This window comes from Thiofaba sp. EF100 (assembly GCF_039822285.1).
In the GTDB taxonomy this organism is placed as follows: Bacteria; Pseudomonadota; Gammaproteobacteria; order Halothiobacillales; family Halothiobacillaceae; genus Thiofaba.
In genome coordinates this window covers 223,983-279,843 of record NZ_JBAJEY010000001.1, presented here as the reverse complement: position 1 = coordinate 279,843, position 55,861 = coordinate 223,983, and the positions used below count along the sequence as shown (strand labels likewise).

The following is a 55,861-nucleotide window of genomic DNA, read 5'->3' as shown; positions in this document are numbered from 1 at the left end:
TCATCGCCGATGCGGAGCAGATCGTGGTGCGCCTCTCCGATCGGCGCGAGCTGGTGGCGACGGTGGTTGGACAGGATGTCACGAGCGATATCGCCCTGCTCAAGGTGGACGCCAGCGGCCTGCCGACCCTGCGGATGGGCAATGCGGACAAGCTGCGCGTGGGCGAGTGGGTGCTTGCCATCGGCACCCCATTCGGCTTCGACCATTCCGTCACCGCCGGCATCGTCAGCGCCAAGGGCCGCGGCATTCCGAACGACAGCAACCAGACCTACGTGCCCTTCATCCAGACCGACGTGGCGATCAACCCCGGCAACTCGGGTGGGCCCCTGCTCAACATGCGCGGCGAGGTGGTGGGCATCAATGCGCAGATTTACACCGAATCCGGCGGCTACATGGGGCTGTCCTTCGCCATTCCGGTGAATCTCGCCATGGAGGTGGTGGATCAGCTCAAGCGTCAGGGGCATGTCTCGCGCGGCTTCCTTGGCGTGCAGGTGCAGGACATGGATCGCGAGCTGGCCGCGGCCTTCGGCCTGGACCGGCCGGTCGGCGCCCTGGTGGTGCGGGTGCTGCCCGACAGCCCGGCCGAACGTGCGGGCCTGCTGCCGGGGGACGTGGTGCTGGAGGTGAATGGAGTATCACTCGCGGACGCCAGCAGCCTGCCGATGCTGGTGGGGCGCATCCCGCCGGGTGGAGAGGCCAAGCTGACTGTCGCGCGGGAGGGCAAGTTCGTCACCCTGCGCCTGCGCGTGGTTGAAACGCCCGAGGCCGCCTCGGCCCCCCAGGCTCCCGAGGCGGATGCACCGACCACGCCCACCCGTGCCCCCCGAGGCCATCCGCAGCTGCACCACGCCTGATATCGCCCCGCCTCATGGCGGGGTTGCTGGTATACTCCGCGCCTCTTTGCTTACCGATCGCATTCCATGGATCAAGCCCACATTCGCAATTTCTCCATCATCGCCCACATCGACCACGGCAAGTCGACCCTGGCCGACCGCTTCATCCAGCTCTGCGGGGGCCTGGAGGCGCGTGAGATGGAGGCCCAGGTGCTCGATTCGATGGACATCGAGCGCGAGCGCGGTATCACCATCAAGGCGCAGAGCGTGTCGCTGCGCTACGTGGCGCGCGATGGCCAGGAGTATGAGCTGAACATGATCGACACCCCGGGCCACGTGGACTTCTCCTACGAGGTGTCGCGCTCGCTCGCCGCCTGTGAGGGGGCGCTCCTGGTGGTGGATGCCTCGCAGGGGGTGGAGGCGCAGTCGGTGGCCAACTGTTACACCGCCATCGACCTTGGCCTTGAGGTGGTGCCGGTGCTCAACAAGATGGACCTGCCGAATGCCGACCCCGAGCGGGTGGCCAAGGAGATCGAGGACATCATCGGCATCGACGCGAGCGATGCCGAGCGCGTCTCGGCCAAGAGCGGCCTGAACGTGCCAGAGCTGCTCGAGGCCCTGGTCAAGCGCATCCCGCCGCCCTCCGGCAAGGAGGACGGTCCGCTCAAGGCACTGATCATCGACTCCTGGTTCGACAACTACGTCGGCGTGGTCGCCCTGGTGCGCATCGTCGATGGCGAGCTGCGCCTGAAGCAGAAGATCCGCATGATGGGCACCCGCGGGGTGTTCAGCGTCGACAAGGTGGGGGTGTTCACCCCCAAGCGTCAGGATCGCGAGGTGCTGAAGACCGGCGAGGTCGGCTTCATGATCGCGGGGATCAAGGAGATCGACGCGGCCAAGGTGGGCGACACCATCACCGATTTCGAGAATCCCGCCGCCGAGCCCCTGCCGGGCTTCAAGGAGGTCCAGCCGCGGGTGTTCGCCGGTCTCTACCCGGTGGAGTCCGAGGACTACGAGAACCTGCGTGAGGCGCTGCGCAAGCTGCGCCTGAACGATGCCGCCCTGCATTTCGAGCCGGAGGTGTCGCAGGCGCTGGGGTTCGGCTTCCGCATCGGTTTCCTCGGCCTCTTGCACATGGAGATCATCCAGGAGCGTCTGGAGCGCGAGTACAACCTGGATTTGATCACCACCGCCCCGACGGTGGTGTATGAGGTGGTGACCACCTCGGGCGAAACCCTGCACATCCACAACCCCGCCGACCTGCCGCCGGTCTCCAACATCAGCGAGATGCGCGAGCCGATCATCGAGGCCAACATCCTCGTGCCGCAAGACTATGTCGGCAACGTCATCACCCTGTGCATCGAGAAGCGCGGGGTGCAGAAGCAGATGCTCTACCTTGGCAACCAGGTCTCGCTCAAGTTCGAGCTGCCGCTCGCCGAGGTGGTGATGGACTTCTTCGACAAGCTCAAGTCGGTCAGCCGCGGCTACGCCTCGTTCGACTACCACTTCCTGCGCTTCCAGCAGGCCCCGCTGGTCAAGCTCGATGTACTCATCAACGGCGAGCCGGTCGATGCCCTGTCGATGATCGTCCACCGGCAGATCTCCGAAGCGCGCGGGCGCGAGCTGTGCGAGAAGCTCAAGGAGCTGATCCCGCAGCAGCAGTTCGAGGTACCGATCCAGGCCGCGATCGGCGGCAAGATCATCGCGCGCACGAATATCAAGGCCTTGCGCAAGAATGTTCTGGCGAAATGTTACGGTGGTGACGTCTCCCGCAAGCGCAAGCTCCTGGAGAAGCAGAAGGAAGGCAAGAAGCGGATGAAGTCCATCGGCCGGGTCGAGGTGCCGCAGGAGGCCTTCCTCGCTGTGCTGCAGATGGACAAGAAGTAAGGCGACGCATGAATTTCGAACTCATCCTGGTGCTGGCCACCCTGTTCACCGGCGTGGTCGTTGGCATCGATCGGCTGTATTTCCGCCGCGCGCGTGAGGAGGCGCAGGGCAAGGAGCCGCTGCTGGTCGAATACTCGCGCAGCTTCTTCCCCGTGCTGCTGGTCGTACTGCTGCTGCGCTCGTTTGTCGCCGAGCCCTTCCGCATCCCCTCCGGCTCGATGATGCCGACCCTGGAGGTCGGGGATTTCATCCTGGTCAACAAATTCGCCTACGGCATCCGCCTGCCGGTGCTGCGCACCAAGGTGGTGGCGCTTGGGGAGCCGAAACGCGGCGATGTGGTGGTGTTCAAGTACCCGCAGCAGCCCGAGGTGGACTACATCAAGCGCATCATCGGCCTGCCGGGGGATCGCGTGCGCTACGAGAACAAGCAGTTGTTCATCAACGGGAAGCCGATGCCCCTCAAGCCGCTCGGCGTCTATTCCGGCGATGGGCCGCAGGGGCGCATGCTGGGCGCGCAGATGTTCGAGGAAGACCTCGCGGGCGTGCTGCACGCCATCCTCCAGCGCCCGGAGGCCCAGGGGCCGGAGGGCGAGATCGTCGTGCCGGCCGGGCAGTATTTCGTCATGGGCGACAACCGCGACAATAGCAACGACAGCCGTTATTGGGGCTTCGTACCGGAGGAAAATCTGGTCGGCCGCGCTATGCTGATCTGGATGCATTTCGACGGCGAAGCCGTGCGTCTCGATTTTTCTCGCATTGGCATGGGCATCCATTGAGTCACAGGGAGAATCATGATGGGTTACAGACAGCAGCGGGGCATGAGCTTCATCGGCCTGTTGATCACCGCCTCCTTCCTTGGGGTGCTCATCGTGGCGGGGCTCCATATCCTGCCGCTCTATCTTGATGACATGAAAATGACCACCATCTTCCGCGCTTTGGAGAAGGAGGGGAACGGTCAGATGTCGCGCAGCGAGATCGTCAAGTTCATTCAGGCGCGCATGGACATCAACGAGATCGACGACAAGATCGTGCTCGAGGGGGTGCTGGTCGAACCCACCCCGGGCAACGGCAAGCGGGTGGTGTTCGAGTACGAGGCCCGCGCCCCCCTGCTTGGCAACCTGGATGCGGTGGCGACCTTCCGCCATGAAGTGATCATTCGCTGACCATGGCCGACCCCCTCAAGCGCCTGGAGGAGCGCATCGGGCACACCTTCACGGATCCGGCCCTGCTCGAGCTCGCGCTGCGCCATCGCAGTGCCGGCGGTCGGCACAACGAGCGGCTGGAGTTCCTGGGCGATGGCCTGCTCAACTTCGTGATCGCCGACGAGCTCTACGCCCGCCGGCCGAAGGCGAGCGAGGGTGAGCTTTCCCGCTACCGGGCGAGCCTGGTGCGCGAGGATACCCTGGCGGAGCTCGCCGCCGAGCTCGATCTTGGCGACTACCTCATCCTCGGCAGCGGCGAGCTGAAATCCGGTGGTTACCGGCGCGGTTCCACCCTGGCGGATGCCTTCGAGGCGATGATCGGCGCCGTCTACCTGGACGCGGGGTTTGAGCCTGCGCGTGCGCTGATCCTGCGCCTGTACCGCGACCGCCTCGAACACCTCCCGGCCCAGGCGGGGCAGAAGGACCCGAAGACGCGCCTGCAGGAGTGGCTGCAGGGGCGTCAGCGGCCCCTGCCCGAGTATGAGGTCATCGATACCCTCGGTCAGGCCCACGCCCAGACCTTCGTGGTCGAGTGCCGGGTGGACGGGCTCGACCAACCCACCACGGGCCGCGGCACCAGCCGTCGCCGCGCCGAGCAGGCCGCCGCGGAGGCGGCTCTGTCCCTCCTTCAACCGGGTGCGAACGTTTCATGAGTCACCGTTGCGGTTACGTCGGCATCGTGGGCCGCCCCAACGTGGGCAAGTCCACCCTGCTCAACACCCTGATCGGGCAGAAGATCAGCATCACCGCGCCCAAGCCGCAGACCACGCGGCACACCATCATCGGCGTCAAGACCCTGCCGGAGGCGCAGATCCTCTATGTCGATACCCCGGGGCTGCACAAGAGCACCGGGCGTGCTTTGAGCCGCGTACTCAATCGCACGGCGCAGGGCATCCTCGAGGGCGTGGACGTGGTGGTGTTCCTGATCGAGGCCATGCGCTGGACCGATGAGGATGCCGAGGTGCTGGAGCGCCTGCGCCAGGTCAAGGTGCCGGTGATCCTCGCCATCAACAAGGTGGACCTTACGGCCGACAAGACCGCGTTATTGCCCTTCCTGCAGCAGATGGCGGAGCGTTTCGACTTTGCCGAAATCATCCCCATCTCCGCACGCAAGGGCAGCAACCTCGCCCGGCTGGAACAGGCCGTCGCCGAGCGTCTGCCCGAAGGGCCCGCGGCGTATGACGAGGACACCCTGACCACCGCGAGCTCCCGCTTCATCGCCGCCGAGTTCGTGCGCGAGCAGATCACCCGCCTGGCGCATGCCGAGGTCCCCTACGGGGTCACGGTCGAGATCGAGAACTACACCGTCGAGCCGGGGCTGACGCGCATCGACGCCCTGATCTGGGTCGAGCGGGAAGGGCAGAAGGCCATCCTGATCGGCAAGAACGGCGAGATGCTCAAAGAGATCGGCCGCCGCGCCCGCATCAACCTCGAGAACCTGCTCGGCACCAAGGTCTTCCTGCGCCTGTGGGTCAAGGTCAAGGGTGGCTGGTCGGATGACGAGCGCGCCCTGCGCGCGCTGGGGTACGGCGAGTCTTGAGCCCTGCGCGTCCAGCGCACGGGGAGGAGGGCTACATCCTTCACGCCCGGCCCTGGCGCGACACCAGCCTGCTGCTCGAGGTGTTCCTGCGCGAGGGCGGGCGGCGCGGCGTGATCGCACGGGGTGCGCGGGGCAACAGCCGCCTGCGTGCCCGTCTGCAACCCTTCCGCCGCGTGTGGCTGGACCTGGGCGGGCGGGGCGAACTGGCCCAGCTGCGTGCCGTCGAGGAACTGGCGGGCCCGCCCCGGCTTGCGGGCGGACGGGTGCTGGCCTGCGGTTATTACCTCAATGAGCTCGTGCTGCGGCTGTTGCCGCGCGAGGACGCCCATCCCGAATTGTTCGACCGCTACGCCGAGGCGCTCGAGTCCTTGGGCGGTGGTGCGCCTGAGGCCCCCATCCTGCGCCTGTTCGAGAAGCAGCTGCTCGAAGCGCTAGGCTGGGCCCCGGCCTGGGACGATTGTGCCGATGGCACGCCGGTGGAGGCGGAGGGGATGTATCATGTCCACCCTGAATCCGGCGTGTGCCGGGCGGAGGGTAGTCCTGCCGCCGTGCGTGGTCTCAGCCTGTTGCATCTGGCCGCAGGGCGCTGTGACGACCCGGCCACCGCGCGCGAGATCCGCCTGATCCTGCACGGCCTACTGGCCCCGCACCTCGGTCCCAGGCCCTTGCGCTCGCGCGAGCTGCTGGCGGTGACCCTGGGCGCAGGGCGAGCATCCACCCCATCCATCGGCTGAAGGAAGCCACCACCGTGAACCATCCGCATGACATCATCCTGCTTGGGCTGAACATCGACCATGTCGCCACCCTGCGCCAGGCCCGCGGGGAGATCTACCCCGAGCCGGTCCATGCCGCCCTGCTGGCCGAGCAGTCTGGCGCCGACTCCATCACCCTGCACCTGCGCGAGGACCGCCGCCACATCCAGGATCGCGACGTCGAGATCCTGCGCGGCCTGTTGCAGACCCGCATGAACCTTGAGATGGCAGTGACCGAGGAGATGCTCGCCATTGCCGAGCGTCTGAAGCCGCAGGACTGCTGCCTGGTGCCGGAGCGGCGCGAGGAGCTGACCACCGAGGGCGGGCTCGACGTGCTGGGCCAGGAGGCACGCATGAAGGAGGCCTGCGCCCGCCTCGCCGAGGCCGGGGTGCGGGTGTCGCTGTTCATCGACGCCGACCCGGCCCAGGTCGAGGCCGCCGTGCGGGTGGGCGCGCCGGTGATCGAGATCCACACCGGCCATTACGCCAATGCCCACGGCCTGGCCCGCCAGCGCGAGTTCGAGCGCATCGAGCGCGCCGCCATCCACGCGGCGGAGTTGGGTCTGCAGGTCAATGCCGGCCATGGCCTGCACTACCACAACGTGCAGCCGATCGCCGCCATTCCGGTGATGCGCGAGCTCAACATCGGTCACGCCATCATCGCGCGCGCCATCTTCGTCGGTCTGGCGGAGGCCGTGCGCGAGATGAAGCGGCTGATGGTCGAGGCGCGGCTGATGAGCCGTTGAGGGCGGCATGATCCACGGCATCGGCACCGACATCGTCGCCATCGCCCGCATGAGCCGCCTGTGGGCGCGCTATGGCGAGGCACTCGCGGCACGTCTGCTGGCGGAGGACGAGCGCGCCCGTCTGGCCGGTCAGGCCGACCCGGCCCGTTTCCTGGCCAAGCGCTTCGCCGCCAAGGAGGCCGCCGCCAAGGCCCTGGGCACCGGCTTTCGGGACGGCCTGGCGCTCAGGCACATTGCCGTGGACCACGACCCCCTGGGTAAACCCCTGCTGCGCCTGCACGGCCCGGCGGCGTCGCTTGCTGAGCGCCTGGGGGTGCGCGAGGCCCATCTCTCCTTAAGCGACGAGGCCGAGTATGCGGTGGCCTTCGTCGTCCTGACGCGCTGAGGAAGCCTGCATGAACCCCATCCCCCTGCCCACCCTCGCCAAGGCCATCGGCCACACCCCGCTGGTGCGCCTGCAGCACCTCTCCGCGGGCCGCAACAACCTCATCCTCGCCAAGCTCGAGGGCAACAACCCGGCAGGTTCGGTGAAGGATAGGCCGGCGCTGTCGATGATCGAGCACGCCGAGCGCCGCGGCGAGATTCGCCCTGGCGATACCCTGATCGAGGCCACCAGCGGCAACACCGGCATCGCCCTGGCGATGGCCGCCGCCATCAAGGGCTACCGCATGGTGCTGATCATGCCGGAGAACTTGAGCATCGAGCGCCGCCAGGTCATGCGCGCCTACGGCGCCGAGCTGATCCTGGTCAGCAAGGAGGAGGGCATGGAAGGGGCGCGCGACCTGGCCCTGGCCATGCAGGCGCGGGGAGAGGGTAGGGTGCTCGACCAGTTCGCCAACTCGGACAACCCGCTCGCCCACTACGAGACCACCGGCCCCGAGATCTGGCAGGCCACCGCGGGCCGCGTGACCCATTTTGTCAGCGCCATGGGCACCACCGGCACCATCATGGGCACCTCGCGCTACCTCAAGGAGCAGAATCCTTCTGTGCAGATCATCGGCGTACAGCCCGCGGAGGGGGCCTCCATCCCCGGCATCCGGCGCTGGCCTGAGGCTTACCTGCCCAAGATCTTCGACCCCCGTCGAGTGGATCGGATCATGGATGTGAGCCAGGAGGAGGCCGAGGCCATGACGCGCGAGTTGGCGCTGCGCGAAGGCCTGCTGGCCGGCATCTCCTCTGGCGGGGCCATGGCCGCCGCCCTGCGCCTGGCTGCGGAGCTGGAGGATGCCGTGATTGTCACCATCGTCTGCGACCGGGGCGATCGTTACCTCTCCACCGGGGTCTTTCCCGCCTGATTCAAAGCCTGAGAATTCATGTCGAGCAAGCGCAAGGGCCTGATCTTCGAGGCCAGCATCACCGGTTTTTCCCACGAGGGGCGCGGTGTCGCCCAGCATGAGGGCAAGGTCGTGTTTATTGACGGCGCCCTCATGGGCGAGCGCGTCAAGGCCCGGCTGACCCGGCCCCACCGCCGTTTCGACGAGGCAGAGGTGATCGAGGTCATCGAGCCCTCGCCCGAGCGGGTTACGCCGCGCTGTGCGCACTTTGGCGTGTGCGGCGGCTGCACGCTCCAGCACATGCGCGATACGGCGCAGATCCATGCCAAGCAGGGGGTGCTGCTCGACAACCTGCGCCAGCTCGGCAAGGTCGAACCCGAGCAGATCCTCGCCCCCCTGACCGGTCCGCTGTGGGGCTACCGCCGCCGCGCCCGCCTGGGGGTGAAATGGGTGGCCAAGAAGGGCAAGGTTCTGGTGGGCTTCCGCGAGCGCGGCACGCCCTACCTTGCCGAGCTGACTCGCTGCGAGGTGCTGGACCCGAGCGTGGGCGAGCGCCTGGAGGAGCTCGCGGGCCTGATCGCGGGTATGGAGGCCAAAGAGCGCATCCCGCAGATCGAGGTGGCGGTCGGCGATGACGTCACCGCCCTGGTCTTCCGCCATATGGACCCGCTCTCCGTGCAGGACCGCGCGCGCCTGGTCGACTACGCCAAGACCACCGGCCTGCACCTGTTCCTCCAGCCGGCCGGCCCCGAGAGCGTCCACCGTCTGTGGCCCGAGGCGGGGGAGCTGTACTACAGCTTGCCTGGGCACGAGGTGCGCATCGACTTCCTGCCGGTCGACTTCACCCAGGTCAACGGCCTGCTCAACCGTAAGATGGTGGATCTCGCGCTCGAGCTGCTCGACCCCAAGGCGGATGAGCGCGTGCTGGACCTGTTCGCGGGGCTGGGCAACTTCACCCTGCCGATCGCCCGCCGCGCCGCGGAGGTGGTGGGCGTGGAGGGGGATGAGGCCATGGTGCGCCGCGGCGAGGAGAGCGCCCGCCGCAACGGTATCGCCAACACCCGTCACTTCGTCGGCAACCTGTTCGAGCCGGACCCGGCCTTACCGTGGATGAAGGAACACTACGACAAGATCCTGCTCGACCCGCCGCGTGCCGGGGCGATGGAGATCATGCCGCACCTGGCCCGGATAAAGCCCAAGCGCATCGTCTATGTCTCCTGCAACCCGGCGACACTCGCTCGCGATGCCGGCATCCTGGTCAACGAGCATGGTTACCGGCTGAAGGCCGCCGGGGTGATGGACATGTTCCCGCACACCGCCCATGTCGAATCCATTGCGGTCTTCGAGCCGAAATAGAACCTACTACAGGCTGTGTAGGAGGCTGCCCTCGGGCCGATGAACCCTTGCCCTTTCGCGTTGGGGGTCGCGCTCCCACAACCAGAATGCCTCCTTGCCCCCCTCCCCCTTGAGGGGGAGGGGATGGGGGAGAGGGTGAAACCCACCTGGTTTGGAAGGAGCGCAGCAAAAGCCATAAAGCCCCACGATCGCGGCCTTCGACCCTCAGGGCACCTCGACAAACCTCCTGAACGCGACGCTAGCGGAGCCTGCGGGGCCGATGGCTGCGTCGCTGCTTCGCTCACCCCCTCCCCAACCCTCCCCCCTCCAGGGGGAGGGGCTGCCCACGCTCGGGTCTTGGCCCACCTCCAAACGTCCAAGGGACTCGGGGGGCTACGCAAACAAGACAGTTGCTCCCACACGGGCGTTCAGAATGAAGGGGTTGATGCTTCAGTCTTGGCCCAGCCATTGAATTCTCGCCCCGTCTCCGGTAAAGTTCGGCCCCACATCGCGCCAGGATGGCAGGTGACCGGAGAGGTGTCCGAGTGGTTGAAGGAGCACGCCTGGAAAGTGTGTATACGGTAATCCCGTATCGAGGGTTCGAATCCCTCTCTCTCCGCCAGATCTGAGAAGCCCTGCGCTGCAGGGCTTTGTTGTCACGGGGCCTTGCCCCAGCCCGCGTCGATGGCGGGCGCATTCGTCCTCTCGCGACGGGCAGCCGTCAACCCCGCCAGGTCCGGAAGGAAGCAACGGTAGCGGTGCGCACGGGCGCCGGGATGTGGCGGGTGCGCTTCGCCGCCCCCTCTGGCAAAAAGGGCCGCCCTTCGGGTGGCCCTTTTTGCTTTACCGTCATGCCGCTCCGCCCCCTGGCTTCTGTTAGAATCCAGCGCTTCCAAGACTTGCCGAGATCGACATGACCTATCAGGTCCTCGCGCGCAAATGGCGTCCGCGCCGCTTCGAAGACATGGTCGGCCAGGAGCATGTCCTGCGCGCCCTGACCTCCGCGCTGGACGATGGGCGCCTGCACCACGCCTACCTGTTCACCGGCACTCGCGGGGTGGGCAAGACGACCGTGGCGCGCATCTTCGCCAAGGCGCTCAACTGCGAGCGCGGCGTCTCCAGCCACCCCTGCGGCGAGTGTGCGGCCTGCCGCGCGATCGACGAGGGGCGGTTCGTGGACCTGATCGAGGTGGATGCCGCTTCCCGCACCGGGGTGGACGATACCCGCGAGCTTCTGGAGAACGTGCAATACGCCCCCAGCCAGGGCCGCTTCAAGGTGTACCTCATCGACGAGGTGCACATGTTCTCCAAATCGAGCTTCAACGCCCTGTTGAAGACCCTCGAGGAGCCGCCGCCGCACGTCAAGTTCCTGCTCGCCACCACCGACCCGCAGAAGTTGCCGGTCACGGTGCTCTCGCGCTGCCTGCAGTTCCACCTCAAGGCCCTCTCCCGGCGCATGATCCACGGCCGGCTGGCAAGCGTACTGACCGCCGAGGGGATTGCCTTTGACGACGGAGCGCTACAGCTGCTCGCCCGCGCCGCCGACGGCAGCCTGCGCGATGCCTTGAGCCTCTTGGACCAGGCCATTGCCTACGGCCAGGGCAGGGTGGGCGAGGAGGAGGTGGGCGCCATGCTCGGCCTGACCTCTGAGGCGCGCATCCGAGCCCTGCTGGAGGCCCTGATCGCGCAGGACGCCCCGGCGCTGTTCGCCGCCATCCAGCAGCTGGCCCAGGGCTCGCCGGACTATGCCGAGGTGTTGGCCGAGCTTCTGGCCCTGCTGCACGCCATCGCTGTGGTCCAGCTCATGCCTGAGGCCGATGCCGAGCTGTTCGAGGCCTCGCCGCAATTGGTGCGTGAGTTTGCCCCACGCCTCTCCCCCGAGGCCGTGCAGCTCTACTACCAGGTCGCCCTGCACGGGCGCCGGGACCTGCCGCTGGCCCCCAGTGCCCGGATGGGCTTGGAGATGACCCTGCTGCGTATGCTCGCCTTCGTGCCGGCCGATGCGGAGGCTGATCACAGCCGAGGCGGTGGCATGGGAGGGCGCAGGCCGGCATCCCCGGAGGGATGGCGCAGCGTCCCTTCCGGTGAGGCCGTGGCGCGTCAGGCCATCCCCCAGCCTCCTGCCGCTCCGGCGGACGCCCCTCGCAGCGAGGCGGTGTCGGCCAAAGGTCAGGTGCGGGACGGTCTGACACCGAAGGGGCTTTCGCCGGAGAAGGCGGAAGAAGCCTCGATGCGGGAGCCGCTCGATGCCGGGGCCTGGCACCGCTTGCTGCCGCGCCTTGGCCTGAAGGGCATGGCGCTGATGCTGGCCGAAAACTCCGAACTGGTCGCTCAGGACGGCGAGCTCATTCGCTTGCGCTGCCCCCCGAGCCATGCCAGCCTGCGTACCCCGCTCGCGGAAGAATCCATCCGCAAGGCCCTTGCCAAGACGCTCGGCATGGAGGTGCGCCTGCGCTACGAGGAAGGACGGCCAGCCCAGGATACGCCGGCAGAGGTGCGCAAGCAGAAGGAGGCGGCACGCCAGCAGGAGGCGGTCGAGTCCCTGCAGAACGATCCCATCGTGCGTAAGCTCGAAGAGCGCCTCGATGCCCGTCTACTGGAAGAGAGCGTGCGTCCTCTTGATTCGGCCTGAAGCGGCACGATCTCGAACCGATAATTCACTCCCATAGCACGAAGAGACAGCACATCATGATGAAAGGTGGCCTTGGCCAGCTCATGAAGCAGGCCCAGAAGATGCAGGAGAACCTGCAGAAAACCCAGGAAGAGATCGCGCGCATGGAGGTGACCGGGGAGTCCGGTGGGGGCATGGTGAGTGTGGTGATGACCGGTCGCCACGAGGTGCGTCGTGTGACCATCGACCCGAGCCTGATGGGCGATGACAAGGAGATGCTGGAGGATCTGATCGCCGCGGCCATGAACGATGCGGTGCGCAAGGTCGAGGCCGAGACCCAGAGCCGCATGGCCGGCGTCACCGCGGGCATGCCGATGCCGCCGGGCTTCAAGATGCCGTTCTAAGCCTCTGACCTGACCCCATGAACTTCTCTCCTCTCGTCGCCGAGCTGATGGAGTCCCTGCGGCGCCTGCCGGGTGTCGGGCCCAAGTCTGCCCAGCGACTGGCCCTGCACATGCTCCAGCGCGATCGCGACGGTGCCCGCCGCCTGGCCTCGGCGCTCGACGCGGCGGCCGAGCGGGTGGGGTATTGCGCAGAATGCCGGACCCTCACCGAGGAGCCGGTATGCGGACTGTGCCGCAACCCCCAGCGTGACCGCAGCTTGCTGTGTGTGGTCGAGTGGCCGCAGGACATGCTCTCGCTGGAAAATTCCGGTGCCTACGGCGGTCTTTACTTCATCCTCATGGGGCGTCTCAGCCCCTTGGATGGCATTGGCCCGCGCGAGCTCGGCCTCGATATGCTCGAGGCCCGGCTGGATGCAGGCGAGGTGCGGGAGGTGATCGTTGCCACCAGCAGCACCGTGGAGGGCGAAACCACCGCCCATGTCATCGGTGAAATGTGCCGCGCGCGCGGCATCCAGGCCACGCGCCTGGCGCAGGGCGTGCCGATGGGCGGGGAGTTGGAGTTCGTGGACGGTGGCACCCTTGCGCACGCCTTGCAGGGTCGCCGCCCCCTCTGACCGACGAGGAACGACGATGGCCGAAACCATTTTCAGCAAGATCATCCGCAAGGAAATCCCTGCCCAGATCGTCTACGAGGACGACGAGGTGCTGGCCTTCCGGGACATCAACCCGCAGGCGCCCGTGCACATCCTCATCATCCCGAAGAAGCCGATCGCGACCCTCAACGATCTCCAGCCTGAGGACGCGCCGCTGATTGGCAAGCTCTACCTTGTGGCCAAGCGGTTGGCGAGCGAGATGGGCTTTGCGGAGGACGGTTACCGCACCGTGTTCAACTGCAACCGGCACGGCGGACAGGAGGTCTATCACCTGCACCTGCACCTCTTGGCCGGCCGCCAGATGACCTGGCCGCCGGGCTGAAAAGCTCGCAATGCCTGAATGAGGAAGGGGAACCATTCCAGGCTGTGTCAAAAGCCTTTGACACAGCCTGGAAATGCGAGCCATGGATGGCTCGCGCGAGAATCAATCACAATAAGTGATTGATTCTCGGAGCCCGTCGCGGGCGTGTACCGCGACGAGGCGAGTTTGAAAAGGGCAGGACAGCCCTTTTGAAACAGTCTGCATTCGGCTCCCCCTTCTCTTTCCATGACCTGGACGGCACAGGTTCTCCTGTGCCGGAGGTCGTCATGTCTCGCCGGGGCGGCTTGAATGCTGTCGGGCCTGGTGGCGGCGCTTGATCTCATCCCAGTCGATATTATTGCAGGCCTCGCAGGCCTCCTTAATCACGCCCATCCTCACCAGGAGCGCGTGGACCTTGCAGCCCACGCAGAAGCCCAGGATGGCTTCGAGCCACATGAACCCGAGGCAGACCCAGACCAGCACCAGCGGAATCCAGTAGGGCATGAAGGTCTCGGTTTCCGGCAGCACCGCGCTTCCCGCGATGCGGTTGACGAATTCGGCCACCGGCACCGGGTTGAAAAAGACCAGGCAGACGACGATGAAGCTTGCGCCAATGCTCCAGGCAAAGCGTTTCGGAACCAGGGGTTTCCAGACGGGGGCCTGTCTTTGGGCGAGTAGGCTGGCGATCAGGATGGTGGGGGAGAGGCGGGAGGTGAAGACGAACATGCCCGCCAGCATCTCGAACAGGGCGTAGAACAGCACCCAGGTCTGGGTCGTGTATTCCCAGGTGCGCTTGATGACCTGGGCGGAGTAGATGGTGTGACCATCCCAGTCCGTCTCGTAGGTGTCGACGATGCTGTTGCCGTCGACGATCCAGTTGGTGCCATAGATGGCATCCCACAAGGTCAGCGCCATGTAGAGTGGGATGAACAGGAGCATACCGGCGCGAATGCGTACCGCAATGTCGTTGATGTAGACAGGGGTTTCGGAAGGGTCACGAAACCATAGGTTCTTCAGTGCCTGTAACATGACTCCACCTCCTGAAACGGTACGAATGGCAAAGTAATTTCGTAGGCTAACAGAAGCTGGGGCCGTCTATAAGAAATCCCTAATTGAACTTTCTTATGCAAGATAGTCATCCAGAAGACATTTCCATGTAAAAAATGCGTGAACACGAGGTGTGGTCCGCAACGGCCAAGCATTCTGATCGCTAGGTTCTGCGTAGCTGCAGTTGGCTGGTCTCTGTGAGTATGAAGGCGTGGCCGGGTACCTTGCTTTCACGCTCGAGCACCCTGCACAACCACCCCGCTTCCTCTTCCGAGGCGTGTTGAAGGCGAAAGCGTTTGATGCGCATGGGAAGCATGCTCATGGCGATGAGGTGGCCAGAGAATCGTTCGAGGACGGGAAGGTAGAGCAGGCTGAGTTCGCCCCGGTAGGACGCATAGCCACCGATGCCCTCGTAGTCGTTGAGCAGGTCGCCGCAGCCGTACAGGATCAGCCGCTCGCGGTAGAGCTCGAGCCCGATGGGATGGTGGCTGGAGTGGCCGTGGACGAGGTCCACGCCGGCCTGATCGATCAGCCCCCGGGCGAAGCGGCGGTGTTCCTCCGGGATGCGGTAGCCCCAGTTGGGACCCCAGTGGAGTGAGGCGATCACGAGATCGCCGGGGCGCCGGAAGGATGCGATCTGCTCCGTGATCCCTTCCAGGGTAGCTTTGGAGAGGTCGGGCAGGAGATTGACACCCGGACGGTCCGGGGCGGCCGCCCAGCGGCGTGGAATCCCGCTGCTCTCCGCCCCCCAGGCGAAGACCAGCACGCGGCCGCCCTTGGGCAGGGGCAGGATGGCTGGGGTGGCGGCCTGCGCGGTGTCGCGCCCGGCCCCGGCCGTCGCCAGCCCGGCATCGCGCAGGCTGGCGAGGGTCTCGATCAGTCCCGCCTCGCCCCAGTCGAGGACGTGGTTGTTCGCCAGCACGCAGCAGTCGATTTTGGCCGCCTGCAGGCAAGGCAGGTTGGCGGGATGCATGCGGTAGTTGATGCCCTTGGGCTCCCAGTCCTGCGAGGTGGTGACCGCGGTCTCGAGGTTGATGATGCGCAGGTCCGGACGCAGGCGCTCCAGTGCGGCGAGGGCATCGCCCCAGAGGTAGGTGGGATCGACCTTGCGTGGGATAGGACCGCTGGCCTCCTCGGCCAGGCGCACGTAGCCAAGCGAGGAGTCCATGGCGGGCTCGTGGATACTGGGCGGGCAGGGGTGGGGGAGGATCTGGTCGATCCCGCGCCCGGTCATCACGTCCCCTGTCAGGCAGAGGGTGATGAGGTGCCCTTGATGCTCGCCCATGTGCTCCCCCGGAGGCGTCGCTGTCCATGGAGCTTAGCAGGGGCGGCTTCAGCCTTCCCAGGGCTTGCTCGATGCCAGCTCCATCAGTTCCAGATAACTCTGGTAGCGCCGCGCGCTGATGCGGCCGTCCTCTACCGCCTGCTTGACCGCGCATCCCGGCTCCATGCGGTGGGTACAGTTGGCGAACCGGCACGCCTGCGCCGCCTCTTGGATCTCCGCGAAGCCGCGCAGGACGGCCTCGGGAGTCATGGCCCACACGCCGAAGTCACGGATGCCCGGGGCATCCACCACGTCTCCGCCATCGGGCAGGTGGTAGAGGGTGCTGGTGCGGGTGGTGTGGCGGCCTTCCAGGCTGTGTTCGGAGATCTCGCCCACGGCGACCTCGCTGCCCTCGGGCAGCAGGGCGCGCACGATGGACGACTTGCCCACCCCGGATAGGCCGACGAACAGGCTTTCGTGCCCGTCCAGCATGGCCTTCAGGGCCTCCAGACCCGCGCCCGTGCTGGCGGACAGTTCGAGGGCGGTGATGCCAAGGCCTGTCCATTCGCGCAGGAAGTCGCGCATCTGCTCGCGCTCCTCGTCATCCAGCAGGTCGATCTTGTTGAGCAGCAGGATGGGGCGGGCAGGCAGGTCGAGGGCGGCGACGATGGCGCGGTCGATCACGCTGGGGTTGGGCTCCGGCACCGGGGAGAGGGTGATCAGCACTTGGTCAATGTTGGCGGCCATCATGCGCGGCTTGCCCAGGGTGTCCGGCCGGATCAGGACCGATCTTCGGGGCTCGACGAACTCGACCGTGCCCTTGCCGTCGGGATGCATCTGCCAGCGCACCCGGTCGCCCGTGACCACCCCTCCCAGCGTCTGGCGGAAGGAGCAGGGATGGCGCGCGCCGGTCTCGGGATCCTCGACCAGCACCTGCTTGCCATGGTGAGCGACGACGAGGCCCGGACGTAGGGCAAGGTTCTCGGCCTCCTGGGCGCGCCGCTGCTGGATGTGACGCTTTTGTCGGTCGCTCAGGCGGCGCTTGCTCATGGGGCCTTACTTCAGCAGGAACAGGGTGGCCAGGCCAAGGAAGATGAAGAAGCCGCCGGTATCGGTGATGGCGGTGATCAGCACGCTCGAACCGAGGGCGGGGTCGCGCCCGAAGCGGGCACGCAGGACAGGTATGGTCACGCCCATGAGGGCGGCCACCAGGAAGTTCAGGGTCATCGCCAGCATCATCACCCCCGCCAGCGGGGCATCCTGGTAGAGCAGGAAGGTGATGAGGGCCATCATGCCGCCCCACACCGCACCGTTGATCAGCGCGAGTTTCACCTCCTTGAAGTAGAGGCCGCGGATATCGTGCTGGTTGAGTTGGCCGGTGGCCAGCGCGCGCACGATCATGGTGATGGTCTGATTGCCGATGTTGCCGCCCATGCCGGCGACGATGGGCATCAAGGTGGCAAGGGCGACCAATTGCTCGATGGTGCCTTCGAACAGGCCGATCACGCGCGAGGCGATGAGGGCGGTGATCAGGTTGAGGCCAAGCCAGGGGCCGCGGTTCTTTACGCTGCTCCAGATGGGGGCAAAGATGTCCTCCTCCTCGCGCAGACCGCCTTGGCTCAAGCGCTCGATGTCCTGACGCTCCTTGATGTAGTCCACGATGGCATCGACGGTGAGCCGCCCGACCAGCACGCCGTCGCGGTCGACGACCGGAGCGGTGATCAGGTCGTAACGCTCAAAGGCCTCGGCGGCCGCGCGCGCTGCGTCGTCAGGGCTAAAGCGCTTGGGGGTGGCATTCATGATGCTGCCGACCTCGGTGTCCGGGTCGGAGACCAGGAGCGCGTTGAGGGGCAGCACGCCACGCAGGTGTTCATCGCGATCGACCACGAACAGCTGGTCCGTGTGGTCGGGCAGCTCGCGCAGGCGGCGCAGGTAACGCAGCACCACCTCGACGGTGACGTCTTCGCGCACGCTCACCATCTCGAAGTCCATGCGTGCGCCGACCGAGTCCTCGGGATAGGAGAGGGCAATGCGCAGCTGTTCGCGCTCCTCGGGGTTGAGGGTCTTGTAGATGCCCTGCACCACCTCGTCGGGCAGGTCGGGCGCGAGGTCGGCGATCTCGTCGGTGCCGAGCTGCTCGGTCGCGGCGACCAGCTCGTGGGTGTCCATCGCCTCGATGAGCGACTCACGCACCGCATCGGAGACCTCCAGCAGCACCTCGCCGTCCATGTCGGCCTTCACCAGGTCCCAGACCACCAGGCGGTCCTGCAGCGGCAGCATCTCGAGGATGCGCGCGATGTCGGCGGCGTGCAGGGTCTCGAGCTTGGTGGACAGGGCGGCCAGGTGCTGCTTGTGCACCAGGGTCTCGACCAGATCGTTACGCTCCGGCAGGGTCTCCTGGCGATGGATCAACTGCTCGACCAGTCGCTGGCGCTCGAGGAGATCGCGGATCTCGCGCACCAGTTCCGGGATGCGATCCGAGGTGCGATTCTCCTCGCTCATGCCGATGCTCCTCAAGGCCAAAAACTACGGGGGGCTGCCCGGCGCTGGGGCAGCCCCCCGTGTCGAACCGGATATCACCGGTCAAAGGGTAACCAAGGCGTCGATTTTGGCGGCACAGATGAAGTCGTTTTCCGATAGTCCGCCGACATCGTGGGTTCGGTAGTGAACCGCGCAGGCATTATACCGAAGACGCAGTTCGGGATGATGGTTTTCCTGCTCGGCCATCCAGGCGATCACGTTGGCGAACAGCATGGTCTCACGGAAATTGCGGAAGCGGAACTCACGCACAATGGCGTCGCCGTGCGGACCGAGCCGCCAGTCGGGGTGCAGCTGGCCGAGCAGTTCCCCGATCCGCTCCGCGCCAAGGTGATCGAGCGCCCCGCGAGGCGTCAGGCAGTGGCGCTGCGCAAGCGGGGTGATGTTCATTTGAACTTGTAGAATTCCTTGTTCATGTAGGCCGCTACCGCATCCACCTCATCCTCGAACCAGGAGAGGCTGAGGTTGGTGGCGCAGCCCTGGACATAGGTCTTGAGGGTGCTCATGCTGTGCACCTTGCGATCGGGCCGGGAATATTTCTCCGCCCCATGGCACTTGACGCAGTTTTCGCTGTAGAGCTTCTTGCCGAGGGCAAGGTCGGCTGCCTGAGTCGCGGGGGCCATCAGGAGGGTGGCGGTGAGGGCTGCGGCGGACAGGACGAGGGTGTGGCGCATCATGCATCTCCTTTGGGGAACAATATCCGAGTCAGAGAGTAGACCATGGCCGTGGGGGACGAGAGACAAAGCTTTTTAGTCATGCCCGCATTTTATTTATCAATCAACAGGACACGTCATGCAAAACCGCCTTGTTTGGATCGATCTTGAGATGACCGGCCTGGATCCGGATCGGGACTCGATCATCGAGATCGCCACCCTGGTGACCGACGAGCAGTTGAATATCCTCGCCGAGGGGCCGGTGATCGCCGTGCATCAGCCAGAGGCGGTGCTGGCCGGCATGGATGAGTGGAATCAGCGCCAGCATGGCAGCTCGGGCCTCACCGCCCGGGTGCGGGCGAGCACCCAGGACACGCGCGCCGCGGAACTCGCCACGCTGGATTTCCTCAAGCGGTGGGTCGCGCCCCGAAGCTCACCGATGTGCGGCAACAGCATCTGTCAGGATCGCCGTTTCCTCGCCCGCCACATGCCTGAATTGGAGGCCTTCTTCCACTACCGCAATCTGGACGTCAGCACCCTCAAGGAACTGGCCCAGCGTTGGTACCTCGGGGTGCCGAAGTTCGAGAAGGTCGATGTGCACCTGGCCCTGGCCGATATTCGCGCCTCGATCGACGAACTGCGCTATTACCGGGAGCGTATCCTCAAGTGAGCCGGGTCAGCGTTCCAGGGGCAGCTCGGGCCGGTTGCCCCAGTCCGACCATGCGCCGGGGTAGCCATAGGCTCGCGGAAAGCCAAGCAGGCGAAGGGTGAACCAGGAGACGCAGGAACGCCGATGGGTCTGGCAGTAGGCGATCACCTCCTTGTCCGAGGTGATGCCCGCCGCGGCCAGCTCGTCGCGCAGGAGGGGCGGCGAGCGGAAGCGGTGGTGGCTGAGCGGATCGAGCGCGCGTGACCACTCGAAATGCACTGCGCCGGGAATGCGTCCGCCGCGCGCGGAGCGGACGTCGTGGCCAAGAAACTCGCCCGCGCTGCGTGCGTCCAGAAGCACCACGTCGGACTGACCGAGACGTTGCAGAATCTCTTCCGCCGTGCACACCCCGGCGCCGGTATATTGAAGTTCGATCATGGAGGGTGCAGGGACAATCTCGCCTGCCTCCAGCGGCAGCCCCTCGGCCTGCCAGGCCTCCAAGCCACCATTGAGCAGGGACACGGCTGTGAAACCGAAGGTGTGCAAGGTCCACAGCAGGCGGCAGGCCTTCAGCCCGCCGCACTCATCGTAGGCAACGAGGTGCATCCCCTCGCGCAGCCCCAGGGCACGCATGCGGGCATTGAAGTGCTCGGGGGTGGGCAACAGGCCGGAGGCGGGTGGGCGCTCGGCAGTGATGTCGGTGAAGTCCAGATGGATGGCGCCCGGCAGGTGGCCGCAGCGGTACTGCTCGAGTGCGGTCATGTCCACCAGCAGGATGTCGTCCCGGCCGAGGAGGGCGTTCAGTTCATGGGTCTCGATCAGCAAGGGGGGCAGCTCGGCGCGCGGAGCGGTCATGGGCAAGATCCTTCGGTGGCTTTTGGAAATTGAGGGAAAGGTTAGCAGGGCCGTCCCGTGGTCCCAATCCTTCGCTTGGCCTTCGCTTGGCGGCCGGGCGCCGCGGGGTGCATCCTGTTAAGATTCGGACGAAATCGAACAGGACCATCGTATGATCAATGTTGCCATCACCGGTGCCAGCGGCCGCATGGGCCGCGCGCTGATCGAAACCCTCGCCGCCTCCGACAAGGCTCGCCTGCACGGCTCCATCGACCGCAGCGGCAGTCCGCTCCTCGGCCTCGACGCGGGCGAGTTCGCCGGCGTGGGCGCGCTGAACGTGCGCATCCAGGATGACCTCGCCCTCGTGCTCCCCACCACCGATGTCGTCATCGACTTCACCCGCCCGGAGGCGACCATGCACTACCTGCCGCTGTGCGTGGCGGCCGGAACGCCGATGGTGATCGGCACCACGGGCTTTAGCCCCGAGCAGCGCGCGGCCATCGAGCAGGCCGCCCGGCACATCCCGATCGTGCTGGCCGCGAACTTCAGCGTGGGGGTCAATCTATGCCTCAAACTGCTGGACATGGCCGCACGCGTGCTCAGTGAGGGGTACGACATCGAGATCATCGAGGCCCATCACCGGCACAAGGTGGATGCGCCGTCCGGCACGGCACTGGCGCTGGGGCACGCGGTCGCCCATGCCCTCGGCCGCGACCTTGCGCAGTGCGCGGTCTACGGCCGTGAGGGCATCACCGGCGAGCGCGACCCGAAGACCATTGGCTTCGCCACCGTGCGCGGCGGGGATATCGTCGGTGACCACACCGTACTGTTCGCTGGCATCGGCGAGCGGGTGGAGATCACCCACAAGGCCTCCAGCCGGCAGACCTTCGCCCGTGGCGCGGTGCATGCCGCGCACTGGCTCAAGGGGCAGGCGGCGGGGCTGTATGACATGCAGGATGTGCTGAACCTGCGCTGATGCTGAAGCGAACGGGCCATTAATCACGTTCATCATCCATTCACATGGACGATGAAAGGCCCATCTGCTATAGTTTCAAAAATTTTCAGTGACTGACGGGATGGTCCGCGAACTTGCGAATCGTCCCGTTTTTGTGTGTGCAGAGCCATGTTTGAAAAGACCCCCGCCTTGCTTGCGCTCGAAGATGGCACCGTATTCCACGGCTATTCCGTGGGCGCCGACGGCCAGTCCGTAGGTGAGGTGGTGTTCAACACCGCCATGACGGGCTACCAGGAGATCCTGACCGATCCTTCCTACAGTCGCCAGATGGTGACCCTGACCTATCCCCACATCGGCAATGTCGGCGTCAATCCGGAGGATGAAGAGGATCCTCGGGTCCATGCGGCGGGGCTGATCGTCCGCGACGTGCCGCGCCTGCACAGCAACTGGCGTGCGACCGAGAGCCTGCCAGCCTACCTCAAGCGTCACGGCGTGGTCGGCATTGCCGGCATCGATACCCGCAAGCTGACCCGCATCCTGCGTGAGAAGGGGGCCCAGAACGGCTGCCTGATGGCGGGGGAGGGCATCGATGCGGCCCGGGCCGTCGAGGCCGCGCGCGGCTTCCCGGGGCTGAACGGCATGGATCTCGCCAAGGTGGTCTCCACCCGAGAACCTTACGTCTGGGCCGAGCCGAGCTGGGATGCCAAGACCTTGAACCAGCCGGGCCCGAAGGACGACCTGAAGTACAACGTGGTCGCCTACGATTACGGCGTGAAGCGTAACATCCTGCGCATGCTGGTCGATCGTGGCTGCCGCGTCACCGTGGTGCCCGCCCAGACCCCGGCGGCCGAGGTGCTGGCGATGAAGCCGGACGGCGTGTTCCTGTCCAACGGCCCCGGCGACCCCGCCGCCTGCGATTACGCCATCCAGGCGACCCGCGAGCTCCTGAAGACCGACATCCCGCTGTTTGGCATCTGCCTCGGCCACCAGATCCTCGGCCTGGCCTGCAACGCCAAGACCGTGAAGATGAAGTTCGGTCACCATGGCGCCAACCATCCGGTGCAGGATCTGGAAACCGGACGGGTCATGATCTCCAGCCAGAACCACGGTTTTGCCGTGGACGAGGCCACCCTGCCGCCGAATGTGAAGGCGACGCACAAATCACTGTTCGATGGCTCGCTGCAGGGCATTCGCCTGACCGACAAGCCGGCCTACAGCTTCCAGGGTCACCCGGAAGCCAGTCCGGGGCCGCACGATGTGGCCCCCGTGTTCGAGCCCTTCATCGAGGATATGCGCAAGCGCAAGCACCGTTGATCCAACGGTGCCGATTCCTCGCCTCGACGCCCCAGCAGACAGATCGCCATGCCGAAACGCACAGACATCCAGAGCATCCTCATCATTGGCGCGGGCCCGATCATCATCGGTCAGGCCTGCGAATTCGACTACTCCGGTGCCCAGGCCTGCAAGGCCCTGCGCGAGGAGGGCTACCGCGTCATCCTGGTCAACTCCAATCCGGCCACCATCATGACCGACCCGGAGATGGCCGATGCGACCTACATCGAGCCCATCCACTGGGAGACCGTCGCTAAGATCATCGAGAAGGAGCGCCCGGACGCCCTGCTGCCGACCATGGGTGGTCAGACGGCGCTCAACTGCGCGCTGGATCTCGAGCGCGAGGGCGTGCTGGCCAAATTCGGCGTGGAGTTGATCGGCGCCACCGCTGATGCCATCGACATGGCCGAGGACCGCGAGCGCTTCCGCGAGGCGATGACCGAGATCGGCCTCGACACGCCGAAGTCCTTCATCGTTCACAGCCTGGAGGAGGCCCTCCAGGTCCAGCCGCAGATCGGCTACCCGGTCATCATCCGTCCGTCCTTCACCATGGGCGGCACCGGCGGCGGCATTGCCTACAACCGCGAGGAGTACGAAGAGATCGTCCGCCGCGGCCTGGACCTGTCCCCGACCCGCGAACTTCTGGTCGAGGAGTCCGTGCTCGGTTGGAAGGAATACGAGATGGAGGTGGTGCGGGATCGGGCCGACAACGCCATCATCGTCTGCTCGATCGAAAACCTCGACCCGATGGGCGTGCACACCGGCGACTCCATCACCGTGGCCCCGGCCCAGACCCTGACCGACAAGGAATACCAGATCATGCGCAACGCGAGCCTCGCGGTGCTGCGCAAGATCGGCGTGGAGACCGGCGGCTCCAACGTCCAGTTCGCGATCAACCCGGCCAATGGGCGCATGATCGTGATCGAGATGAACCCGCGCGTGTCGCGCTCTTCCGCCCTGGCCTCCAAGGCCACCGGTTTCCCGATCGCCAAGGTCGCGGCCAAGCTCGCCGTGGGCTTCACCCTGGACGAACTGAAGAACGACATCACCGGCGGCGCCACCCCGGCCTCGTTCGAGCCGTCCATCGATTACGTGGTCACCAAGGTGCCGCGGTTCACCTTTGAGAAGTTCCCGCAGGCCAACAATCGCCTCACCACCCAGATGAAGTCGGTGGGCGAGGTGATGGCGATCGGGCGCACCTTCCAGGAATCCCTGCAGAAGGCGCTGCGCGGCCTTGAGACCGGTATGGATGGCCTCAATGAGATCGTCGATGCCACCCTGCCGTCGGAGGAGCTTCGCGCCAAGCTGATCCAGGAGATGCGCATGCCCGGCGCGGACCGCCTGTGGTACGTGGCGGATGCCTTCCGTCATGGCTTCACCCGGGAAGAGATCCACGAACATTCGCGCATCGACCCGTGGTTCCTGATCCAGATCGAGGAGATCGTGCGCGCGGAGAACGCCCTCAAGGGCCGCGATCTCGACAGCCTCTCCGCGGAGGAGATGCGCGAACTCAAGCGTATGGGCTTCTCCGACCGGCGTCTGGCGCGCCTGCTGAACGATACCGAGAAGTGTGTCCGTACCCGCCGCCATGCCCTGGGCGTGCGCCCGGTCTACAAGCGCGTCGATACCTGCGCGGGCGAGTTCGCCACCCAGACCGCCTACATGTACTCCACCTATGAGGAGGAGTGCGAGGCCCGTCCGACCAGCCGCGACAAGATCATCGTGCTCGGCGGCGGCCCGAACCGCATCGGCCAGGGCATCGAGTTCGACTACTGCTGCGTCCATGCCGCCTTCGCCATGCGCGAGGACGGCTATGAGACCATCATGGTCAACTGCAACCCGGAGACCGTGTCCACCGACTACGACTCCTCCGACCGCCTGTACTTCGAACCGCTGACCCTGGAGGACGTGCTCGAGATCATCGACCTCGAGCAGCCGAAGGGCGTGATCGTGCAGTACGGCGGCCAGACCCCGCTCAAGCTCGCCCGCGACCTGGAGAAGGCCGGTGCGCCGATCATCGGCACCACCCCGGACTCCATCGACCTCGCCGAAGACCGCGAACGCTTCCAGAAACTGATCCACGACCTCGGCCTGCGCCAGCCGCCCAACCGCACCGCGCGCTCGGCCGAGGAGGCCGTGCACCTGGCTGCCGAGATCGGCTACCCGCTGGTCGTGCGTCCGTCCTACGTGCTCGGTGGCCGGGCGATGGAGATCGTGCACGGCGAGGACGACCTGCGCCGCTACATGCGCGAGGCGGTCAAGGTCTCCAACGACTCCCCGGTGCTGCTCGACCGCTTCCTGGACGATGCCATCGAACTGGACGTGGACGCCATCTGCGACGGCCAGGATGTGCTGATCGGCGGCATCATGGAGCATATCGAACAGGCTGGCGTGCACTCCGGCGACTCGGCCTGTTCGCTGCCGCCGTACAGCATCTCTGCCGCCATCCAGGACGAACTGCGTGAGCAGATCCGCAAGATGGCCAAGGGCTTGGGCGTGGTCGGGCTGATGAACACCCAGTTCGCGGTCAAGGGCGAGGACATCTACGTGCTGGAGGTCAACCCGCGTGCCTCCCGTACCGTGCCGTTCGTCTCCAAGGCCATCGGCCGCCCGCTGGCCAAGATCGCCGCGCGCTGCATGGTGGGCAAGACCCTCCGGCAGCAGGGGACGCTTGATGAGGTGGTGCCGGACTTCTATTCGGTCAAGGAGGCGGTGTTCCCGTTCATCAAGTTCGCCGGAGTGGACCCCATCCTTGGCCCCGAGATGAAGTCCACCGGCGAGGTGATGGGTGTCGGCAAGACCTTCGGCGAGGCCTTTGCCAAGGCCCAGGCGGGCGCCGGCACCCATCTGCCCACCGGCGGGCGCGCCTTCATCAGCGTGCGCAAGGAGGATCGTGCGGCGGCGGTGGGCGTGGCGCGTGATCTGATCGCCCATGGCTTTACCATCGTCGCCACCCGCGGCACCGCCGCGAGCCTCGAAGAGGCCGGCGTGCCGTGCAGCGTGGTCAACAAGGTCATCGAGGGGCGTCCGCACATCGTCGACATGATCAAGAACGACGAGATCGACCTGATCGTCAACACCACCTCCGGCAGCCGTCAGGCCCTGGCCGACTCGTTCTCGATCCGGCGCGAGGCGCTGCACCACAAGGTGGCCTACTTCACCACCATCGCCGGCGCCCGCGCCACCTGCCAGGCGCTCAAGCACCTGGCCGAGGAGATTCACGTCAACCGTCTGCAGGACCTGCATGAAGGATTGAAGGCATGAACCGCATTCCCATGACCGCCCAGGGGGCGGCCAAGCTCGAGGAAGAACTCAAGCATCTGCGCAGTGTCGAGCGTCCGCGCATCATCCAGGCCATCGCCGAGGCGCGCGAGCTGGGTGATCTGAAGGAGAACGCCGAATACCACGCCGCGCGCGAGGAGCAGGGCTTCATCGAGGGGCGCATCAAGGAGATCGAACACAAGCTCTCCATGGCCCAGGTGATCGACGTGACCAAGCTGCCGAACACCGGCAAGGTCATCTTTGGCTGCACCGTGGTCGTGCTCGAGGAGGAGAGCGGGGAGGAGATCACCTATAAGCTGGTCGGCGACGACGAGGCCGACATCAAGCAGAACCTGATCTCCGTGCACTCGCCCATCGCCCGCGCCCTGATCGGCAAGCACATCGGCGACACCATCGTGTTCCAGGCCCCGGCGGGCGAGCGCACCTACGAAATCCTCGAAGTCCATCACATCTGATTGCTGCTGATGTAGGAGCGGCGCCCTCGCCGCGATCTCCCCTTTTCGCGGCGAGGACGCCGCTCCTACAAGGATGCCCCCATGCTCGATCCAAGACTCCTTCGCTCCGACCTTCCTGCCGTGGCCGCGGGCCTTGCCCGGCGCGGCTTTGTCCTCGATACGGCCGCGATCGAACGCCTGGAGGCCGAGCGCAAGGCCGCGCAGACCGAGGCCGAGCGCCTGCAGGCCGAGCGCAATGCGCGCTCCAAGGCCATCGGTCAGGCCAAGGCCCGTGGCGAGGACGTGCAGCCGCTACTGGACGAGGTGGCCAGCCTCGGCGAGCGTCTGGAGGCCGCCAAGGCCCGCTTTACGGCGATTGCCGAGCAGCTGGACGTCCTCATGCTCCAGCTGCCCAACATCCCGCACCCCAGCGTGCCGGATGGGGCGGATGAGACCGGCAATGTCGAGATCAAGCGCTGGGGCACGCCGAAAAGCTTCCCCTTCGCGCCGAAGGATCATGTCGCCCTGGGCGAGGGGCTCGGTTCCATGGACTTCGCCGCGGCTGCCAAGCTCACCGGCAGCCGCTTTGTCGTACTCAAGAGCGAACTCGCCCGCCTGCACCGCGCCCTGATCCAGTTCATGCTCGACCTCCACACCCGCGAGCATGGCTACCAGGAGGTCTACGTGCCCTACATGGTCAACGCGGACAGCCTGCGCGGCACCGGCCAATTGCCCAAGTTCGAGGACGACCTGTTCAAACTCGCGGGCGAGTCGCCCTATTACCTCATCCCGACCGCCGAGGTGCCAGTCACCAACCTGGTGCGCGATGAGATCCTCGACCTCGACGCCCTGCCGCTGAAGATGGTCGCCCACACCCCCTGCTTCCGCTCGGAGGCCGGATCCGCCGGGCGGGACACCCGCGGCATGATCCGCCAGCACCAGTTTGAGAAGGTGGAGCTGGTGCAGATCGTCCACCCCGAGCGTTCCTACGAGGCGCTGGAGGAGCTCACCGCCCATGCCGAGACCGTGCTCGAACGGCTCGGTCTGCCGTACCGGCGCATGCTGCTGTGCAGCGGCGACATGGGCTTTGGCTCGGCCAAGACCTATGACCTCGAGGTCTGGCTTCCGGCGCAGGATACCTACCGCGAAATCTCCTCCTGCTCAAACTTCGAGGCCTTCCAGGCCCGCCGCCTGCAGGCGCGCTTCCGCAACCCCGAGGGCAAGCCGGAGTTGGTGCACACCCTGAACGGCTCGGGCCTCGCGGTCGGCCGTACCCTGGTCGCTTTACTTGAGAACTACCAGGACGAGGCCGGACGCATCGCCATCCCCGAAGCCCTGCGGCCCTACATGGGCGGCCAGCAGCACCTGGGATACTGAACGCGTGCTTTTGCCATCCATGCACCCGGCCAGCCTGCCGCAGGATTCGGACTTTTCGCCGTCTTCGGATCTCGCGGCCGATCTGCGCGCCCTCCTGCACGACGCCCTGCAACTCGGCGAGGAGGCCTTCGAGTTCACCGTCGACACCCCGCTGCTCGGTGTCCTGCCTCAGCTCGACTCGATGGGCGTGCTCGCCGTGCTGACCGCGCTCGAACAGCGTTTAGGTCTTGCGCTCCACGACGATGAGGTCGATGCCAGCCTGTTCGAGACCTTCGGCGCGCTGCTTGAATTCGTCCGCCAGCGTCTGCATACCCAGGGGAAACGCTGAAAAACCCTGAATGGGCACCTCGAAAAACCTACTGCGCGGGCAGATTGCGGCGTCGCTTCCTCGCTCACCCCTCGCCTATCGACTTGATATGTCTCGGGGATTCGCTGCGGGGCTCCTTGCACTCTGCCCGCTCGTGACGGTTTTTCGAGGTGCCTGAATGTGGCTCGTTCCCTCCCCCCTGGCGGGGGAGGGCTAGGGAGAGGGGGGTTGATTTTCAGTGGCTTATCACCCTCTCCCCCAGCCCCTCCCCCATCAAGGGGGAGGGGAGATGGATAGGTTTTGCCTTTCCCTACGCACTGAGCGTTCCTACAGTACCTGACATACCATGCCCCTCCGTCGGGCAAGGATGGATTCAAGCCCCATGCCCCTGCTGACCGTCGATCACCTCGGCTTTGCCGTCGGTACCCGTACCCTGCTCAAGGATATCGCCTTCACCGTCGAGAAGGGCGAGCGCATCGCCCTGATCGGGCGCAACGGGGAGGGCAAGTCCACCTTGCTGCGCATCCTCACTGGCGAACAGCGCCCGGATGAGGGCGAGATCCGCCTGGCGCCCGGCGCGCGCGCGGCCTATCTGCAACAGGACCCGCGCCTGGAGTCCGACGCCACGGTGTACGACACCGTGCTGCAGGGCTTGGGCGACCTGCATGACATCCTGCTCGAATACCAGACCATCCTTGCCCGTCTGGATAGCGGTGACGAGGCGGCCATGGAACGGCTGTCCGCCCTGCAACATGAGCTGGATGCCCGCCACGGCTGGGACGTGGCGCGCCGGGTGGATGAGGTCATCAGCCGGCTGGAGCTGGATCCCAAGCGCAAGGTGCGCGAGCTCTCGGGCGGGGCGCAGCGCCGTGTCCTGCTCGCCCAGGCCCTGGTGCAGGAGCCGGACCTGTTGCTGCTTGATGAGCCGACCAACCACCTCGACATTGCCAGCATCGAATGGCTGGAAGGCTTCATCCGCGACTTCCGCGGCGCTGTCCTGTTCATCACCCACGACCGCGCCTTCCTGCAGCGCCTGGCCAACCGCATCCTCGAGCTCGATCGTGGCCAGCTCACCTCCTGGCCGGGGGACTGGGACAACTACCTGCGCCGCCGTGAGGAGCGCGAGCACGCCGAAGCGCAGCAGAATGCCGAATTCGACAAATTCCTCGCCCAGGAAGAGGTGTGGATCCGGCAGGGCATCAAGGCCCGCCGCACCCGCAACGAAGGCCGTGTGCGCCGCCTCATGGCCCTGCGGCGTGAGCGTGCCGAGCGGGTCAACAAGCAGGGCAGGGTAGAGGTCAGCCTGGGGAGCAGCCCCACCTCGGGCAAGCTCGTGGTCGAAACCGAACACGCGAGCAAGAGCTTTGCCGGCAAGCCGGTGATCAAGGATCTCTCTATTCGCATCCAGCGCGGCGACCGCATCGGCCTGGTCGGCCCCAACGGGGTGGGCAAGAGCACCCTGCTCAAGCTGCTCTTGGGGGAAATCCAGCCGGACAGTGGCACGGTCAGGATCGGCACCCAGCTTGAGATCGCCTATTTCGACCAGCACCGCGCCCAGCTCAACCCGGACTGGACGGCGATCGAGAACCTCTGCGACGGCGGCGATCGGATCGAGGTGCACGGTGAGAACATGCACGGCATCGGCTACCTCCAGCGCTTCCTGTTCACCCCGGACCGCGCCCGCACCAAGGTCTCCGCCCTCTCGGGGGGCGAACGCAATCGCCTCTTACTCGCCCGCCTGCTGGCCAAACCCGCCAACCTGTTGGTGCTGGACGAGCCTACCAACGACCTCGACCTGGAAACCCTTGAGGTCCTGGAGCAGGCCCTGCTGGACTACGACGGCACCCTGCTGGTGGTGAGCCACGACCGCGCCTTTCTCGACAACGTGGTCACCAGCCTCTTGGCCTTCGAGGGTGAGGGGAACATCCGTGAAGTCGTGGGCGGCTACGCCGACTGGATCAAGATCAGGGAGCAGGAAGCCACCCGATCGGCCCAGGCGCAGAAAGAGAGAGCCGGGGTGAAGGCGGATTCGCCCACCGTCGCGAAAGCCGGGGGCGAGGCATCCGCCTCATCCGCGGTCAAACCTCGATCCAAGCTGAGCTTCAAGGATCAGCGCGAGCTGGACCAGATGCCCGCGCACATTGATGCGCTGGAGGCTGAACAGGCCGAGCTTACCGCCCGAAGCAGTGATCCGGCCTTCTACCAGGGGGATCAGGCAACCATCAAGGCCGTGCTGGATCGCCTCGCCGCCATCGGGCAAGAACTGGAAACCGCCTATGCCCGCTGGGCCGAACTGGATGCCATGTCAGGATGAGTGAGGGCCCCCTTCGGTAGGCTGCCCCGTGGGGATCATGCCATCATTCCGTGCGCATCAGCTGACAAAAAACGGCATGTCCGATACGCATCTTGTTGATCTTGCCAAGCGTGTTTTCCAGCTCGGTGGATTTCTGAGGGATTGCTCCGGGCTGTGGCGGCCGGCCCCCTTCCACCACGACCTGCCGCCCTGGGTGGAGGGGCATCCCGAGCTTCATGCGGCCCTCCTCGCATTGACTCCAGAGCAGGTCGATGCCCTGCATGCCGACGAGCGGCGCCTGAGGCATTGGCTCGAACGATTCATTCCAGGCATGGACGCCCTCGAACCGCTCATCGGCTTCGAGCGTCTGCAAGGCCCGCCGCGCAAGGCCAACCCCGTCCATGCCCCCGCGCGGGACGTGCCCGGCAGAAAGTGGGCGCAAATCGACGCCTTTGCTGGCCTGGCGCTCGATGCCCTGGAGGGGGTGGACGAGGTGTGGGACTGGTGCGCGGGCAAGGCGCACCTCGGCCGCCTGATCGGCATGCACAGCGGCGTGCAGGTGCGCGCGCTGGAGCGTGACCCTGCCCTGTGCGCCGATGCACAGAGATTGGCGCAACGGGATGGCGTCCGGTTGACGGCGCAGGTATGCGACGTGCTCAGCGAGTCCGCGGAGCCCACCCCCACCACCTTGGCCTGTGCGCTGCACGCCTGCGGCGACCTGCACCTGACCCTTCTCGACCAGGTTGGGAGCCGATCGCCCGCAGGGCTGCTGCTCGCCCCATGCTGTTATCACCGCACGGTGCATGAACACCATCGGCCGCGCTCGTCCGCCGGACGGGCGTGCGGGCTGAGGCTGTCGCGCGAGGATCTGCGACTGGCCGTGCTGGAAACCTGTACGGCCGGTCACGCGCAGCGCGAGGCGGAAAAACGCCGCAAGGCCCGTCTGCTGGCATTGAAAGGATGGGGCGCGCAACATGGCCTGGAAGTGACGGATTACTCCCCGCTGAAGGACATCGGCCGGGATGATGACCGCATGGCCCTGCAGCGAGCCTGTGAGCGCCTCGGCTGGCCCGTTCCCGATGCCGGGCAGGCGGAAGACGCCATGCGGACAGGTTGGAAACGCTCCATGGAGGTACGCGCCTTCGAGCTGATCCGCGCCGCTGTTCGTCGGCCCCTGGAGGTGTGGCTGGTGCTGGACATGGCCCTGGGCCTGGCGGACGAGGGCCATGAGGTGGAGGTGGGGGAGTTCTGCGGACGCGAGCTGACCCCGCGCAATCTCCTCATTCGTGCTCGCCGTCGAGTAGCACCTCGGCCGGCAGGGGATGGCCAAGAAAGTGCACCGGGCTGGCCGTGAGGCCATAGGCGCCGGACTGGGTGACGGCGATCAGGTCGCCGACCTCGGCGCGGGGCAGTGCAACCTTGTGGCCGAGCACGTCCAGCGGGGTGCACAGGGGGCCGTGGATGTTGACGATCTCCTCGGGAGGGCTCCCCACCCGGTGGGCGAGGTAGACCGGATAGTTCTTGCGGAGGATCTGACCGAGGTTGCCGGACAGGGCCAGGTGGTGGTGCATGCCGCCGTCGGTGATGAGGAAGGTTTCTCCGCGGGAAACCTTGCGGTCGACGATACGGGTGACATACACGCCGGCCTCTCCGACCAGAAAGCGGCCAAGCTCAAGAATAAGGTGAGCATCCCCCAGCCAGCCTCCGTGATCCTCGAGAAGGTGATGAAGTCGATCCCCCATGGGGTTGATATTCAGGCGGTTTTCGCCAGGAAAATAGGGAATCCCCAGGCCGCCGCCGATATTGATCTGCCGGACCGGCAGGCCGGCCCCCTCCAGCAGCGTGCGGGCCAGGTCCAAGGCGCCGGACTGGGCCTGGATGATGGCCTCCATGTTCAGGCTCTGTGAGCCGGTGAAGATGTGCAGCCCTTGAAAATCAATGTCTAATGCATTGATTTTACGAATGATGGCTGGCGCCTGCTCGGCATCGATGCCGAAGGGTTTGGCGCCGCCGCCCATGCGCATGCCAGAGCCCTTCAGTTCGAAGTCCGGGTTGATGCGCAGGGCCACGCGCGGCCGGATGCCGAGCTTCTCACTCAGGCGGGTCAGGCGTTCCAGCTCGCCGGCCGATTCGACATTGACGGTGATGCCAGCTTGCAGGGCCGCCATGAGCTCCGCATCGCGCTTGCCGGGGCCGGCAAAGCTGATCGTCTCGGGCCTGAAGCCCGCTTCAAGCGATTTCTCAAGTTCCCCGGCGGAAGCGACGTCGCAGCCGTCCAGCAGCCCGGCCATGCGGTGCAGGAGGGGCGGGAATGGGTTGGCCTTGACGGCATAGTGGATCTGCACCCGTGAGGGCAGAACATCCCGCAGTTCCTTGATGCGCCGCTGGATCAGGCGGCTGTCGTAGGCGTAGAAGGGCGTGCCCACGCGCTCAGCCAGCGCGGTCGCCGGTTCCCCCCCGATGCACAGGATGCCGGCGCGGGTCTCGAACAGTAGCGGGGCGTGGGACGGATGGATCATACAGGCTCCACATGAGGGCCGGGCGGCGTGCCATACTGCTCCCGCAGGCGGCGGCGGTCGACCTTGCCATTGGGGGTGAGGGGAAGGACGGCGACCATCTCGATGGTTGTCGGGACCATGTAGACCGGAAGGTGGGCACGGCAGTGCCGGAGCAGCGGGGCGGGATCAAGATGCCCTGATTCGGGCACCACCACCGCGAGGATACGCTGCCCGAGGATGTCGTCTTCCACGCCGATGGCGGCGGCCTCGCGCACGAGTCCCGAGGCGTAGATGACGTCCTCGATCTCGGTTGGGCTGATGCGGTAGCCGGAGGTCTTGATCATGTCGTCGTCGCGACCGATGAAATAGAGGAAACCGTCCTCGTCCATGCGCACCCGGTCGCCCGACCAGACGGCCCGCTCCGGATGCGGCAGGCCGCAGGCCCGGCCAGGGATGGGGCGATAGCGCTCGGCGGTGCGTTCGGCGTCGTTCCAGTAGCCCAGGGCGACGGTCGGGCCGCGGTGCACCAGCTCCCCCGGCTCGTGCGGGGCGCAGGGGGTGCCGTCCGGGCGCAGCACCATGATCTCCGCATTGGGGATGGCCTTGCCGATGGAGCCCGGGCGGCGGTCGAGCTCTGCGGGCGGCAGGAAGGTCGAACGGAAGGCCTCGGTCAGGCCATACATCAGAAACAGTTCGGCAGCCGGCAAGCCCGCGCGCAGGCGGTCGATGATAGGAAGGGGCAGGCGCCCGCCGGAGTTGGTCAATATCCTCAACGAGTCGAGCTCTGGCAGCCAGTCCTGCGCGGCGAGCTGGTGCCAGAGGGGCGGCACGCCCGCTAGCACGGTCGCCCGATGGCGGGTGATCGCCTTGTGCAGGTCACGCGGTAGCAGGTAGTCGAGCAGGATGACCGATGCGCCGGCATGAAAGGCGATCGTGAGCTGAGACAGCCCATAATCGAAGCTGAGTGGCAGCACGGCGAGCAGGCGATCCTCAGGGCGGATGCCGAGATAGGCCGCGACGCTCGCCGCCCCGGCCAGCAGGTTGCGGTGCGAGAGGGCCACGCCCTTTGGCTTGCCGGTGCTGCCGGAGGTGTAGAGCAGGGCGGCGAGATCGAGCTCGGTCAGCGACGGCAGCGCCGCCTCCGCTCGTCCCGCGCCCGCCACCTCCGTCGTGGACAGGAGGCTCACACCAGGCACGGGCTCCACGCCGTCGATACCGTCAACCAGCAGGATCCAGCGTAGGTCGTGCACCTTCGCAAGTTCGCCGCGCAGGGCTTGCAAACGGGCCTTCTGGGTGACGAGCATGCGCGCTCCGCTGTCGCAGAGGATATGCGCGACCTGCGCGGACTTGAGCGCGGGGTTGATGGGGACCATCGCCCCACCCGCGGCACTGGCGGCGAACAGGGCGACAACCGCATCCGCGCTTTTGGGCAGCCAGATCGCCAGTCTCTCGCTGCGCATGAGGCCGAGTTCCTTGATCCCTGCCGCCAGCGCCCTGACCCGTGCGCCGAGCTGTCCGTAGTCCAGGCGCTCCTCGCCCGGGCCGTACAGGGCTAGGGCGTCGGCCTGACTTTCGGCCTGCTGCAGCAGAAGGTCGTGCGCGGCGATTGGATTCATGCCTTGCGTGGCTCCAGTTAATTTAGAATAAAAAAATTTAACAACCGGACGTGCGTCCGGTGCACGCGTCCCATCGACACCGTCAATCCGTCATGCCCTATCCATCCCGAGCCATTTTCGAGCACATCTTCAGCCCCGCGAACCATGATCTTCTGGTTCTCCTTGGTCAGCATGTGGAGGCGAGCGCGGACGAGCTTGCGGGTAGTTTCTACCAGGAGATGCTCCGGAATGAAGAGGCCCGCCAGTACCTGAGCCATGAGTTGGTCGATGCGCGCCTGCGCCGGAGCATGGCGGATTGGCTGGTCGACCTGTTCCGTCGGCGCGGGCCGGAGGATTATGCGGCCTTCGTCAGTCGGCAGAGGCGCATCGGCGAAGTTCATGCGCGGATCAACGTGCCGATGCTGCTGGTCCAGCAGGGGTTGCGGGTGATCAAGGAGGGGCTCTTCACCCGCCTCGCCGGGGAGGTGAAGGATCGTGTTGCCCTGATCCGGGCGATCCTGTTCGCAGACGACCTGCTCGATTACACCACGAACCTGTTCAATGAGCGCTACGTCGAGCAGATCGTCGAGTCGGAAAGCCAGGTCCAGGTCATGCGCATCCAGATGACGAGCCAGAACCTGGCCATGGATGTCGAGTCGCTGCGAGGCAGTCTGCTGGACTGGCTACGGCATACGCTCACCTCCCTGTACCAGTCCTGGATCAGCGGTGCCGAGCCCCCGGCCTATGCCCTGTCCACCAATGAGTTCGCCCTGTGGATCGAACACAAGGGGCAGCTGCTGTTCGCGGACCATCCTGACATTGAGGCGCTGCAGGCAGACAGGGCGCATCTTGAGCAGGCCTATGAGCATGCGCGCGAGGCCTGCCGCCGGAAGGACAGCAGCAGCTTCGAGAAAGCGCTCGCCGAACTCAACGACACGGTGACCAAGGCCAATTGGCACCTTACCGAGCTTGTGCGCCACATGTTGGAGATGCACAACCTGCGCGATCCTCTGACCGGCATCCTGAGCCGTCGCTACCTGCCTTATGTCATGCGCCAGGAGATCGCCCTCTATCGCAGAACGGGCAAGTCATTCGCGGTCCTCATGCTCGACGTCGATCATTTCAAGGCCATCAACGACGAGCACGGCCACGCAGCGGGCGATGCCGTTCTGACCCAGTTCAGCGCCACGCTGCAGGCTGCAGTGCGCTCCAGCGATTTCGTGTTCCGCTACGGCGGCGAGGAGTTCCTCATCCTGTTGAGCCACGCAACCGAGGCGCAGGCCCTCAAGGTGGCCGAAAAGATCCGCGCCGAGGTGGAGCGCCACCCCTTCATGACCCATACGGGCACGGTTCTCCATGTCACCACCAGCATCGGAGTGGCTCTGTATGACGGTCATCCTGATTACGAACGGGTGATCGACCAGGCGGACCGCGCGCTTTACCGCGCCAAGGATGCGGGGCGCAATCGCTGCGCACCGTATTCGGCCTGATGACGGGGCCGGGGCCTCCCATTTTCGCAGGTTTGGCGCGCAAAGCTGCTAAGATTCCCCCTCCCATCCGTCCGCAGCACGATCATGTCCGGCAATACTTTCGGCACCCTGTTCACCGTCACCACCTTCGGCGAGAGCCACGGCCTTGCGCTCGGCTGCATTGTCGACGGCTGCCCGCCGGGCATGGCGCTGACGGAGGACGACATCCAGCCCGACCTGGATCGCCGCAAACCAGGCCAGTCGCGTCACACCACCCAGCGTCGCGAGGAAGACCGGGTGCGTATCCTCTCCGGCGTCTTCGACGGCAAGACCACCGGCACGCCGATCGCCTTGGTGATCGAGAATACCGACCAGCGCTCGAAGGACTACTCTGACATCGCTCAGACCTTCCGTCCCGGCCATGCCGACTACACCTACCAGCAGAAGTACGGCATCCGCGACTACCGCGGTGGCGGCCGCTCCAGTGCGCGTGAGACCGCCGCCCGCGTGGCGGCTGGGGCCATCGCCAAGAAGTGGCTGAAGGAGCGCTACGGCGTGACCGTGCGCGGGTTCCTTAGCCAATTGGGCCCGATCCGCGCTGAGAAGCACGATTGGGATGAGGTCGAGCGCAACCCGTTCTTCAGCCCGGACGCCGGCAAGGTGGCGGAGATGGAGGCCTTCATGGACGCCCTGCGCAAGTCAGGGGATTCCATCGGCGCCAAGGTGACGGTCGTGGCCGAGGGCGTGCCGCCGGGCTGGGGCGAACCGGTGTTCGACCGCCTGGATGCCGACATTGCCCACGCCATGATGAGTATCAACGCGGTCAAGGGGGTGGAGATCGGCGATGGCTTCGCCTGCATCGAGGCGCGGGGGACCGAATTCCGCGACGAGATCACCCCGCAGGGGTTCCTCTCCAATCATGCGGGCGGCATCCTTGGCGGTATCTCCAGCGGCCAGGCCATCGTCGCCCACATCGCGCTCAAGCCAACCTCCAGCATCCGCCTGCCTGGGCAGAGCGTGGATGTCCACGGCGAGCCGGTCGAAGTGGTGACCAAGGGCCGGCACGACCCCTGCGTCGGCATTCGTGCCACGCCCATCGCCGAGGCTATGCTGGCCTTGGTGCTCATGGATCATGCCCTGCGCCACCGCGCGCAGAACGCGGATGTCGTGAGCGGCACGCCGGTCATCCCCGCGTTTCGCTAATCCATCATGCCTGCGGGACGTGATCCGCTGCTCTGGCGGATCCCGGGCTACTACTTCGCCTATTTCGCCGCGCTCGGCATCTTCCTGCCGTTCTGGCCGCTCTACCTCAAAGGGGAGGGCTTCGATCCCGCGGCGATCGGCTTCCTGATGGGGCTGTTCGGTCTGACCAAGCTGGCCGGACCACCGATCGTGGGCTGGCTGGCCGATCATCTCGGCCAGCCGATGCGCTGGGTGCGGCTGGCGAGCATGCTCACCCTGGCCGGATTCCTGGCCGTATTTGCTGCGCACGATCTGTGGTCGATGGCCCTGGCGATGATCGTATTCACCTTGGCCTGGAATGCGGCCATGCCGCAGTTCGACGCGGTGACCTTGCAGCATCTGGGTGAGAAGGCGCATCGCTACGCGCGCATCCGGTTGTGGGGCTCGGTGGGATTCATCGTCACCGCGCTCGGTGGAGGGCCTCTGCTCGACCTGTGGGGGGCAGGCATGTTGCCGTGGGGACTGGTCCTGGTCTTTGCCGGCATGAGCATGCTGGCCTTGGCGGTGCCGGGGCCTGCCGAGGAGACTCTGCCTCGGACCGTACAGGCGGGGCCTGTCTCTATCCTTCCCATCCTGCGGCGTCCCGAGGTGTACCTGTTTCTCGCCGCCAGCCTGCTGCTGCAGGCCAGCCACGGCACGTACTACGCCTTCTACAGCGTCCATCTCGAGCTGCACGGCCACAGTAAGGCCCTGACCGGGGCCCTGTGGGCGTTGGGGGTGCTGGCGGAGGTCGTCATCTTCCTGATCGTGCATCGTTGGCTGCCGCGCTACGGCGCTGTGCGCCTGATGCAGCTCACCCTCCTGCTGACGGCCCTGCGCTGGGTCCTCATCGGTGCCCTGCCTGAAAGCGTGGCGGTCCTGACCCTGGCGCAGCTTTTGCACGCCTTCAGCTTCGGCGTGGCGCATGCGGCGAGCATCGAGTTCATCCGCCAGCATTTCACCGGCAGCACGCAGGGGAGGGGGCAGGCGTTGCTGTCCTCGCTCTGCTACGGCGCCGGCGGGGTGCTGGGATTCTGGCTGGCAGGCGGGCTTTGGCAGGCCTTCGGCGCTTTGCCGAGTTTTGCGGTGAGCAGCGGCATGGCGCTGATGGGGGGGCTCTTGCTGACCCCCTTCGTGTGGAAAAGGCTTGGAACCTGAGGGTTCAGCCCAAGGGATCCAGGCCGGCTTCGCGCAGCAGGGTACAGAGCGCGATCAGTGGCAGGCCGATGAGAGCGCTCGGATCATTGCCCTCGAGGGCCTCGAACAGGGCGATGCCGAGCCCCTCCGACTTGAAGCTTCCGGCACAGTCGTAGGGTTTTTCCTTGGCGAGGTAATGTTCGATCTCCGCGTCATCCAGGTGGCGGAATCGGACCGTGAAAGGTACTTCAACGGTGCGTTCAAAGCCCTTTTCAATGCACATCAAACACAGGCCGGTATGGAATGCGACGCTGCGCCCGGAGGCGGAGCGCAACTGGGCGAAGGCCCGTTCGTGCGTGCCGGGCTTGCCGAGGACCGTATCGTCCAGTACCGCACATTGGTCGGAGCCGATGACCCAGGCCGAAGGATGCTGTGCTGCCACGGCCCGTGCCTTCTCGCTCGCCAGGCGCCGGACCATCGCCTCGGCAGGCTCTCCCTCACGGCGGGTCTCGTCGATGTGCGGGCCCACGGCGGCAAAGGGCAGGCCGAGACGTGCCAGAAGCTCGCGCCGGTAAGGCGATGTCGAGGCGAGAATCAGGGAAGAATCATCGGCCGGTGTGCCGGATGCGGTGGGCTGGACCATGAAATCCTTTGACAGTGAATGAATCGGGTTAATAAAATTAACAAATTATGTTTGATCAATGGCAACAGCCGCTGGATGTCCGCGCCCTGATCCGTCAGGGCATCACCCTCAAGGGCGAGGTGCAGGTGGCTGAGCTGCCCCGGTTGCAGGGGGTGGTCCTTCGGGACGCGCCGATCCGTTTTGGTTTGAGCTTCGGCAAGAACGATGAGGGTCTGGCGGTTGTGACCGGACAGGTGCAGGGCACGGTCGAGATGACATGCCAGCGCTGCCTGGAAGCCGTGGCCATCGAGCTGGATGCCGAGGTCGGACTGGGCGTGGTCGAGAGCGAAGAGGAGGCCAAGCGCCTTCCTCCCGAGCTGGACCCGCTGATCCTCGGCGAAGAGCCGGTTCGTCTGGCCGACCTGATCGAGGATGAGATTTTGCTGGCCCTGCCCGTGGTACCCATGCATGCACACGCCTGTGTGCCTGCCCACCGCGAGCACGAGGGCATGGAAAAGGCGGACAATCCGTTCGCGGCATTGCGCGGCCTGGTCAAACCATCCGCGCATTGATTGATTTACTTTATTTGAGTTTGGAGTTTGAACCATGGCCGTACAACAGACCCGCAAGAGCCGTTCCAAGCGTGACATGCGCCGCGCCCACGACGCGCTCGGCAAGCCGGCTTTCTCGGTCGACCGCACCAGCGGTGAAACCCACCTGCGCCACCATGTGAGCCCCGAGGGCTTCTACCGTGGCCGCAAGGTCATCGAGACCGTCACCGAGCAGGAATAAGCCGCTGCCCCGGCGTATCGACGCCGGGCGCCATCCTTGGGTGGCGCAGGATGGAGGTATCCAGCAGCATCGGTGACACCCACCCGCCAGAGGGTATCTCCAATCATCGTGACGGGCGTCCCAGTCTCAAGTCGGGTCGCCCGTTTTGTTTTTGCTCTCGAACGGCCACATGTCCATCACCCTTGCCCTTGACGCCATGGGGGGCGATCACGCCCCCGGCATCGTCCTTGACGCCGCCGTGGAGGCCCTGCGCCGCCATCCCGAACTGCACCTGATCCTGGTCGGCCAGGAATCCATGCTGCGCGATGAGTTGGCCCGTCGCAATGCGCTCAACGAGGGGCGTCTTTCCGTGCACCATGCCAGCGAGGTCGTGGCGATGGACGAGTCTCCCGCGCTCGCCCTGCGCGGCAAGAAGGACTCCTCCATGCGCGTGGCCATTGACCTCGTGCGCGAGGGCCGGGCAGACGCCTGCATCAGTGCCGGCAATACCGGCGCACTGATGGCGACCGCCAAGTTCGTGCTCAAGACCCTGCCAGGCATCGACCGCCCTGCCATCTGCACCATGTTGCCGACGGCTACAGGGCATACCCATGTGCTGGATCTTGGCGCAAATGTCGAGTGTGGTGCGGAGCACCTGTTCCAGTTCGCGGTCATGGGCTCGGTGCTGGCTTCCGCGGTCGACAACAATCCCAACCCGCGCGTCGGCCTGCTCAATGTCGGCGCCGAGGCGATCAAGGGTAACGACACGGTCAAGGCCGCCGCCCGCCTGCTCGAGGCCTCGCCGATCAACTACATCGGTTATGTCGAGGGGGATGACATCTACAAGGGCACGGCCGACGTGGTGGTGTGCGATGGCTTTGTCGGCAATGTCGCCCTCAAGGCCAGCGAGGGCGTGGCCAAGATGATCAGCGGCCACCTGCGCGACGCCTTCAGGCGCAACCTTTTCACCAAACTGGCCGCATTGATCTCGATGCCGGTGCTCAACTCGCTCAAGCAGCGTTTTGACCCGCGCCGCTACAATGGCGCCAGCCTGCTCGGCCTGCAGGGCATCGTGGTCAAGAGCCATGGCGGGGCGGATGCCTTTTCCTTCGGCCACGCCATCGACACAGCCATGCACGAAGTCGAGCAGGCCGTTCCAAGCCGCATCGACAGTCAGCTAGAAACCCTGCTTGCACAGAGGCAATCGCATTGATCTTTTCCCGCATCACCGGCACCGGGGGCTATCTGCCCGAGAAGATCCTCACCAACCAGGATCTCGAGCGGATGGTGGAGACCACCGATGAATGGATTCGCGAGCGGACCGGCATCGAGAAACGTCACATCGCGGCCGAGCACCAGTCCACCGTGGATCTTGCGGAGCAGGCCGCGCGTCGCGCGCTGGAGTCCGCCGGGATCGAGGGCAAGGACCTCGACCTGATCATCGTCGCCACCACCACGCCTGATCGCATCTTCCCGAGCACGGCCTGTCTGCTGCAGGACCGCATCGGCGCCAATGGCTGCGCCGCGTTCGACGTGCAGGCCGTATGCACCGGCTTTGTCTATGCCCTGGGCGTGGCCGACAAGTTCATCCGCGCAGGCGGCACCAAGCGTGCCCTGGTGGTGGGGGCGGAGACCCTCTCGCGCATCGTCGACTGGACGGACCGCACCACCTGCGTGCTGTTCGGCGATGGCGCCGGTGCCGTGGTGCTGGAGGCCTCCGAGGAGGCCGGCATCCTCTCCACCCACCTGCACGCTGATGGCCGTTACGACAGCCTGCTGACCGTGCCGGGCGGGGTTTCGCAAAACGCGGCCCTCTGCCGCGAGGGGCGCGCTTTCATCCAGATGAAGGGCAACGAGGTATTCAAGGTGGCGGTCAACACCCTCGGCCGCATCGTCGACGAGACCCTCGATGCGGCCGGCCTGGAGAAGTCTGACATCGACTGGCTGGTGCCCCATCAGGCCAACACCCGCATCATCGCCGCCACCGCCAAGAAGCTTGATCTGCCCATGGAGCGTGTCGTCCTGACCGTGGGCCAGCATGGCAACACCTCGGCGGCCTCGGTGCCGTTGGCGCTGGATGTCGCGGTGCGCGATGGCCGCATCCGTCGTGGCGACATGCTACTGCTCGAGGCTTTCGGTGGTGGGTTCACCTGGGGTTCGGCCCTGGTACGCTTTTAAGAAAGGGTATTCCCATGGCGCTCGAGATCGAACGCAAATTCCTGGTTATCAATGACGATTGGCGTGCGCGGGCGACCGGGTCGATCCGCCTGCGGCAGGGGTATCTCACCGCCTCCCCGGACAGCGGCCGTGCCTCGGTGAGGGTGCGGGTCGATGGCAAACAGGGCTACCTGAACATCAAGAGCGTGACCCTCGGCATCCACCGGCACGAGTTCGAGTACGTGATTCCGCTCGACGAGGCCAACGAGATGCTTGATACCCTCGCAAGCGGCCCCATCATCGACAAGACCCGCTATCTGGTTCCGAACGGCGGGCATGTCTGGGAAGTGGACGAGTTCCACGGAGACAATGACGGTCTGATCGTCGCCGAGATCGAGCTCGGCAGCCTGGACGAGCCGTTCGAAATGCCTGACTGGGCTGGTGCCGATGTCTCCGATGACCCGCGCTACTACAACGTCTCTCTCGCCCAGCACCCCTACAGCCGCTGGGCCCACGCCGCCGGCCGCGCCGAATGGGATGAGCGCGACTACTGAACGATCGGCCTTCGACCATCGTGCCTTCCTTGCGCGCGCCCCGGAGACGCCGGGGGTCTACCGCATGCTCGACGCCGAAGGCGTCATCCTCTACGTCGGCAAGGCCAGGAATCTCAAGAAGCGCCTGGCCAGTTATTTCCGCGGAAGCCACGTGGCGCCGAAGACGGCCGCGTTGGTCAGCCGCATCGCCGATATCCAGCTCACCGCCACGCACACTGAAACCGAGGCCCTGCTGCTTGAGAATCACCTGATCAAGCAACATCGTCCGCGCTACAACGTGCTGATGCGGGACGACAAGAGCTATCCGGAGATCTTTCTTGGCACCGCACACGCCTACCCGCGCCTGGGCTACCACCGCGGGCCGCACCGCGAGCCTGGGCGCTATTTCGGCCCCTACCCGAACGCCGTGGCCGTGCGCGAGACCCTGAACCTTTTGCAGAAGGTCTTCCGCCTGCGCGACTGTGCCGACCCCGAATTCGCGAACCGTTCGCGGCCCTGCATGCAGTACCAGATCAAACGCTGCACGGCCCCCTGTGTGGGGTATGTCAGCCGCGAGGAGTATGCCCGCGATGTGCGCGATGCCCAGCTCTTCCTCGAGGGGCGCAGCCAGCAGGTCATCCATGCCCTGGTCGAGCGTATGGAGCAGGCCGCGGAACATCTCGCCTTCGAGGAGGCGGCCCAGTTGCGCGACCGCATCAGCCAGTTGCGCGCGGTCAGCGAGCGCCAGTACGTCAGTACCCAGGGCGGTAGCGTGGACGTGCTGGCCTGCGTGCAGGGGGGAGGCACGTCCTGCGTCGAGGTGCTGACCATCCGCGATGGGCGCAACCTCGGCGGACGCGCCTACTTCCCCAAGAACACCGAGGGGCTGGGCGAGGGTGAGGTTCTCGCCGCCTTCATCGGCCAGGTCTATCTTGAGCGCGACCCTCCGCGTGAACTGCTGGTCAGCCATGCCCCCTTTGAGCGGGAGCTGCTCGAGCAGGCCCTGGGTGAGGCCAGCGGCCATTCGGTCCGCATCCAGGCCGCGCCCCGTGGAGAACGGGCGCGCTGGGTAGAGATGGCGCGCCAGAATGCCTCGCTCGCCCTTGGCCAGCGGTTGGCGTCGCGTGGCAGCCAGGAGCTTCGCCGGGAGGCCTTGCGCGAGGCGTTGGGGCTTGACGCCCCGCCAAGTCGGATCGAATGCTTCGATATCAGCCACACCCTCGGGGAGTCCACGGTGGCCTCCTGCGTGGTGTTCGGTCCGGAAGGTCCGCTCAAGACGGCCTACCGTCGGTACAATATCCAGGACATCACCCCGGGCGATGATTACGCGGCGATGGAACAGGCGTTGGAGCGGCGCTTCGGGCGTGCCGTGCGGGAACATGGGCCCCTGCCGGAGGTGCTCCTGATCGATGGCGGGGTGGGGCAGGTGGCCCGCGCGCAGGCGGTCCTTGCTACACTGGGGCTGACTGACGCACTGATGGTCATCGGCGTGGCCAAGGGGCCCGAGCGCCGCCCTGGGGAAGAAACCTTGCTACTGGCGAGCAGTGGCCGCGAACTCGACCTGCCGGCCCATTCGCCGGCCCTCCACCTGATCCAGCAGGTGCGGGATGAGGCACACCGCTTCGCCATCACCGGCCATCGGGCGCGGCGTGCCCGAAGCCGCGAGACCTCGACCCTGGAGGCCATCCCCGGAGTCGGAGGCAAGCGGCGCCAGCAATTGCTCAAGCACTTCGGTGGTCTGCAGGCACTGAGCCGCGCCGGGGTGGAGGACATCGCCAGCGTGCCGGGGATCAGCACGGCGCTGGCGCAGCGGATCTACGACCATTTCCACCATTGAACCATCACCACCACACGGCCACAGGCATGCCGCTCAATCTCCCGAACATCCTTACCTGGCTGCGCATCGGCATGATCCCGCTGTTCATTGCCGTGTTCTATCTGCCCTATGTCTGGGCCTTTCCGTTGGCCGCGATCATCTTCGCCCTGGCCGGGCTTACCGACGCGGTGGATGGTTACCTCGCGCGCAGGCTCAACCAGCAGTCACGCTTCGGCGCCTTCCTTGATCCGGTGGCCGACAAGCTGATGGTCGCCGCCGCCCTGGTCCTGCTGGTTGCCGAGCATGGCGGCATCGTCCTGGCCTTGCCGGCGATCATCATCATCGGCCGGGAGATCGCCATCTCCGCCCTGCGCGAGTGGATGGCGGAGATCGGCGAGCGCCGCAAGGTCGCGGTCTCGAGTCTCGGCAAACTCAAGACCATCCTGCAGATGGCGGCCATCTTCGCCCTGTTGTACTACCAGCCGATCCTCGGCCTGCCGACCTTCGAGATCGGCATCGCACTGCTCTACGCCGCCGCGCTGCTGACCCTCCTGTCCATGGTGGGCTACCTGCGCGCCGCCTTCGGTGCGCCACCGGAGGTGGGGCATTGACCCGCTCCTGGCGCGCCCTTAAGATATTGCGATCTTCGAGCCACCGGGTCGACGTCGGACCGGGCTTGCAGATGCGGCAGCCAAGCCGTGCTCGACCATGGGCCCTTTGAGGGCCTTTTTTATTGGTCGATTCCTGGAATTGAATGGCAGGTGTAAATCCAGCATGAATGCCCCCAAGATGGCTCCCGGTATCGGTCCGCTGCACCAGGATCCGTTCAACCTGACCGACATGCTCGCGCCGGTGGCGCGCGATCTCGGCTTTGAGCTGATCGGTGTCGAATACCAGCCGGGCACGCGCGCCCGTGTACGGCTGTACATCGACTCTCCGACGGGCATCACCGTGGACGACTGCGCTGACATGAGCCATGCCGTCAGCGCCGTGTTGGACGTCGAGGATCCGATCCCCGGCAAGTACACCCTCGAGGTGTCCTCCCCAGGGCTCGACCGGCCGCTGTTCCGCCTGGAGGACTTCGCGCGCTACACCGGCCAGCGCGCCCGCATCCGCCTGCAGCGTCCCCTTCCCGGCAGTGCGCCCGCCGTTCCAGGGGGGCGCCCGCAACGCAATTTCCTGGGCGTCCTGGCCGGTGTCGAGGGAGGCGAGGTCCTGCTCGATACCGAGACCGGTCCGCTGCGCCTGCCGTATGCCGACATCGACAAGGCCCATCTTGAACCCGAGTTTTAAGCCCGCGTGAGGCTGCCTGACATGAATAAAGAAATCCTCTATGTCGTCGACGCCGTTTCCAACGAGAAGGGCGTCGCCAAGCATGTGATCTTCGAGGCCATCGAGGCCGCGCTCGCTTCCGCCACCCGCAAGCGCCACGGTGGCGACATCGATGTGCGTGTGGAGATCGACCGCAACAGCGGCGACTACACCACGTACCGCCGCTGGCTGGTGGTCGAGGGCGAGACCAGCGAAAACCCCGAGCGGGAGATCATCGTCGAGGCCGCCCGCCTGGATGACCCGAACGCCCAGCCGGGCGATTACGTCGAGGAAGAGATCGAGTCGATCGAGTTCGGCCGCATCGCCGCCCAGGCTGCCAAGCAGGTCATCGTGCAGAAGGTGCGCGAGGCTGAGCGCCGGCAGGTGGTCGATGCCTACCTCGATCGCAAGGGCAGCCTGATCCTCGGCACGGTCAAGCGCGTCGAGCGCGGCAATGTGATCCTCGATATGGGCAACAACATCGAGGTGTTCATCCCGCGCGACGAGATGATCCCGCGCGAGATGGTGCGCGCCGGCGACCGCCTGCGCTGCTGGCTGCGCGATGTGCGTCATGAGCCTCGCGGGCCGCAGCTGTTCGGCAGCCGCACCGCCCCCGAATTCCTGATCGAGCTGTTCAAGCTCGAGGTGCCGGAGGTCGGCCAGGGCATGATCCAGATCATGGGCGCCGCCCGCGATCCGGGCTCGCGCGCCAAGATCGCCGTCAAGGCGCTCGACCAGCGCCTCGACCCGGTGGGGGCCTGCGTCGGCATGCGCGGCTCGCGCGTGCAGTCGGTGACCAACGAGATCGCCGGTGAGCGCGTCGACATCATCGTCTGGGACGAGAACCCCGTGCAGTTCGTCATCAACGCCATGTCGCCGGCCGAGGTCGTGTCCGTGGTCGTGGATGAGGATACCCACACCATGGACATCGCGGTGACCGAGGAGAAACTCTCCCAGGCCATCGGGCGCGGCGGACAGAACGTACGCCTGGCCAGCCAGCTGACGGGCTGGCGCCTGAACGTCATGACCCAGGAGGAAGCCAGCGCGAAGAGCGAGGCCGAGGCCCAGCGTATCGCACGCACCTTCGTCGAGGCCCTGGGCGTGGACGAAGAGGTGGCGGCAGTGCTGGTCGAGGAGGGCTTCTCCAGCCTGGAGGAGATCGCCTACGTGCCGCTGTCCGAGTTCCTGGAGATCGAGGGCTTCGACGAGGAGACCGTCGAGGAACTGCGCAATCGCGCACGCGACGCCCTGCTGACCCGCGCCATTGCCTCGGAAGAGAGCGAGGAGGGCACCGAGGTGCTGGCCCTGCGCGACCTGGCCAGCATGACTGACGAGATTGCCGCTCGTCTTGAAACACAAGGCATCCAGACTGCCGAGGATCTGGCCGAAATGGCTACGGACGAACTGGCCGAGATGGCCGGCATCGACGAGGAGACCGCCGGTCGCCTGATCGTTGAGGCCCGCGCCCCCTGGTTCAAGTAAGTTCGTCTTGCGGATCAGGATTATTGCTTAATCACCTGAATATTCAGGCTTCATTACGGGAGGACCCTATGTCCCAAACCGTCAAACAACTCGCCGAACAGGTGCGCACCCCTGTGGACCGCCTGCTCGAGCAGCTCAAGGACGCTGGCGTGAGCGCCAGCGGCCCGGATGCCATTGTCAGTGACGAAGACAAGCTTCGCCTTTTGACCCACCTGCGCAAGAGCCACGGCAAGGAGGCGGGCGAGGCCCAGCCTGCCCGCATCACCCTCAAGCGCCGCAGCCAGGAGGAGCTCAAGGTTCCGGCGGGTGCCCCGGGCAAGTCTGCCACGGTGAACGTCGAATACCGCAAGAAACGCACCTATGTACAGCGCGGTGCGATGGAAGAGCAGCCGGCCGCCGCCAAGGCCGTCGAATCCCAGGCCGAGCTCCTCGCGGCACGCCTGCGTGCCGAGGAGGAGGCCCGCCGCAAGGCCGAGGAGGAGGCCCGCCGCGCCAGTGAGGAGGAGGCTGCAGCGCGCCGTCGCGCAGAAGAGGAGGCTCGCCGTGCGGCTGCCGAGGCGGAGAGCCTGCGCCAGCAGGAGCAGGCCGCCGCTGTGGTCGAGCCGGTCGTCGCTGCGCCAGCGGTGACGAAGCCCACGGCGGAGGCCAAGCCTCGCGTGCGTCCGGCCGAGCCTTCGCGCCGCGAACTGGCCGAGGAGAAGCCCCGCGGTCCGGGGGCCAAGGCCACCCAGAACCGCGGTCGGGGAGGGCGACTTGCTGGCGCCGAGATGGAGGCCGTCCGCCGTGGCGGCGGTGGCCGCCGCGGCAAGCCGCAGGGCAAGCAGCAGCGCCACGGCTTCGAGATGCCGACCGCGCCGGTCGTGCACGAGGTCACCATCCCCGAGACCATCACCGTGGCCGACCTGGCCGCCAAGATGGCGGTCAAGGCGGTGGACGTGGTCAAGGTGCTGTTCGGCATGGGTGTGATGGCGACCATCAACCAGGCCATCGATCAGGACACCGCGACCCTGGTGGTCGAGGAGATGGGGCACATCGCCAAGCCCCTGACCGAATCCGATCTCGAGGCCGAACTGCTGGCCGGGATCCCGGAGGGTGCGCTCAAGCCCCGTCCGCCGATCATCACCGTGATGGGCCACGTTGACCACGGCAAGACCTCGCTCTTGGACTACATCCGCCGCGCCAAGGTGGCCGCGGGCGAGGCCGGTGGTATCACCCAGCATATCGGCGCCTATCACGTCGAAACCCCCAAGGGGGTCATCACCTTCCTCGATACCCCGGGCCACGAGGCGTTCACCGCCATGCGAGCGCGTGGTGCCAAGCTGACCGACATCGTCATCCTGGTGGTGGCTGCGGACGACGGCGTGATGCCGACCACCCGCGAGGCGATCACCCACGCCAAGGCCGCGGGTGTGCCGCTGGTCGTGGCGGTGAACAAGATCGACAAGCCACAGGCCGACCCGGACCGCGTGCGCAACGAACTGGTCCAGCTCTCGGTCATCCCCGAGGACTGGGGCGGGGATACCCAGTTCGTCAATGTCTCGGCCAAGACCGGCCAGGGCATCGACGATTTGCTGGATGCGATCCTGATCCAGGCCGAAGTGATGGAACTCAAGGCGAGCGAAGAGGGGCCGGCGCGCGGCACCGTGGTTGAATCTACCCTGGACAAGGGCCGCGGCCCGGTCGCCACTGTGCTTGTGCGCGGCGGCACCCTGCGCAAGGGCGACATCGTTCTGGCGGGGACCGAATACGGCCGTGTGCGCGCCCTGCTGGATGAGAACGGCAAGCCGATCGAATCCGCCGGCCCGTCCATCCCCGCGGTCATCCTCGGTCTCTCCGGCACGCCGAACGCCGGCGACGACTTCCTGGTCATGGACGAGGAGCGCAAGGCACGCGAGATGGCCATGCATCGCCAGGCCAAGGCCCGCGAAGGCAAGCTCGCCACCCAGCAGGCCACCAAGCTCGAGAACCTGTTCGACCAGATGAAGGAAGGCGAGACCGCCACCCTCAATGTGCTGGTCAAGGCCGACGTGCAGGGGTCCGCCGAGGCGATCCGCGATGCACTGGTCAAGCTGTCGACGGATGAGGTCAAGGTCAATGTCGTCGCCAGTGCAGTGGGCGGCATCACCGAGTCCGACATCAACCTGGCCGTGGCCTCCAATGCCGTGGTCATCGGCTTCAACGTCCGTGCCGACGGCGGCGCCCGCCGCCTGGCCGAGGCGCAGGGTGTGCAGGTGCGTTACTACAGCATCATCTACGAGATGCTGGACGACGTGCGCCAGGCCATGACCGGCTTGCTCGGTACTGAGATGCACGAGCGCATCATCGGCACCGCCGAGGTCCGCGACGTGTTCCGCTCGCCGAAGTTCGGCGCGGTGGCCGGCTGCCGCGTGGTCGAGGGCGTGGTCAAGCGCGGCAACCCGATCCGCGTGCTGCGCGACAACGTGGTCATCTACACCGGCGAGCTGGAATCCCTGCGCCGCTTCAAGGACGACGTCCAGGAAGTGCGCGAAGGCTTCGAGTGCGGCATTGCGGTGAAGAACTACAACGACGTGCGGCCGGGCGACCAGATCGAGTGCTACGAGCGCGTCGAAGTGGCCCGTACCCTGTAAGGAGTCTGCATGGCACGTCATGTCCCGCGCCATCAGCGCGTCGCCGACCAGATCCAGCGTGAGCTGGCCCAGCTCATCCGTGACGAGGTGCGCGACACGCGCCTCGGCATGCTGACGCTGACCGCCGTGCGGGTCTCGCCGGACCTGTCGCATGCCAAGGTCTTCTTCACCACCATGGATCCGGAGCAGAAGACCGTGGCCCTGGAGGTGCTCGGCGGGGCCGCACCTCACCTGCGCAGCCTGCTCGGCCGCCTGATGCGCCTGCGTATCACGCCGCAACTGCACTTCGTCTATGACGAATCCATCGAGCGCGGTGCGCACATGAGTGCGGTCATCTCCGCCGCGCTCGCGCGCGATGCGGCCCTGCGCGGTGAGGAGGCGGGCGAAGGGAAGGAGGCCACAGGCGACGATGACAGCGAGGGCCGTGCTTGACCGCACCGCGCAAGAAGACTTGGCGCGCCCTGCACGGCATCGTGCTGCTGGACAAGGCCAGGGGAATATCCTCCAACCACGCCCTGCAACAGGTCCGGCGGCTGTTCCAGGCGGAGAAGGCCGGCCATACCGGCAGCCTGGACCCGCTCGCCACCGGCCTGCTTCCCGTCTGCTTCGGCAAGGCCACCCGCGTGTCGGGCCTGCTGCTCGATGCCGACAAGAGCTATTCGGTCTGCGCGCGGCTCGGGCAGCGCACGGATACCGCGGACGCGGATGGCGAGGTGATTGAGGAGCGCCCCGTGCCAACGCTTGATCTTGCGCAGGTTGAGGCCGTGGTGGGCCGCTTTGTCGGCGAGGTTGACCAGGTCCCGCCGATGTACAGCGCGCTCAAGCACAAGGGCCAGCGCCTGTATGCGCTCGCCCGCAAGGGGATCGAGGTCGAACGCCCCGCGCGCCGTGTTCGCTTCGACTGGATCACCGTCGACCGCCTCGAAGGCTGTGAGCTGTGTCTCAGCCTGCGCTGCAGCAAGGGCGCCTATGTGCGCACCCTCATCGAGGATATCGGCGAGGCGCTCGGCTGTGGGGCGCACGTGACCATGCTCCGCCGCACCGGGCTCGGCCCGTTCATGGACCATCCTCGGATGTACACCTTCGAGGAGCTCAAGATGCTCGCCGAAGAGGGGCAGGACGCCCTCGATCGTGTTATCCTGCCGACCGATTCCGCGCTGACCGGTTATCCTGCCATCTCGCTGGATGCCGACAGCACGTTTCACATCCGCCACGGTCACCCCGTGTTCGTCGCCCATGCCCCACCTGAGGGCTGGTTTCGAATCTACGGGGCGGACGGCCTCTTCCTGGGTCTGGGGGAAGTCCTCGACGACGGGCGGGTGGCACCCAGGCGGCTGCTTGCAGCCTTCTAGGTGTTGTCTTAACCCCTTCGCGGAGTGATCTGCGGAACGGGCGTTTCCATCAACTTTGACCCTGGAGTAAACAGCATGACCATGACCGCAGAAGAAAAAGCCAAGATCGTTGCCGAATTCGGCCGTGACGGCAAAGACACCGGCTCCACCGAAGTTCAGGTGGCCCTCATCACCAGCCGCATTCAGCAACTGACCGAGCACTTCGGCACCCACAAACAGGACAACCACTCCCGCCGTGGTCTGATCCGCCTGGTCAACCAGCGCCGCAAGCTGCTCGACTACCTCAAGCGCAAGGACGTCAACCGTTACCAGGCGCTGATCGGCAAGCTGGGTCTGCGTAAGTAATTTGCAGACAAGCATGCGTTCAATACCGCAGGTATTGAAGGCGAGGGGAGGGGAAACCTCCCCACTGAAGGCGTTGGGCGCAGGTCCAGCGCCTTCATGACATTTATGGTCTGGAGAGGATGGTCCTCTTCAGGCCCGAACATTCGTACGCAAGGGAACCTATCGTGATCAAACCCACCACCAAGACCTTCCAGTACGGCGGCCATGCCGTCACGCTCGAAACCGGCGAGATCGCCCGCCAGGCCAGCGGTGCCGTCATGGTCCGCATGGGCGACACCGTCGTCCTCGTCACGGTGGTGGCAGAGAAAGAGGCGCGCCCCGGGCAGGATTTCTTCCCCCTCACCGTCGACTACCAGGAACGCTACTATGCCACCGGCCGCATCCCCGGCGGCTTCAAGAAGCGCGAGGGCCAGCCGGCCGAGCACGAGATCCTGACCGCACGCCTGATCGACCGCCCCCTGCGTCCGCTGTTCCCGGAAGGCTTCTACAACGAAGTCCAGATCATCGCGGTGGTGCATGCCAACGACCCGGACATGCCGGCGGACATCCCCGCCATGCTCGGGGCCTCGGCGGCCCTTGCCCTGTCCGGTGTGCCCTTCCAGGGGCCGATCGGCGCCATCCGGGTGGGCTACGAGAACGGCGAATACATCATCAACCCGGGCCGCCATGCTTTGACCACCTCCAAGCTCGACCTCGTCGTCGCTGGCACCCGCGAGGCGGTGCTGATGGTGGAGTCCGAGGCGCAGGAGCTGCCCGAGGACGTCATGCTCGGTGCGGTGGTCTTCGGCCACGAGCAGATGCAGACCGCCATCCAGGCGATCAGCGACTTCGCCCGCGAAGCGGGCGCCGAGCCCTGGGACTGGCAGCCGCCGGCGCGGGACGAGGCCCTGCGTGCCGAGATCCGCGCCTTTGCCGAAAAAGATCTGGCCGAGGCCTACCGCATCACTGTCAAGCAGCAGCGCTATGCCCGCACCGGTGAGATCCGCGCTGCGGCCATCGAGCATTTCTGCAGCGGCGAGACTCCGCGCAGCGATGCCCAGACGGTCGGTGACATCCTGTTTGCCCTGGAGTCCGAGATCGTCCGTACCCGCATCATCAACGGCGAGGCACGCATCGACGGCCGCGATACCAAGGGCATCCGTCCGATCACGGTGAAAACCGGCATCCTCCCGCGTGTGCATGGCTCCGCCCTGTTTACCCGCGGTGAGACCCAGGCCCTGGTGGTCGCCACCCTCGGCACCGCACGCGATGCCCAGCTGATCGACGCGATCGAGGGCGAGCGCAAAGAGCCGTTCATGCTGCATTACAACTTCCCGCCGTTCTCCGTGGGCGAGACCGGTCGCTTCGGCGCGCCCAAGCGCCGCGAGATCGGCCACGGCAACCTCGCCAAGCGCGGCGTCAGCGCCGTACTGCCAAGCCAGGAGCAATTCCCATACGTCATCCGCGTGGTCTCGGAGATCACCGAGTCGAACGGTTCCAGCTCCATGGCCACCGTGTGCGGCTCCTCCCTGGCCCTGATGGACGCCGGCGTGCCGCTCAAGGCCCCGGTGGCCGGCATTGCCATGGGCCTGATCAAGGAGGGTGACAAGTTCGCCGTACTGTCCGACATCCTCGGAGATGAGGATCACCTCGGCGACATGGACTTCAAGGTTGCGGGCACCGAGCAGGGTGTTACCGCCCTGCAAATGGATATCAAGATCAACGGCATCACCCGCGAGATCATGGATGTCGCCCTCAAGCAGGCGAGGGAAGGGCGGCTGCACATCCTGGGCATCATGAATGCCGGCCTCTCCAAGGCGCGCGAGGACGTCTCCGAACATGCCCCGCGCTTCACCACCTTCCGCATCAATCCGGACAAGATCCGCGAAGTGATCGGCAAGGGTGGGGCGACCATCCAGGCCCTGACCAAGGAGACCGGCACCAATATCGACATCAGCGACGATGGCACCATCACCATCGCTGCCACCAGCAAGGAGGCTGCCGACGAGGCGCGTCGCCGGATCGAGCTCATCACAGCGGATGTCGAAGTCGGGCGTATTTACGAGGGCAAGGTCGTCAAGATCGTCGAATTCGGCGCCTTCGTGAACATCCTCCCGGGCAAGGACGGTCTGTTGCACATCTCCCAGATTGCCGACCAGCGCGTCGAGAAGGTCACCGACTTCCTGCAGGAAGGCCAGACCATCAAAGTCAAAGTGCTGGAGCTCGACAAGCAGGGCAAGATGAAGCTCTCCATGCGTGGGCTCTGAGATCGAGCCCTAGCTGAGACGACGACGCCCCGCAAGACGGGGCGTTGTCATGAAAGGGGGCTATGGAGGACGAATGCATGAATGACTGTCCTTGCCTTATTCAACGCATAGTATTTTACATAATATACATTATGTGTCATTACTAGGATGGTTTATGGTGATACGTCAGCGCGGCTCACGGGAGCCTTTCCAGCACGATGTGCAAGCCCGCCTCGTTTGGACCCGCAGCATGCGTGGCATCGATCCACGACGCCCCAACCTGGACGAGTTGGTCGCCAATAAAAAACAACGGCAAACGCTCTCTTTCCCATGGCGGGATGGATGAGGCCTGAAAGAGGTTTTTCAGGCTTTGATGATGATGCGTCTGCCCGGCGACACGTATCTTTTCACCGCCCCGGCGCAGACGCATGACCAGGCCCTCGCTCGGCACGGACGCAAGACGCAGACCCGAGCCCATGGTCTTGTGCGGAATCACGCGCCAGCCAAGCTCCGGGCAATCCATGACGGTGTCTGGGTGCAAAATCCGCGTAAACGTAGGGTCGAGAGGCCTTGCCCGTTTACGCAGGGCATAAAGTCCTTCCCGCCAGCGCCGTAGCTCGCCTCCCGGCCAGCGGATCACGGGCAAGGCGTCCGCCCGGGCATCCAGCATGCGCCGGATCTCGGCAAGACGGGGCTCGGGAGGCAACGACAGGCCGAGTTCGATCAGCCAGGTGCGCACGGCGTTGAACAGGCGCTGATCCGGCAGTCGGGCAAGCTCCATGGCATCGAGCCGGTCCACCTGATCACTGCGGGCAGCCTCAAGGTCGAGGCGCCCAAGGTCTCCGAGCAGTTCCTCGGTGACGGCCATGCGGCGCGCGGCCCGGGCCAGCGTCGCTTCGGCCTTGGGCCAGTGGGTATGCAAAACCGGGAAGATATGGTGACGCACGAGGTTGCGGGCATGGCGCGGATCGGCGTTGCTGGGATCTTCGATCCAATGCAGACCGTGCGCCAAGGCATAGGCATGCAAGGTTTCGCGCCCGATGTCGAGCAGCGGCCGCAGATGCCAGCCGCCTGCCAAAGGGGCCATGACCGGCATGGAGGCCAGCCCCCGCACCCCTGCCCCACGCATGAGCTGGAGCAGGAAGGTTTCGGCCTGGTCATCCCGATGATGCGCGGTCACCAGCCCCCCGCCCGGCTCGAGGTGCCTGGCCAGGGCGGCATAACGCGCCTTGCGGGCGGCGGACTCGATCCCCTCCCCCGTCGGTGCGACCTGAATCCGTTCGACGATGAGCGGGATGCCAAGCGTCCGACAGGTCTCTTGCGCATGTTCAGCCCAACGATCCGCCTGAGTCTGAAGGCCGTGATGAACATGCACGGCGCTGAGCGCGGCGAGGTCGCCCGTCTCGCGCAGGCGGGACAACACATGGAGCAGGACGGAGGAATCCAGACCCCCGCTGAAGGCGACGAGCAGGGGTCGATGGCGTAGATGAGCAGGGATATGACGGCGAACGGCCTCGATCAGGCTCGGATCGTGCTCGTTCATGCCCCTAGCCGTGTCGGGCCTGCGGCGCGCCGGCGGAGGATTTAGGCCTTGTCCAGATAGTGGCCGTGGCTCATAAGGCGCTGGTAACGGCGCTCGAGCAGCCGGTCGATCGGCATGGCACTGACCTGGTCGAGGGCACGCAGCAGGGCCTGTTTGACGTTGGCCATGTGCAACGGCACATCGCGGTGGGCGCCCCCAGCGGGTTCCTCGATGATCTCATCGATCAGTCCCAGTTCCTTGAGCCGCGGTGCGGTAATCCCGAGGGCCTCGGCGGCCTCCGGGGCCTTGGCCGCATCCTTCCACAGGATGGCCGCGCAACCCTCGGGGGAAATGACCGAATAGGTGCTGTACTGGAGCATCATCAGGTGGTCGCCCACGCCGATGGCGAGCGCCCCACCCGAGCCGCCCTCCCCGATCACGGTGCAGACGATGGGGGTCGGCAGGTCGGCCATGACGAACAGGTTGCGGGCGATGGCCTCGCTCTGGCCGCGTTCCTCGGCGTCGATGCCAGGATAGGCCCCGGGGGTGTCAATGAAGGTCAACACCGGCAGGCCGAAGCGCGCGGCGGTCTCCATCAGGCGCTTGGCCTTGCGGTAGCCCTCCGGGCGCGGCATGCCGAAATTGCGGCGGGCGCGCTCCTTCACGTCCCTCCCCTTTTGATGGCCGATGATC

The 55,861-nt window shown here is 65.7% G+C and carries 53 protein-coding genes, 1 tRNA gene and 1 other RNA gene (2 of these 55 only partly in view); 43 read left to right on the top strand and 12 right to left on the bottom strand.

What is annotated here, in order from left to right; all coding sequences use genetic code 11:
* The 17 genes from V6D91_RS01395 to V6D91_RS01315 form a co-directional block, all read left to right on the top strand.
* Nucleotides 1–854 carry the 3' portion of a Do family serine endopeptidase gene (locus V6D91_RS01395; protein WP_347317397.1) on the top strand. 313 nt of this gene lie to the left of the window's left edge, so the window shows 854 of its 1,167 coding nt (coding positions 314–1,167); the start codon falls outside the window, past its left edge; it ends in the stop codon at nt 852–854.
* Nucleotides 855–920: 66 nt separating this feature from the next.
* The gene (gene lepA, locus V6D91_RS01390) at nt 921–2,720 is read left to right on the top strand and encodes a translation elongation factor 4 (protein ID WP_347317396.1); all 1,800 of its coding nucleotides are present in this window, start codon (nt 921–923) and stop codon (nt 2,718–2,720) included.
* A gap of 8 nt (nt 2,721–2,728) precedes the next feature.
* Entirely contained in the window at nt 2,729–3,496 is a 768-nt protein-coding gene (gene lepB / locus V6D91_RS01385; protein WP_347317395.1) for a signal peptidase I, read from the top strand.
* Nucleotides 3,497–3,538: 42 nt separating this feature from the next.
* Nucleotides 3,539–3,883, top strand: a complete 345-nt coding sequence (locus V6D91_RS01380; RefSeq protein ID WP_347317394.1) for a DUF4845 domain-containing protein — start codon at nt 3,539–3,541, stop codon at nt 3,881–3,883.
* 2 nt (nt 3,884–3,885) lie between these two features.
* Nucleotides 3,886–4,575 carry a ribonuclease III gene (gene rnc, locus V6D91_RS01375; RefSeq protein ID WP_347317393.1) on the top strand — a complete coding sequence of 230 codons (690 nt, stop codon included), beginning with the start codon at nt 3,886–3,888 and terminating at the stop codon, nt 4,573–4,575.
* Complete coding sequence (gene era, locus V6D91_RS01370; RefSeq protein WP_347317392.1) at nt 4,572–5,462, top strand: GTPase Era; 891 nt, start codon at nt 4,572–4,574, stop codon at nt 5,460–5,462. Before rnc ends, era begins: the two co-directional genes overlap by 4 nt.
* Nucleotides 5,459–6,196 carry a DNA repair protein RecO gene (gene recO, locus V6D91_RS01365; protein WP_347317391.1) on the top strand — a complete coding sequence of 246 codons (738 nt, stop codon included), beginning with the start codon at nt 5,459–5,461 and terminating at the stop codon, nt 6,194–6,196. The genes era and recO overlap by 4 nt, the downstream gene beginning before the upstream one ends.
* A gap of 14 nt (nt 6,197–6,210) precedes the next feature.
* A complete protein-coding gene (pdxJ, locus tag V6D91_RS01360) occupies nt 6,211–6,960 on the top strand; it encodes a pyridoxine 5'-phosphate synthase (RefSeq protein WP_347317390.1) in 750 nt (249 codons plus the stop codon).
* Between the two features lie 7 nt (nt 6,961–6,967).
* Complete coding sequence (gene acpS, locus V6D91_RS01355) at nt 6,968–7,345, top strand: holo-ACP synthase (RefSeq protein ID WP_347317389.1); 378 nt, start codon at nt 6,968–6,970, stop codon at nt 7,343–7,345.
* A 19-nt stretch (nt 7,346–7,364) separates the two neighbouring features.
* Entirely contained in the window at nt 7,365–8,255 is an 891-nt protein-coding gene (gene cysM, locus V6D91_RS01350; RefSeq protein ID WP_347318082.1) for a cysteine synthase CysM, read from the top strand.
* A gap of 18 nt (nt 8,256–8,273) precedes the next feature.
* Nucleotides 8,274–9,590: a 23S rRNA (uracil(1939)-C(5))-methyltransferase RlmD gene (gene rlmD, locus V6D91_RS01345; protein WP_347317388.1), complete on the top strand. Its 1,317-nt coding sequence runs from the start codon at nt 8,274–8,276 to the stop codon at nt 9,588–9,590.
* A 510-nt stretch (nt 9,591–10,100) separates the two neighbouring features.
* Nucleotides 10,101–10,191, top strand: a tRNA-Ser gene (locus V6D91_RS01340).
* Between the two features lie 72 nt (nt 10,192–10,263).
* Nucleotides 10,264–10,360, top strand: an RNA gene (ffs, locus tag V6D91_RS01335) — signal recognition particle sRNA small type.
* A gap of 122 nt (nt 10,361–10,482) precedes the next feature.
* Nucleotides 10,483–12,201 (top strand): DNA polymerase III subunit gamma/tau, encoded by a 1,719-nt coding sequence (gene dnaX / locus V6D91_RS01330; protein WP_347317387.1) that lies wholly within the window; start codon nt 10,483–10,485, stop codon nt 12,199–12,201.
* Between the two features lie 56 nt (nt 12,202–12,257).
* Entirely contained in the window at nt 12,258–12,584 is a 327-nt protein-coding gene (locus V6D91_RS01325) for a YbaB/EbfC family nucleoid-associated protein (RefSeq protein WP_347317386.1), read from the top strand.
* A gap of 17 nt (nt 12,585–12,601) precedes the next feature.
* On the top strand, nt 12,602–13,198 hold the full coding sequence (gene recR, locus V6D91_RS01320) for a recombination mediator RecR (RefSeq protein WP_347317385.1): 597 nt from the start codon (nt 12,602–12,604) through the stop codon (nt 13,196–13,198).
* Nucleotides 13,199–13,214: 16 nt separating this feature from the next.
* Nucleotides 13,215–13,559 (top strand): histidine triad nucleotide-binding protein, encoded by a 345-nt coding sequence (locus tag V6D91_RS01315; protein WP_347317384.1) that lies wholly within the window; start codon nt 13,215–13,217, stop codon nt 13,557–13,559.
* 264 nt (nt 13,560–13,823) lie between these two features.
* Here the strand turns inward: V6D91_RS01315 and V6D91_RS01310 are convergent, their stop codons facing one another.
* From V6D91_RS01310 to V6D91_RS01285, 6 genes are all read right to left on the bottom strand, one after another.
* Nucleotides 13,824–14,567, bottom strand: coding sequence for a DUF4395 domain-containing protein (locus V6D91_RS01310; protein ID WP_347317383.1), 744 nt, complete (start codon nt 14,565–14,567; stop codon nt 13,824–13,826).
* 181 nt (nt 14,568–14,748) lie between these two features.
* The gene (locus V6D91_RS01305; protein WP_347317382.1) at nt 14,749–15,870 is read right to left on the bottom strand and encodes a CapA family protein; all 1,122 of its coding nucleotides are present in this window, start codon (nt 15,868–15,870) and stop codon (nt 14,749–14,751) included.
* Nucleotides 15,871–15,918: 48 nt separating this feature from the next.
* A complete protein-coding gene (gene rsgA, locus V6D91_RS01300; RefSeq protein WP_347317381.1) occupies nt 15,919–16,899 on the bottom strand; it encodes a ribosome small subunit-dependent GTPase A in 981 nt (326 codons plus the stop codon).
* A gap of 6 nt (nt 16,900–16,905) precedes the next feature.
* Complete coding sequence (gene mgtE, locus V6D91_RS01295) at nt 16,906–18,351, bottom strand: magnesium transporter (protein ID WP_347317380.1); 1,446 nt, start codon at nt 18,349–18,351, stop codon at nt 16,906–16,908.
* Between the two features lie 81 nt (nt 18,352–18,432).
* Nucleotides 18,433–18,777: a 4a-hydroxytetrahydrobiopterin dehydratase gene (locus tag V6D91_RS01290; RefSeq protein ID WP_347317379.1), complete on the bottom strand. Its 345-nt coding sequence runs from the start codon at nt 18,775–18,777 to the stop codon at nt 18,433–18,435.
* Nucleotides 18,774–19,061 carry a cytochrome c gene (locus V6D91_RS01285; protein ID WP_347317378.1) on the bottom strand — a complete coding sequence of 96 codons (288 nt, stop codon included), beginning with the start codon at nt 19,059–19,061 and terminating at the stop codon, nt 18,774–18,776. The genes V6D91_RS01290 and V6D91_RS01285 overlap by 4 nt, the downstream gene beginning before the upstream one ends.
* A 118-nt stretch (nt 19,062–19,179) precedes the next feature.
* Between V6D91_RS01285 and orn the strand changes: the two genes are divergently transcribed.
* Nucleotides 19,180–19,710, top strand: a complete 531-nt coding sequence (gene orn, locus V6D91_RS01280; RefSeq protein WP_347317377.1) for an oligoribonuclease — start codon at nt 19,180–19,182, stop codon at nt 19,708–19,710.
* A 6-nt stretch (nt 19,711–19,716) separates the two neighbouring features.
* On the opposite strand, the gene V6D91_RS01275 is transcribed toward orn, so the two are convergent.
* Nucleotides 19,717–20,544 (bottom strand): sulfurtransferase, encoded by an 828-nt coding sequence (locus V6D91_RS01275; RefSeq protein ID WP_347317376.1) that lies wholly within the window; start codon nt 20,542–20,544, stop codon nt 19,717–19,719.
* Between the two features lie 151 nt (nt 20,545–20,695).
* On the opposite strand from V6D91_RS01275, the gene dapB reads away from it, so the two are divergent.
* From dapB to V6D91_RS01235, 8 genes are all read left to right on the top strand, one after another.
* Nucleotides 20,696–21,499: a 4-hydroxy-tetrahydrodipicolinate reductase gene (gene dapB / locus V6D91_RS01270; RefSeq protein WP_347317375.1), complete on the top strand. Its 804-nt coding sequence runs from the start codon at nt 20,696–20,698 to the stop codon at nt 21,497–21,499.
* 147 nt (nt 21,500–21,646) lie between these two features.
* A complete protein-coding gene (carA, locus tag V6D91_RS01265; RefSeq protein WP_347317374.1) occupies nt 21,647–22,792 on the top strand; it encodes a glutamine-hydrolyzing carbamoyl-phosphate synthase small subunit in 1,146 nt (381 codons plus the stop codon).
* A 48-nt stretch (nt 22,793–22,840) separates the two neighbouring features.
* Nucleotides 22,841–26,074 carry a carbamoyl-phosphate synthase large subunit gene (gene carB / locus V6D91_RS01260; RefSeq protein ID WP_347317373.1) on the top strand — a complete coding sequence of 1,078 codons (3,234 nt, stop codon included), beginning with the start codon at nt 22,841–22,843 and terminating at the stop codon, nt 26,072–26,074.
* Complete coding sequence (gene greA / locus V6D91_RS01255; protein WP_347317372.1) at nt 26,071–26,547, top strand: transcription elongation factor GreA; 477 nt, start codon at nt 26,071–26,073, stop codon at nt 26,545–26,547. The genes carB and greA overlap by 4 nt, the downstream gene beginning before the upstream one ends.
* A gap of 81 nt (nt 26,548–26,628) precedes the next feature.
* Complete coding sequence (gene serS / locus V6D91_RS01250) at nt 26,629–27,903, top strand: serine--tRNA ligase (protein ID WP_347317371.1); 1,275 nt, start codon at nt 26,629–26,631, stop codon at nt 27,901–27,903.
* Between the two features lie 4 nt (nt 27,904–27,907).
* Complete coding sequence (locus V6D91_RS01245; protein WP_347317370.1) at nt 27,908–28,231, top strand: acyl carrier protein; 324 nt, start codon at nt 27,908–27,910, stop codon at nt 28,229–28,231.
* Nucleotides 28,232–28,592: 361 nt separating this feature from the next.
* On the top strand, nt 28,593–30,524 hold the full coding sequence (locus tag V6D91_RS01240; protein ID WP_347317369.1) for an ATP-binding cassette domain-containing protein: 1,932 nt from the start codon (nt 28,593–28,595) through the stop codon (nt 30,522–30,524).
* A gap of 76 nt (nt 30,525–30,600) precedes the next feature.
* Entirely contained in the window at nt 30,601–31,857 is a 1,257-nt protein-coding gene (locus V6D91_RS01235) for a methyltransferase (protein WP_347317368.1), read from the top strand.
* On the opposite strand, the gene V6D91_RS01230 is transcribed toward V6D91_RS01235, so the two are convergent.
* Entirely contained in the window at nt 31,784–33,022 is a 1,239-nt protein-coding gene (locus tag V6D91_RS01230) for a pyridoxal-dependent decarboxylase, exosortase A system-associated (protein ID WP_347317367.1), read from the bottom strand. The two genes, V6D91_RS01235 and V6D91_RS01230, sit on opposite strands and share 74 nt — an antisense overlap.
* Nucleotides 33,019–34,617 carry an acyl-CoA ligase (AMP-forming), exosortase A system-associated gene (locus V6D91_RS01225; protein ID WP_347317366.1) on the bottom strand — a complete coding sequence of 533 codons (1,599 nt, stop codon included), beginning with the start codon at nt 34,615–34,617 and terminating at the stop codon, nt 33,019–33,021. Before V6D91_RS01225 ends, V6D91_RS01230 begins: the two co-directional genes overlap by 4 nt.
* Nucleotides 34,618–34,709: 92 nt before the next feature.
* Here V6D91_RS01225 and V6D91_RS01220 point away from each other — a divergent pair, with 92 nt between their 5' ends.
* The 3 genes from V6D91_RS01220 to V6D91_RS01210 all read left to right on the top strand — a co-directional run bounded on the left by V6D91_RS01220 (nt 34,710) and on the right by V6D91_RS01210 (nt 38,444).
* On the top strand, nt 34,710–36,086 hold the full coding sequence (locus V6D91_RS01220) for a GGDEF domain-containing protein (RefSeq protein WP_347317365.1): 1,377 nt from the start codon (nt 34,710–34,712) through the stop codon (nt 36,084–36,086).
* A gap of 84 nt (nt 36,087–36,170) precedes the next feature.
* Nucleotides 36,171–37,268, top strand: a complete 1,098-nt coding sequence (aroC, locus tag V6D91_RS01215) for a chorismate synthase (RefSeq protein WP_347317364.1) — start codon at nt 36,171–36,173, stop codon at nt 37,266–37,268.
* A gap of 6 nt (nt 37,269–37,274) precedes the next feature.
* The gene (locus V6D91_RS01210) at nt 37,275–38,444 is read left to right on the top strand and encodes an MFS transporter (protein ID WP_347317363.1); all 1,170 of its coding nucleotides are present in this window, start codon (nt 37,275–37,277) and stop codon (nt 38,442–38,444) included.
* A 4-nt stretch (nt 38,445–38,448) separates the two neighbouring features.
* Here the strand turns inward: V6D91_RS01210 and V6D91_RS01205 are convergent, their stop codons facing one another.
* The gene (locus V6D91_RS01205) at nt 38,449–39,066 is read right to left on the bottom strand and encodes a Maf family protein (protein WP_347317362.1); all 618 of its coding nucleotides are present in this window, start codon (nt 39,064–39,066) and stop codon (nt 38,449–38,451) included.
* A 47-nt stretch (nt 39,067–39,113) separates the two neighbouring features.
* On the opposite strand from V6D91_RS01205, the gene V6D91_RS01200 reads away from it, so the two are divergent.
* The 14 genes from V6D91_RS01200 to pnp all read left to right on the top strand — a co-directional run bounded on the left by V6D91_RS01200 (nt 39,114) and on the right by pnp (nt 53,667).
* Nucleotides 39,114–39,617, top strand: a complete 504-nt coding sequence (locus V6D91_RS01200; protein WP_347317361.1) for a YceD family protein — start codon at nt 39,114–39,116, stop codon at nt 39,615–39,617.
* 34 nt (nt 39,618–39,651) lie between these two features.
* Entirely contained in the window at nt 39,652–39,837 is a 186-nt protein-coding gene (gene rpmF, locus V6D91_RS01195) for a 50S ribosomal protein L32 (RefSeq protein ID WP_347317360.1), read from the top strand.
* A gap of 169 nt (nt 39,838–40,006) precedes the next feature.
* Entirely contained in the window at nt 40,007–41,029 is a 1,023-nt protein-coding gene (plsX, locus tag V6D91_RS01190) for a phosphate acyltransferase PlsX (protein ID WP_347317359.1), read from the top strand.
* Entirely contained in the window at nt 41,026–41,994 is a 969-nt protein-coding gene (locus V6D91_RS01185) for a beta-ketoacyl-ACP synthase III (protein WP_347317358.1), read from the top strand. Before plsX ends, V6D91_RS01185 begins: the two co-directional genes overlap by 4 nt.
* A gap of 14 nt (nt 41,995–42,008) precedes the next feature.
* Nucleotides 42,009–42,527, top strand: coding sequence for a CYTH domain-containing protein (locus tag V6D91_RS01180; protein WP_347317357.1), 519 nt, complete (start codon nt 42,009–42,011; stop codon nt 42,525–42,527).
* Nucleotides 42,511–44,343 (top strand): excinuclease ABC subunit UvrC, encoded by a 1,833-nt coding sequence (uvrC, locus tag V6D91_RS01175; protein WP_347317356.1) that lies wholly within the window; start codon nt 42,511–42,513, stop codon nt 44,341–44,343. Before V6D91_RS01180 ends, uvrC begins: the two co-directional genes overlap by 17 nt.
* A 26-nt stretch (nt 44,344–44,369) precedes the next feature.
* Nucleotides 44,370–44,933: a CDP-diacylglycerol--glycerol-3-phosphate 3-phosphatidyltransferase gene (gene pgsA, locus V6D91_RS01170; RefSeq protein WP_347317355.1), complete on the top strand. Its 564-nt coding sequence runs from the start codon at nt 44,370–44,372 to the stop codon at nt 44,931–44,933.
* Between the two features lie 163 nt (nt 44,934–45,096).
* Nucleotides 45,097–45,615, top strand: coding sequence for a ribosome maturation factor RimP (rimP, locus tag V6D91_RS01165; RefSeq protein ID WP_347317354.1), 519 nt, complete (start codon nt 45,097–45,099; stop codon nt 45,613–45,615).
* A gap of 21 nt (nt 45,616–45,636) precedes the next feature.
* On the top strand, nt 45,637–47,115 hold the full coding sequence (gene nusA, locus V6D91_RS01160) for a transcription termination factor NusA (RefSeq protein ID WP_347317353.1): 1,479 nt from the start codon (nt 45,637–45,639) through the stop codon (nt 47,113–47,115).
* Between the two features lie 68 nt (nt 47,116–47,183).
* Nucleotides 47,184–49,724: a translation initiation factor IF-2 gene (infB, locus tag V6D91_RS01155; RefSeq protein ID WP_347317352.1), complete on the top strand. Its 2,541-nt coding sequence runs from the start codon at nt 47,184–47,186 to the stop codon at nt 49,722–49,724.
* A gap of 9 nt (nt 49,725–49,733) precedes the next feature.
* Nucleotides 49,734–50,156, top strand: coding sequence for a 30S ribosome-binding factor RbfA (gene rbfA, locus V6D91_RS01150; RefSeq protein ID WP_347317351.1), 423 nt, complete (start codon nt 49,734–49,736; stop codon nt 50,154–50,156).
* Nucleotides 50,153–51,076, top strand: coding sequence for a tRNA pseudouridine(55) synthase TruB (gene truB, locus V6D91_RS01145; RefSeq protein WP_347317350.1), 924 nt, complete (start codon nt 50,153–50,155; stop codon nt 51,074–51,076). Before rbfA ends, truB begins: the two co-directional genes overlap by 4 nt.
* A gap of 75 nt (nt 51,077–51,151) precedes the next feature.
* A complete protein-coding gene (rpsO, locus tag V6D91_RS01140; protein WP_347317349.1) occupies nt 51,152–51,421 on the top strand; it encodes a 30S ribosomal protein S15 in 270 nt (89 codons plus the stop codon).
* A gap of 167 nt (nt 51,422–51,588) precedes the next feature.
* Nucleotides 51,589–53,667 (top strand): polyribonucleotide nucleotidyltransferase, encoded by a 2,079-nt coding sequence (gene pnp / locus V6D91_RS01135; protein ID WP_347318080.1) that lies wholly within the window; start codon nt 51,589–51,591, stop codon nt 53,665–53,667.
* A gap of 175 nt (nt 53,668–53,842) precedes the next feature.
* Here pnp and tilS read toward each other — a convergent pair whose 3' ends face one another.
* Together tilS and accA are read right to left on the bottom strand one after the other, a co-directional pair.
* Entirely contained in the window at nt 53,843–55,189 is a 1,347-nt protein-coding gene (gene tilS, locus V6D91_RS01130) for a tRNA lysidine(34) synthetase TilS (RefSeq protein ID WP_347317348.1), read from the bottom strand.
* A gap of 41 nt (nt 55,190–55,230) precedes the next feature.
* Nucleotides 55,231–55,861, bottom strand: partial view of an acetyl-CoA carboxylase carboxyl transferase subunit alpha gene (accA, locus tag V6D91_RS01125; protein WP_347317347.1) — the 3' portion only. The gene runs 332 nt beyond the window's last position; only the last 631 of its 963 coding nucleotides appear in the window; its start codon lies beyond the right edge, outside the window; its stop codon occupies nt 55,231–55,233.

What these genes read in the sequence shown, in the direction of transcription:
- rlmD (WP_347317388.1), top strand. Translation starts at nt 8,274, where the DNA reads ATGTCGAGCAAGCGCAAGGGCCTGATCTTCGAGGCCAGCATCACCGGT.
- V6D91_RS01220 (WP_347317365.1), top strand. Translation starts at nt 34,710, where the DNA reads ATGCCCTATCCATCCCGAGCCATTTTCGAGCACATCTTCAGCCCCGCG.
- rbfA (WP_347317351.1), top strand. Translation starts at nt 49,734, where the DNA reads ATGGCACGTCATGTCCCGCGCCATCAGCGCGTCGCCGACCAGATCCAG.
- uvrC (WP_347317356.1), top strand. Translation starts at nt 42,511, where the DNA reads ATGAGCGCGACTACTGAACGATCGGCCTTCGACCATCGTGCCTTCCTT.
- V6D91_RS01235 (WP_347317368.1), top strand. Translation starts at nt 30,601, where the DNA reads ATGTCCGATACGCATCTTGTTGATCTTGCCAAGCGTGTTTTCCAGCTC.
- V6D91_RS01275 (WP_347317376.1), bottom strand. Translation starts at nt 20,544, where the DNA reads ATGACCGCTCCGCGCGCCGAGCTGCCCCCCTTGCTGATCGAGACCCAT.
- dnaX (WP_347317387.1), top strand. Translation starts at nt 10,483, where the DNA reads ATGACCTATCAGGTCCTCGCGCGCAAATGGCGTCCGCGCCGCTTCGAA.
- rnc (WP_347317393.1), top strand. Translation starts at nt 3,886, where the DNA reads ATGGCCGACCCCCTCAAGCGCCTGGAGGAGCGCATCGGGCACACCTTC.
- V6D91_RS01290 (WP_347317379.1), bottom strand. Translation starts at nt 18,777, where the DNA reads ATGAACATCACCCCGCTTGCGCAGCGCCACTGCCTGACGCCTCGCGGG.
- V6D91_RS01325 (WP_347317386.1), top strand. Translation starts at nt 12,258, where the DNA reads ATGATGAAAGGTGGCCTTGGCCAGCTCATGAAGCAGGCCCAGAAGATG.
- mgtE (WP_347317380.1), bottom strand. Translation starts at nt 18,351, where the DNA reads ATGAGCGAGGAGAATCGCACCTCGGATCGCATCCCGGAACTGGTGCGC.
- V6D91_RS01180 (WP_347317357.1), top strand. Translation starts at nt 42,009, where the DNA reads ATGGCGCTCGAGATCGAACGCAAATTCCTGGTTATCAATGACGATTGG.
- V6D91_RS01210 (WP_347317363.1), top strand. Translation starts at nt 37,275, where the DNA reads ATGCCTGCGGGACGTGATCCGCTGCTCTGGCGGATCCCGGGCTACTAC.
- V6D91_RS01305 (WP_347317382.1), bottom strand. Translation starts at nt 15,870, where the DNA reads ATGGGCGAGCATCAAGGGCACCTCATCACCCTCTGCCTGACAGGGGAC.
- nusA (WP_347317353.1), top strand. Translation starts at nt 45,637, where the DNA reads ATGAATAAAGAAATCCTCTATGTCGTCGACGCCGTTTCCAACGAGAAG.
- infB (WP_347317352.1), top strand. Translation starts at nt 47,184, where the DNA reads ATGTCCCAAACCGTCAAACAACTCGCCGAACAGGTGCGCACCCCTGTG.
- V6D91_RS01225 (WP_347317366.1), bottom strand. Translation starts at nt 34,617, where the DNA reads ATGAATCCAATCGCCGCGCACGACCTTCTGCTGCAGCAGGCCGAAAGT.
- dapB (WP_347317375.1), top strand. Translation starts at nt 20,696, where the DNA reads ATGATCAATGTTGCCATCACCGGTGCCAGCGGCCGCATGGGCCGCGCG.
- V6D91_RS01315 (WP_347317384.1), top strand. Translation starts at nt 13,215, where the DNA reads ATGGCCGAAACCATTTTCAGCAAGATCATCCGCAAGGAAATCCCTGCC.
- V6D91_RS01240 (WP_347317369.1), top strand. Translation starts at nt 28,593, where the DNA reads ATGCCCCTGCTGACCGTCGATCACCTCGGCTTTGCCGTCGGTACCCGT.
- era (WP_347317392.1), top strand. Translation starts at nt 4,572, where the DNA reads ATGAGTCACCGTTGCGGTTACGTCGGCATCGTGGGCCGCCCCAACGTG.
- orn (WP_347317377.1), top strand. Translation starts at nt 19,180, where the DNA reads ATGCAAAACCGCCTTGTTTGGATCGATCTTGAGATGACCGGCCTGGAT.
- pgsA (WP_347317355.1), top strand. Translation starts at nt 44,370, where the DNA reads ATGCCGCTCAATCTCCCGAACATCCTTACCTGGCTGCGCATCGGCATG.
- tilS (WP_347317348.1), bottom strand. Translation starts at nt 55,189, where the DNA reads ATGAACGAGCACGATCCGAGCCTGATCGAGGCCGTTCGCCGTCATATC.
- V6D91_RS01285 (WP_347317378.1), bottom strand. Translation starts at nt 19,061, where the DNA reads ATGCGCCACACCCTCGTCCTGTCCGCCGCAGCCCTCACCGCCACCCTC.
- acpS (WP_347317389.1), top strand. Translation starts at nt 6,968, where the DNA reads ATGATCCACGGCATCGGCACCGACATCGTCGCCATCGCCCGCATGAGC.
- lepB (WP_347317395.1), top strand. Translation starts at nt 2,729, where the DNA reads ATGAATTTCGAACTCATCCTGGTGCTGGCCACCCTGTTCACCGGCGTG.
- plsX (WP_347317359.1), top strand. Translation starts at nt 40,007, where the DNA reads ATGTCCATCACCCTTGCCCTTGACGCCATGGGGGGCGATCACGCCCCC.
- rsgA (WP_347317381.1), bottom strand. Translation starts at nt 16,899, where the DNA reads ATGAGCAAGCGCCGCCTGAGCGACCGACAAAAGCGTCACATCCAGCAG.
- serS (WP_347317371.1), top strand. Translation starts at nt 26,629, where the DNA reads ATGCTCGATCCAAGACTCCTTCGCTCCGACCTTCCTGCCGTGGCCGCG.
- V6D91_RS01230 (WP_347317367.1), bottom strand. Translation starts at nt 33,022, where the DNA reads ATGATCCATCCGTCCCACGCCCCGCTACTGTTCGAGACCCGCGCCGGC.
- rimP (WP_347317354.1), top strand. Translation starts at nt 45,097, where the DNA reads ATGAATGCCCCCAAGATGGCTCCCGGTATCGGTCCGCTGCACCAGGAT.
- V6D91_RS01380 (WP_347317394.1), top strand. Translation starts at nt 3,539, where the DNA reads ATGAGCTTCATCGGCCTGTTGATCACCGCCTCCTTCCTTGGGGTGCTC.
- carB (WP_347317373.1), top strand. Translation starts at nt 22,841, where the DNA reads ATGCCGAAACGCACAGACATCCAGAGCATCCTCATCATTGGCGCGGGC.
- V6D91_RS01310 (WP_347317383.1), bottom strand. Translation starts at nt 14,567, where the DNA reads ATGTTACAGGCACTGAAGAACCTATGGTTTCGTGACCCTTCCGAAACC.
- aroC (WP_347317364.1), top strand. Translation starts at nt 36,171, where the DNA reads ATGTCCGGCAATACTTTCGGCACCCTGTTCACCGTCACCACCTTCGGC.
- greA (WP_347317372.1), top strand. Translation starts at nt 26,071, where the DNA reads ATGAACCGCATTCCCATGACCGCCCAGGGGGCGGCCAAGCTCGAGGAA.
- V6D91_RS01200 (WP_347317361.1), top strand. Translation starts at nt 39,114, where the DNA reads ATGTTTGATCAATGGCAACAGCCGCTGGATGTCCGCGCCCTGATCCGT.
- lepA (WP_347317396.1), top strand. Translation starts at nt 921, where the DNA reads ATGGATCAAGCCCACATTCGCAATTTCTCCATCATCGCCCACATCGAC.
- recR (WP_347317385.1), top strand. Translation starts at nt 12,602, where the DNA reads ATGAACTTCTCTCCTCTCGTCGCCGAGCTGATGGAGTCCCTGCGGCGC.
- rpmF (WP_347317360.1), top strand. Translation starts at nt 39,652, where the DNA reads ATGGCCGTACAACAGACCCGCAAGAGCCGTTCCAAGCGTGACATGCGC.
- rpsO (WP_347317349.1), top strand. Translation starts at nt 51,152, where the DNA reads ATGACCATGACCGCAGAAGAAAAAGCCAAGATCGTTGCCGAATTCGGC.
- V6D91_RS01205 (WP_347317362.1), bottom strand. Translation starts at nt 39,066, where the DNA reads ATGGTCCAGCCCACCGCATCCGGCACACCGGCCGATGATTCTTCCCTG.
- carA (WP_347317374.1), top strand. Translation starts at nt 21,647, where the DNA reads ATGTTTGAAAAGACCCCCGCCTTGCTTGCGCTCGAAGATGGCACCGTA.